Raw genomic sequence first — 56,134 nt, 5'->3', positions numbered from 1 at the left:
TACTGATGAGTTCCAGATTATTAGTTTTTTAAATTGCAATCCAAAATTGCTAATTTTCTTGGAACTTTTTTGTCTAAATAAGTTTAAACAACTTCATTATCAGAATATAAAACCCAATGGTATATCCAAGGTTCTGAGCAGTCTCACTTCTGATCTTTCTGATCAGGGTTATGAAATCGACATACTTTATTTAATGGCTCCGCATGAGGATTTTTATCCTATCAACCCTAAAATAAAGAAGCACTACAGTGATTCTTTCGCTGACAGATATTCAAAACTTGCAACCTATCTATTTAAAAACTTTAAATCTATCCCCAAGATCTATAACATACATTCTTATTTGTATGACCTGGGATCTTACCGAGTCTTAAAAAAATGGATTAAAAAAAACCATCGTCATTACGATACCATCGTCCCATGCTGGTATAAGCTTTCATCCATGCTTGCTCTTGACAGCGAGGTAAGCAAGAAAACAATCGCCTGGGAACATATCAGCTACAAAACCGGCGGAAAGCTCTGGTATGGTACATTAAGGAAATATTACAAAAACCTTAAAGGAATCGTTTGTATCAATAAGGGCGGCTTCGATCACTATAACAGCCTGAATAAAAACACCCATTTTATTTATAACATTATTGATGATCACCTAGATTCTCTTTCCTATATCCCTCCTCTAAAAAAAGAAAATCTTATTTCTATGATTTGTCGCCTTGATCCTGAAAAAAATGTCATGGCATTTTTAGAAATATTCTTAAAAAGCAATATACCTACTGATTGGAAGGCGGAAATAATGGGACAGGGACGGGAAAAAGAAACTCTACAGAAGTTTCTGGAAGCAAATAATTTACAGAACAGAATAAAATTTTTAGGGCACGGTAATAGTGATGATGTATACCGCCTCATGGCAAGATCCAAAATATCATGCCTTACCTCTACCAATGAAGCTTTCGGAATGGTGCTTTTGGAAGCGATGTTCTCCAGCAATGCCCTGATTGCATATGATTGTGACTACGGTCCTTCCGACATTATCAACGAAAAAAATGGTTTTTTAATTCCCCTTCATGATCCAGAGCCTTTTATTAAAAGTTTGGAAAAACTTACTCATGATGAAAACCTGCTTAATACCCTGATGAAATCTTCATTTGAAGAGACAGCTCATTGGAAAAAAGAAAAAATAACACAACAATGGAAAAAGATACTTTAAAACTTTCTATAATAATACCCGTATACAATACCCCACTACCCTATGTCAAAGAATGCCTGGAAAGCATCGAACAGTCGCAAATCAAATATCCTTATGAGATCATAATCATTAATGACGGGTCTACAGACGTAGAGCTATTACACTTTCTACAAGAATATAAAAATCCCAATGCAGTAATGATCCACAAGGAAAACTCAGGGGTTTCTGCAAGCAGAAATGTAGGATTGAAAAGAGCAAAAGGTAAATATATTTTATGCTTGGATTCAGACGACAAGCTTTTACCGACTATTAATAATGCCATCGCCTATTTGGATTATAACAGCACCTATGATGTTTTATACTGTGATCTTCAGGCTTTTGGGGATACCGAATTTCTTCATAAAAAATGTGAGTTTTCAATGTTTCAGCTGATATATATTAGTAATATGCTTACTCCATCTTCCACTTTATTTAAAAAGGAGCTGAGCTCTAAGGTTTTTTTTAATGAAAATCTGTCCTTTTCGGAGGACAGGGATTTTTTTGCCAGAGCTGCAGTCTTGGGATTCAGCTTTAAGTGTTTCAAATTACCATTCTGCCTGTATAGGAGAATCTATAACAGCCAATCTCTCTCGCAGAAATATCTCAATACGAAAGACGAAGTGGAATCTTTTATTAAATCACAGTTTAATCCTCATAAAGTAATAACCCAGGAAGAGGTTAATCAATATGTAATCAATAATTTTACGACACACAAAAAGCATATTATAAAATTATTATTAATCATATTTTTTCCATCTTTATTTACCTATTTCAAGTATAAAAAATTATATAAAAACAATATCGTCATTGACTAAACTTCAGACTTTTTTAAAATAGAAATTTTATCTCTTAAATTTATTTATAATTATGGTATAGCAAAAAATAGTTCGTAATTTTATCCGCTTATGAAATAGGAACAATCCTAAAAATGGAAAATGACTGAAAAAAAGAAAATCCTCATCCGTATCGGTTCCCTGCGTCATGGAGGCGCCGAAAAAGTTCTGGTTACATTCCTGAAAAACCTTCGTAAAGATAAGTATGAAATAGATTTGCTGCTAAACCTTTATTCGGGTAAATATTTACCCGAAGTTCCTGATTGGATTAATATTTTACACCTCCACAAAGGAGAAATGATCACCACAAATCGCCCTCACGAAATTCCCAGAAAGGCGGCAAGGGTGCTTCATGAAAAGATATTAAAAAAACTTCCTAATCTGCTGTACAAAGGAAAGCTTAAAAATAAAAAATACGACATCGAGTTTGCAGCCATCCACGGCATGCGCGATGAAATCCTAGGTTCTCCGATACAGTCTTCAAAAAAAGTAGTCTGGATCCACAATGACCTTTCTCAGGTGAAAGGATATACCGATCATGAAATCAGAAAATTTTTCGGGTTTGATAAAATCATGGTGATCTCAGAAAAGATCGAACAGTTTTTCCACAGTCTGGCAAAAAATGAAACAGAAAAACAGAAAATCGTAAAAATTTATAATCCTTTAGACACAGAAGAATTCATTGCAAAGGCAGACCAGCCGGTCATCAATTATGAGTTTGATAAAAATATTCCGACTTTTATTTCCGTAGGAACCGTTTTTCCACAAAAAGGCTTTGACAGATTGTTGAAAGTTCATAAAAGACTCCTGAAAGAAGGTTTTCAGCATAAAGTTTTGATCGTAGGTGATGGCTATGATTTTGAAAACATTAAAAAATTAAAATCAGACCTTGGAGTAGACAATACAGCAACAATGCTGGGCTTTACAGATAATCCTTATCCATATTTCAAAAATGCAGACTTCTATATTTTAAGCTCAAGATATGAAGGTTTTCCGACGGTATTATTTGAAGCAATTACCTTAAAAAAGAAAATTATTTCTACTCAGGTTTCCGGATCAGCCGAAATGCTGAACAACGGCGAATTAGGTTTAATTGTAGAAAATTCAGAAGAAGGAATTTATGACGGAATGAAAAAAGCTTTGTCTGATCCCGAATCATTCGAAAAATATTCTGAAAAACTAATGAATTACGAAATGCCGTTTAATCTGGAAAATTCGGTTAATAAAATTACATCTATCTTAGACGAATTATAACTAAATTAATCTTTAAAAACAATAGATTCCTTACATTTGTTTTATGGCAGATCAATATTCTACTCTTCAAAAAGATTTTTACCGGGAAAGTGGAAAATGGCTTTCCTCCTTTGAAATTTGGGCAAAATGCGTCAACCCGAATCTTCATTTTATTTATATACTAAGGCAGGCTCAAAAGTTTAAGAAAAAATCTATCCTTGGACTTTTCTGGAGATTCATTTTACGACACCATCAAATTAAATATGGTTTTCAGATTTATCCGGAAACAGAAATTGGGGAAGGTTTCTACCTTGGGCATTGGGGAAGTTTGGTGATTAACCCCAATACTAAAATCGGGAAAAATTGCAATATTGCACAGGGGGTCACAATCGGGCAGCAAAACAGAGGAAAGAATGCCGGATTTCCCATTATTGGTGATGAAGTCTGGATTGGCACAAATGCCGTACTGGTAGGAGGAATAACGATTGGAAATAATGTTTTGGTGGGTCCAAACTCTTATGTAAATTTTGATGTCCCGGAAAATTCTGTCGTAATAGGAAATCCTGCAAAGGTTTATCCCCATACTAATGCAACAGAAGGTTATATCAATAATAAAATTTAAGATATTTCAAAAAGATTAGTTAATAAAACTTCAATATGGCAATTGTTATTTTTGATCAAGTTTGTAACTTTATCATAATTTAATCAAAACCCTAGAAATAGTCAATTTACAAAGTTTAATTTATGATTTTAAGCACATTTTAATATTAAACTTTGTTAAAACTAATTGCTATTTCGGGAAAAATTATATTTTTGTATAATTATTGATTTGGTCTATTGAATTTAAAAATAATTTAATCGAAATTAAATAATTATAAAAATTTACAAATTTTAGATTATGTCACAATCGTACGAGGTTATTTTTGAAAACAATAGAAAATGGGTAGAATCTAAGATAGCTGACAACCCTAATTTCTTTGAAGAGCTTGCTAAAACTCAGCATCCTGATTATTTATATATAGGGTGTTCAGACAGCAGGGCTACAGCAGAAGAATTGATGGGAGCAAAGCCAGGTGAAGTTTTTGTTCACAGAAATATCGCCAATGTGGTCAATACTTTAGACATGAGCTCTACAGCAGTCATTCAATACGCCGTAGAACATCTGAAAGTAAAGCACATTATTGTCTGCGGCCACTATAATTGCGGCGGTGTAAAGGCAGCAATGACTCCTCAGGACCTGGGCCTTCTGAATCCTTGGCTGAGAAACATCAGGGATGTCTACAGGCTACACCAGGCCGAATTGGATAATATTGAGGATGAAGGAAAGCGTTATGACAGGCTTGTTGAGCTAAACGTTCAGGAACAGTGCATCAACGTGATCAAAATGGCATGTGTGCAAGAAAGATATATTTTAGAAGAGCATCCTATTGTCCATGGTTGGGTATTTGATCTTAGAACTGGTAAGATTATTGATCTTGAAATTGACTTTGAAAAAATATTAAAAGACATCCAAAAAATCTACAACCTTACAAGTTCTGACTGGATAATGAGCCGAAAGAAAAAATAAAAGTTTTTATTAAAAAGAGAATCAAAATGAAATTCTGGAGTATTATTACATTATTGCTTTTCATGAATTTTACAGCATTACCTGGTATTGCTTCGTTTTTGGGCTGGGATCTTACAAGAACCAATGTAGTGATCAATGAAGAAGAGCCACATTCTCATCCTTCCACTTTTATCGTATATGAAAAAACCCTCCCAAAAACGTTGGATGTATTTGATTATCTGAAGTTTTTTGAGCCTTCTAAAGAAGGCAAGTCTTTTATTCTTATAGATGATTCCTTTCATCTGTCACCTTTGCTTACTGTATTTTCTCCGCCTCCGGAAGCATAATTCTCTCAGTCGGCTTTTATTATTCGCATCATTTTTTGATAGGATAACACGTGCTTTAAATTAAAATTCCAATCTTTTTTAATCAGTTTATTTAGAGATATTTAAGCGATTATATCACACATCTTCACATCATGAAAAAGACATCATTAATAGGAGGAATAAAGGATAATTTCCCCTCAGGACTCGTAGTATTTTTAGTTGCATTACCTTTGTGTTTAGGTATCGCTTTAGCATCAGGTGCACCTCCCTTATCTGGTATTATTGCGGGGATTGTTGGTGGTCTGGTGGTAGGATTAATCAGCAATTCAAATATATCTGTTTCAGGTCCGGCTGCCGGTCTTACCGCAATTGTTTTAACGGCCATTACAGATCTTGGCGTATTTGAGCTTTTTCTTTGCGCAGGAATTATTGCGGGACTCATTCAATTGGTCTTAGGATTTATAAGAGCAGGAAGTATTTCCAATTATTTTCCAAACAATGTTATTGAAGGAATGCTCGCTGCCATTGGTATTATTATTATTTTAAAACAAATTCCTCATGCTCTGGGGTTTGATAAAGATTATGAAGGTCATGAATCTATTTTTGATAACGGCTTAAACTTCGGATACTTTACAGAATTATTCGGGGCGGTTCATCCGGGGGCTATTATTGTAACCTTAGTATCTATTACTATTTTGACCACCTGGGACAGAGTGCAGGCTTTAAAAAGAATAAAAATGCTTCCGGGAGCTTTGGTAGCCGTAGTTGCAGGAATTGTACTTAACGAAGTTTTCAAAATGACAGGAAGTTCATTAGCAATTCAGACACAGCATTTGGTTTCACTGCCGGTTCCCCAGTCTTTTGATGATTTTAAGAATCTGGTGACAATGCCGGATTTCACAGGATTTACCAACCCTAAAGTTTGGATCGTGGGTGCTACTATTGCTATTGTGGCTTCCATAGAGACACTGCTTTGTATTGAAGCATCCGACAGATTAGACAAGCAACGAAGAATCACGGACACCAACTTGGAATTAAAAGCACAGGGAATTGGCAATCTGATAAGCTCATTTATCGGCGGGCTTCCGATGACTTCCGTAGTAGTGAGAAGTTCTGCAAATGCGAATGCTGGAGCGACTTCGAAGGCATCTACCATTATTCATGGGACATTATTATTGATCTGTGTATTATCCATTCCGGTTATTTTGAATCTTATTCCGCTGGCAACCTTAGCGGCCGTGCTTATTATGGTAGGGTATAAACTGGCAAAACCGACAACATTCAAACATTTCTGGCGTTTGGGTAAATTCCAGTTTATCCCGTTTGTAGCAACTGTCGTAGCCGTTGTGGCAACCGATTTATTAAAAGGTGTGGGAATAGGCCTTGCAATTTCCGTTTTCTATATTCTCCAGGGAAACATGAAAAGAGCGTATTATTTAAGTCGTGAAAAGCTGGATGATGCAGATGGAATCAACATTAAGCTTGCCGAGGAAGTCTCTTTCCTGAATAAAGCCGCGATCAAAAAAACCTTAAAAAACATAAAACCAGATTCTTCCGTTACCATCGATGCCAGAGGCACCTCATATATTGCAACGGATGTTCTAGAGATGATTCAGGATTTTGCCAATATCCGGGCAAAGGAAGAAGATATTACAGTGGAACTTCTAGGTTTTAAAACTTCCTACAGAGATTATGAAAGAGATGAAGATTCTCATATTCTTGTTACACACAGAAGAGCAATGTAAGCTCATTACATTTTTTTTAACTTAATAAAATAATAATTAACATTATAAATAATTATATGAAAGCACATACATACGAAACTCAGTCGACGATCACTCCTGAAAAAGCGCTTAACTTTTTAAAGGAAGGAAACCAAAGATTCGTAAACAACCTTAAAGCCAACAGAGACCTTCTGGGGCAGGTAAATGCTACACGGGAAGGGCAATGGCCTTTTGCTGTGGTTTTGAGCTGTATAGACAGCCGTACTTCTGCAGAGCTTATTTTCGACCAGGGGCTTGGGGATATTTTCAGCATCAGAATTGCAGGTAATTTCGTAAACCAGGACATTCTTGGATCCATGGAGTTCGGCTGTAATGTCGCAGGCTCCAGATTAATTGTCGTGTTAGGACATACTAAATGTGGCGCATTGAAAGGCGGACTGGACGCTGCCCAAATCGAAGGAATGGGAATGGAAAACCTAAACCACCTGATCAATCATTTTGGCCCAATTATTAATGGCGTAATTGAAGAAGGCGAAGAACGCTCATCTAAAAACAGCTCTCTTCTGGAAAGGCTGAATCATCAAAATGTAAAAAGCGCCATTGAAGATATCCGCAAACAAAGTTCAACGCTTAGAAAGCTTGAAGAAGAAGGTAAAATAAAAATAGTGGGAGCCAACTATGATGTTGAGACAGGAGCTGTAGCCTGGTTGTAAGCCCTTTATAGCATTTTATTTTCAGGATGCTGATTAAAGAAATATGTCATAGTTAGATAGATTGGAAATTATTTTTTTAAAGTACAAACTTTAAGGTCATGGGTTTCGGTGGTGGCTGAGGCTCTCGAAGCCACCTGTCCTACTACCCTAGCCCCGATTGCAATGAAAATCCTTTTTTGAAAAAAAAGATTGTAATGAAAAGCGGGAAAAAGCTCCAAAAAACTTACTTTTGGTATTTAAATATTTAAAATTATGAAAATACGGTTCAGCCTGTTTTTATTCATTCTGCTAATTTGCAATCAGGCCTTAAAATCGCAAAAGACAGTAAGTGATACGCTGGCTTACGTGAAGAAATTTGAAATAAATAAAGAAAAATACATCGGAAAACCTTTTTCATTATTGTTAAAAGATATGACCTTGCTGCAGCCGAAAAATGCAAAATCCGACATCAGCGAAGATCCAGAAAGCCCACTGCAAAGCACCATGTTTATGTTTTCGGATAAGAACATCAGCTCAGCCAACGGAACTTTCCTGATCATTAAATGGAAGGCCGATGCAATTCCCAATACTCCGATTGAGTTTTTTGAACAGGAGCATAATTACCGTTTTACGCTGAGCGAAAGAAATTTCTTTGAGAAAAAAGTAGTGAAAGACATCGTCGTTTACAAAAAATAAGAAAACCTCCATTTCAGGAGGTTTTTTTATGTATTATTTGCCGTTAAAAGCAGACATTGTGTTGTTGATTCCTGCAAAAACGAATGACAGACTGGCCTTGGAAAATTTTTCAATTCTTTCGGGGAGCTTTTCTGTCTCTTCAGCATTCCAGGTTCCTAGAACATAATCTACCTGCCGACCTTCTGAGAAATCTGCCGAGATGCCGAATCGAAGACGCGCATAATTTTGTGTCTGAAGAACTTCATTGATATTTTTTAATCCGTTGTGTCCGGCATCAGAGCCTTTCCCTTTCATTCTCAATGTTCCGAAAGGTAGAGCCAGGTCATCCGTCACAATCAGGACATTCTCCAGCGGGATATTTTCTTTCTGCATCCAATATCTTACTGCATTTCCGGAAAGATTCATATAGGTGTCCGGTTTTAAGATCAGGACTCTTCGCCCTTTATATTTTCCGTCGGCCATCCACCCGAAATTAGTAGTATTAAAGAGGGCTTCCAATGTTTCTGCAATTTTTTCCGCTATTTTGAAACCTATATTGTGACGTGTATTTTCGTATTCCGCGCCTTTGTTTCCAAGGCCTACTATTAAATATTTCATTGAGAAATTTTTTGCAAAATTAAAGCATTTTTGTGATTAAGAATAATTAAACAAAGGCTAAATAAAAAACTCAACCTTCGGAAAGATTGAGCCTAAAAATATTTTAAAAAATTCTTACAATGGTTTGTAAATATAGTTTATATCGAATCCTTTTACCATATAGGTCTGCGGATCGTAGTTGTAGTCTGTAGAGAAGACGACAGGAACAGGAACCGGCTGAGTAAGATCTGTAACGGAAACTCTTTTAGGGCAGTTCGGTGATAAAATCCAGCTGTAACTATCATTGATTTCTGTAGACAATATTCTTGAGATTTTATATGCAAAAGGAATTAAAGTAAACGGATTGATCTTCGCATCGTAATTGGAATATCCATAACTATATTTACTTACTGCCGGAGCGAAAACTCCACCGCTCATTGGCCCGTAATGTCTCGTTACCGTAGAGACATTATCACCGGAATAAGTATATTTTGTTCTTGAATAGTTTTTGTATTCAAAAGAGGTACCTGTAACATCTTCACCGGTTCTCATGATGATAGAATCTAGCTTGCTTGTAGATGCAGCATACTTTAAGATATAAAGCGTTTTTGTTTTTCTCAAAGTAAATGAAGGCGGCGGACCAACGTTGATGATGAATGTCTGGCGGTTTTCAGAAATTGATTCCAGCCTTCCTGTAGGTCCATAAGCGAAGAATTGAGTGTATGAAACACTATCAATATCAATATTTCCGTCGCTATCAAGATCCAAATGTCCGTTGAAAGTGACTTTACTTACCTTATCTCCGCTGTACATTATATCTGTAATGGATTTTTTTCCATCATCAAATCCGGGAGTAATCACCTTTGTCAGCTGTAGTCCGTTATAATGATATTCGGCTAAAGTATCTGTATCTGTAATTTCTCTGTATAAAGCTCTGGGACCATTCAGCCCTGTGTTTGAATTAATATCGTTCAACGGGTTTCCATCTTCATCCAATAAATCTTTACAAGAATGGATTGTAGAAATACCAACTAACAATAAAATAAAATAAAAAAGTCGTTTCATTCCAAGTGGATTATTTATTTTTTCACAAATATAATTTTTTTTTGAATAAAAATTATAAATTTATTCATATTACATCAAAACTATTAAAAGACAGCTGCTAGACTATAACGGTTTATAGATATATTTAATTGCCTGGCTTTGATCAGAAACCGGATAATTCTGCGAGTCGTACAAGTATCCTTTCGGAATAGGCACTGCGGGAGATCCTGGACTGTGGAGTGTAATCTGCCCTACGTTATTAGTGGAAAGCATATAAAAATTGATTGGGAATAATGTTCCTGTAATCATGAAATATTCTTTCGGTAAGGTGGTATACGGATTGATCTTGCTGTCAAAATTAGCATAAGCATAGGTCATTTTAGTAGATGTAGTAGGGTCCGGATTTCCACCGCTCATGAGCATTGAAGTCTGATCCATATTTACGACATTACTTGCAGAAAAGGTGAATTTATATTCTACATAATGCGTGTAAGATGTGCTTCCACCCATTTTTTTCTTTTCCACAATTCTGTACAGCTGTCCGTTTGCATCATAAAAAACGGTAAAGTCACTATGATTCGTTGTAGACATTACCATCTGGTTCATAGAAATTTCGGACAATTTTTCATTGGTATAGGTGATGGTGTACACATTGTCTATGACGTGAGGATTTACATTATCCTGATATTTTATCTGGGAGATCTTATCACCAGTATAGGTAACCGACGCTGTAATGATATTGGTAGATCCGGCATCTCTGATATAAGCCTCAGAAAGCTTTCCGCCTATGTTTGTAACATATTCCTCAATATCTTTGGTTCCGTTTGTTACTTTACTTAGAATTCTCGGGCCTGTAATGGTAGATCCTCCGGAATTATTGTTATTCTGGTTGGGTGGATCATCCGTTGTACTATCACAAGACATTACAAATCCGAGGGCTAATGCAGCAAAAGCTGAAAGAAAGTAATTTTTTGTCATATGTCATATATTAAATTTAGCACTGTCAAATATAGATGATTTTCTTTTACGAAAAAAAAATAAAAATCTTAAATAAGTCCAGCAAATATGTAAAAATTTTGAAAAATTTCGCTTTTAGATTTTATAATTATCATTTATTTTTGAAAAATTAGTATAGCTGCAAAACCGATGTGGTTAAGACAGATTGCGACATAGTCGAAGTAATGCCTATTCTAAGTTCTTTTCTTAAAGTGGTTTTCTTTTTTATACCAAGAACAGAATTGGGGCACTTGCACCAACTTTCACCTGTGCACGGATCTAGATTTTCATGAACAATTCAGGGATTATAAATCATTCGGTATTAATCAATTACATAGATTTTGATTTTATGAAAAGTAAAATTATTTCTGCTAATAAACGCTAGCCTTCTTCATTTTTTAGTATTGATTTTAATAGGTAATTCACCTCATCGACATTTATTATCTTATCTTTTCTCATCATGAGGTGGTTGCCATCCTTGCTTACTTTCTCCTTCAGCTGGGCTTCTGCAGGATTTTTTGTTAAATAATTAATAACGTTTTTAAATTTATCTGTCTGATAAAACTTATCCTGTGGGTTGCTTGGGAAGTATCCCAGAAAGACTCCGTTTTTCATTACAATTTTTTCGAAGCCGATATCCGACGCGAGCCATTTTAAGTTGACACTTTTTAATAAATTTTTTGCTTCTTTTGGTAAATTTCCGAATCGATCTATTAATTCAGACTCAAATTTTAACAATTTTTCTTCGTTTTCCACCTCAGCAAGTTTCTGGTAAAGCAGTAATCTTTCCTCAGTATTGGAGATGTACCAATCCGGAAGCATCAGCTCCAGATCTGTATCAATATTTACATCTTTAGTTGTTTTAAACAATTTGTTTCTTTCTTCTTCATTTTCGAAAAGATTTTCAAACTCCTGATCATCTTTTAATTCTTCCAAAGCTTCTTGCATTAATTTTTGATAGGTCTCAAAACCCATTTCATTAATAAATCCGCTCTGCTCTGCTCCCAGCAGGTCTCCGGCCCCACGAATCTCTAAATCTTTCATCGCTATCTGGAAACCACTTCCCAAATCGGAAAATTGCTCAATAGCCTCCAAACGCTTTCTTGCATCAGAAGTCATCATATCGTAAGGAGGTGTTATCAGATAACAAAAAGCTTTTCTGTTGCTTCGCCCGACCCTTCCTCTCATCTGGTGAAGGTCTGCCATCCCGAATCTGTGAGCATCATTGATGAAAATAGTATTGGCATTCGGAACATCCACTCCACTTTCCACAATGGTAGTGGAAACCAGCACATCATACTTTCCTTCCATGAAATCAAGGACATTTTTTTCCAGTTGCTTACCTTCCATCTGCCCGTGGCCGGTAATAACTTTGGCATCCGGAACCAGTCTTTGGATCAATCCTGAAATATCTTTAAGATTTTCTATTCTGTTATTAATAAAGTAAACCTGCCCGTCACGTTGAAGTTCATAGGAAATTGCATCCCGAATAGTTTCTTCATTAAAGCCTATCAATTGAGTATCAACTGGCTGCCTGTTCGGCGGAGGTGTTTTAATGACTGATAAATCCCTTGCAGCCATCAAGGAAAACTGTAGTGTCCTGGGAATTGGTGTTGCAGTAAGCGTCAGTGTATCTACATTGCTTTTTAACGTCTTTAATTTATCTTTTACAGAAACCCCGAATTTATGTTCTTCATCAATAATCAACAAGCCTAAATCTTTAAACTTCACCGAACCACCCGCTAATTGATGAGTTCCTATAATAATATCAACTTTACCATTTTTCAGGGCCTCCAGCGTTTCAGTTTTTTGCTTTGCTGTCCTGAATCGGTTTATATAAGCAACATTCACCGGAAAATCTTTTAGCCTTTCCTTAAAACTTCGGTAATGCTGGAAAGCCAAAATTGTTGTAGGAACCAAAACAGCAACCTGCTTCCCATCCGTCGCCGCTTTGAACGCCGCACGAATAGCCACTTCTGTTTTCCCGAAACCTACATCCCCGCAAACCAGACGATCCATTACTGTATCGGCTTCCATATCTTTTTTTACATCTATGGTTGCTTTTTCCTGATCCGGGGTATCTTCATAAAGGAAGCTGGCTTCCAATTCATTCTGCAAATAAGAATCTGGGGTATAGCCAAAACCTTTCGCCGTTTTTCTCTGGGCGTATAATTTTATTAAATCAAATGCAAGCTGCTTTACTCTTGCTTTTGTTTTTTGCTTTAAAGATTTCCAGGTGGGTGATCCAAGTTTGCTCAAAACAATTTCGCGGCCTTCTGGCCCATTGTACTTGGATATTTTATGAAGAGAATGAATACTTACATATAATAAATCGCCATTTTTATAAGTTAATTTAAAGCATTCCTGGATTTTACCATCATTATTGACTTTCACCAAGCCCATGAATTTTCCTATCCCATGATCTATGTGGGCAATATAATCCCCGATTTTAAGAGACATTAAATCTTTCAGTGTCAATTGCTCCGATTTTGCAAAGGTATTTTTAGCTTTATATCTCTGATAACGGTCAAAAATCTGATGATCTGTATACACCAATAACTTATGGTCATTGTCTACAAATCCTTCATGAAGCTCAGATTTAAAGCTTTTAAAAGGAACCTCATGCTCCAGCTCTTCAAAAATAGATTCCAGCCTTTCTTTCTGTTTTTCGGATGAAAAAGAAATCCAGGTATTGAAGCCTTCATTTTGTCTGTCTTCAAGATTTTCTATCAGTAATTCGAAATTCTTGTGGAAGGAAGGCTGTGCAGTCTGATCAATTTTTATTTCCGAGATTTCTATTACACCCTCAATAGGAATGCTCCCAAAATCAACTGTTTTGAATTTTTTATAATCAAATAAAAACTCCTGATCAGAAATAAATAATTCCTGTGGCGGTCTGTGGGCAATATCTTTGCTTAAAGTCTCAAATTTGGTAAGTGATTTTTCGTAAAAGGTTTTGAGCTTTTGCATCCCGATAAGCCCATTTCTAGAAATTATAAAACTTTCTTTAGGTAATAGCTGCAGTAATGATACTCGGCTTCCCGTAACCGTAAAATTCATATTGGAAACCAATTGAAAATCGGTCACTTTATCCTCTGAAAGCTGTGTTTCAATATCAAAAGTTTTAATGTTTTCCACTTCATTTCCGAAGAAAGTAATACGGTAGGGCTTTTCATTGGAAAATGAGAAAACATCCACAATTCCTCCTCTCACGGAAAATTCTCCCGGCTCGGAAACAAAATCTGCCTGATGGAAATTATAATGATTTAATAATTCATCCACGAAATCAAAGTCAAGCTGGTCACCGACTTTGATATGATGTGAAATAGCTTTAAAATCTTCCTTTTTCAAAACTTTTTCAGACAAGGCGCCCGCGTAGGCAACAATGACTTTGGGTGTTTTACTTGAGATAATTTTATTAATAACCTCAGTTCTCAGGACAAGGTTGGCATTCTGTGTTTTCTCTACCTGATACGGCTCCAGGTGAGTAGCCGGAAAGTACAAAACCTTGTCTTTTCCCAGCAGATCTTCCATTTCCGTATTTGCATAGAGCGCATCTTCTTTATCGTCAACAAGATATAGAATGTGTTTTTCCTGCGTGAGAAAAAGTTCAGCTGTAAAGATAGAAGCCGAAGAGCCGGCATTTCCTTTTACAAAAATATGCTGATGAGTTCTTAACTGAATAAAAATCTCCTTTCCAAACTCTTTCTGAAGAAGATCTGGAAGGAATTTTTCATTAATGTTTTTTAATTGCATAAATAATTTGGTATAACGACAAAAGCGATTTCGGGAGTTTCCGAAATCGTTTGATTCATACATTCATACAAATGTACGGATATTTTTTTCTTTTAAAGAAAAACTGTGCGCGTGGATAACAGCTGTACTCGTTGACTAGTTTTTGATACATATATTAGGGTTTACTTTTCTTATTAGGGAAAGCAGGTTTTTATTATTTAAAAAGTGAAAAGTTGGGTTTATTTTTGAAATCAAGCCTGGTCAGGTTTAGAACCTTGACAAACTTAAAGCGAAATCGTCTTTAATCCTGTTTAATCTTTTTTTAATCTGTAATAAACTTTAGTTAAGTTTCTAAAACTGAGATTTTAAGTCTGTTTTTTGTATAACTTTGAATCAAGAAAACAAGCAAATTAATTCTTATGAAAAAATTATTATCCGCAATGTCAATAGTATTAGGACTAGGGCTTGCAACCGCTCAGCAAACAGCACCTGTTGCTACAAAAGCAGCACCTCACCCAACTACGAAAGCAGCACAGACTGTAAAGCCTACAACAGCTTCACCCACTGCTTCTAAACCTACAGCTGTAAAAATGAAGAAAGACGGAACTCCGGATAAAAGATATAAGGAAAATAAAAAATTAAAAAAAGACGGTACACCAGATAAAAGGTACAAAGAAAACAAATAAAACTCAACAATAGTTGTTATTTTCATAATCAAATTTCGTAGAACCGATGATACTCATCATCGGTTTTTTGCTGCTTATTTATTGAAAATGATCTAAGATTCTCAAGTTATTTATAAATTTGAAGCATGTTAAACTTCCTAAAGAAAAATGCGGCATTGATTTGGGCCAAAAAGCATGTCCGAAAAGCTGAAGGCTTCAAAAAAAATGCAGAGAAAAATCAAGAAGAGCTGCTACTGTCCCTTGTAACTGCAGCAAAAAAAACTCTTTTTGGAAGAGAACATGATTTTGAAAATATCAAAAACATAAAAGATTTTCAGGAAAGGGTAAAAGTTTCAGATTATGAAGATCTTAAACCTTATATTGAAAAAGTAAAACGAGGTCAAGCCAATATTCTCTGGACAGAAACGCCTGAATATTTTGCAAAAACTTCTGGAACGACTTCCGGTTCCAAATATATCCCCATTTCCAAAGAAGGAATGCCTTTCCAGATCAAAGGAGCTCAAAGCGCTCTTTTCCACTATATTGCTAAAAAAAACAATGCCGATTTTGTAAAAGGAAAAATGATCTTTTTACAAGGCAGCCCGGAACTGCAGGAAGATTTCGGAATAAAAACAGGCCGTCTTTCGGGAATTGTAGCCCATCACATTCCCAATTATTTACAAAAAAATAGACTTCCAAGCTTAGAAACAAACATGATAGAAGACTGGGAAGCAAAAGTGGATAAAATCATAGAAGAAACAGAAAAAGAAAACATGACGCTTATCTCGGGAATTCCCCCCTGGCTGATCATGTATTTTGAGAAACTTATAGAAAAAAACGGTAAAAAAATCAAGCAGATTTTCCCTAATCTTCAGTTAATCGTTACAGGCGGCGTAAATTATGAGCCCTACCGCGATAAAATGGAAGAACTCCTGGGAGGAAAAGTAGACATCGTCCAGACATTTCCGGCTTCGGAAGGTTTTTTTGCCTTTCAGGATGATTACACCAGGGAAGGATTATTGCTTTTAACCAATCATGGAATTTTCTATGAATTTATTCCGCTGGAAGAATACGGAAAACCTGATGCGAAAAGGCTAACCTTAAAAGAAATTGAGCTTAATAAAGATTATGCATTGATTTTAACTACAAATTCAGGGCTTTGGGCTTACTCAATTGGTGATGTGGTAAGGTTTATTGATAAAAATCCGCACAGGATTCTGGTGAGCGGAAGAACAAAGCATTTCACCTCAGCCTTTGGGGAACATGTAATTGCCTTTGAGGTCGAAGAAGCTATGAAGGCTGCACTGGAAAAACATCCGGCACAGATCACAGAATTTCATCTCGCCCCACAAGTTAACCCCGATGATGGACTTCCGTATCATGAATGGTTTATTGAATTCGAAAAAGAACCTGAAAATTTTAATGCATTTAAAAATGAGCTTGATGATCAGCTAAAAAAGCGTAATACCTACTACGATGACCTTATTTCAGGGAATATTCTGCAAAAGCTTCACATCACAAGTTTGAAGAAAAATGCGTTTCAGGAATACGCAAAGTCTCAGGGGAAGCTCGGCGGACAAAATAAAATCCCAAGACTTGCCAATGACAGAAAAATAGCAGATTTATTGGAAATTTATAAACTTTAATCACATTTTTTCAATTCCGGAAACGTATATTCGAAAAAAATTATAAATTTGGAAAACTAAAAAATAATAATGAGAGCATCTGTACTTTTAAAATCATCTTTACTGACGTCGTTATTAGTAATTTCATCCTGCGCAACTACAAAATATTCTGAAGACATTTCAAAAAATGATTATTCTAATTTACAAGCCGGAAGAATGTATGTAGTTACAATGAAGGACGGTTCTAAAAATCAGAAAATGTTATTCCGAAATATAGATGGCAACAATCTGATCGGTACAGCCGGGAAAAAAGACAGTACAGTTGTTACAATTCCTAAAGCTAATGTGGCTGCAGTAAGAGACAGTAGAAAAGCAAAAACGACCGCAGGAGCAGTAGTGATTGGCGCCGCTGGTGTTGCGGCATTGGTTTTAAGCTCTTCACGAGCGGATAACTAAAATAGATTTTATCTTTTAGCCGTCATTTAATATATCATTCAAAAAAATACGATATATATAGCCTTAAATGAATATTTGAGGCTATTTTTGTCGGATGATTTCGTTTACCCCGCTACAAACATTGAAAAATGTCGAATTCAGGAATCTCCTTACAGGAAGGTTTTTCATTGTTTTAGCTTTCAGAATGCTCGCTACATTACTCGGATGGTGGGTGTATCAGTTAACAAAAGATCCTTTTTCTATCGGACTGATCGGGCTTTCCGAAGTAATTCCGGCGGTAAGCTGTGCCTTGTATGCGGGCCACGTCATTGATATGAACGAAAAGAAAAGACTTCTTCTTATCTGTAATTATGCTTATATTTTTTTAATCGGTTTATTGCTGATTCCCGCATTTTTTAATACGAAGATCCATTTTTCGGGACACCAGATTGCCTATTATATATATGGCGTAATTTTTTTCACGGGAATCGCAAGAGCATTCATCGGGCCTATTGTTCCGTCTATGATTCCTAAAATTGTAAAAAAAGACAACCTCCCGAATGCAATTACCCTGAATCAGGCAACTTTTCTTATCTCTTCCGTATGTGGACATGCCATCGGTGGATTTTTAATCGGTTATTTTGGTGTAAAATGGACTTTGAGTGTAATTATTTCATTAATATTTTTAGCCTCTTTATTTTTTTTTAAATTAAAAAAACAACATTCCGAATACAAAAAAGAAAATATTAACGTTATAGAAAGTATGCGCGAAGGAATTTCCTACATCTTTAAGACTAAAGAAATTCTAGGAGCGCTTTGTCTGGATATGTTTGCAGTTCTTTTTGGAGGTGCAGTTGCTATGATTCCTGTGTATGCGACAGATATTTTAAAAGTCGGAGCAGAAGGTTTCGGACTATTAAATGCAGCATCAGATATTGGTTCAATGTGTATTATTACCATTTTATCCCTTATCCCGTTAAGAAAAAACCAAGGCAAAATTTTGCTTGGTGTAGTAACAGGGTTTGGTCTTTGTATTATCGCTTTCGGCTTATCAAACTGGTATTGGCTTTCGTTCATGTCCCTTGTTTTAAGTGGAATGCTGGATGGGATTTCTGTAGTGATAAGAGGAACAATTGTTCAACTGAAAACCCCAGACAACATCAGAGGGCGGGTTTTGAGCGTGAATTCCATTTTCATTATGTCAAGTAACGAAATGGGACAGTTCGAGAGCGGATTAATGGCAAAACTATTAGGTGTAGTACGCTCTGTGGTTTTCGGCGGAACAATGACAGTGTTCGTTGCTCTGATTGTGGGAAGCATTAATCCCAAATTGAGAAAAATGCAATATTAAAACAATAAATACGTTTTTATTAAATTAATCTTAAAAACTTTAATTTAAGATTAATAATTTTTTATATTTGTGATAAAAATTTCCCTTACATGAAAAAAACTTTACTCATTTTTTTTGGTCTTTTTGCCCAAATATTTTATGCACAGTCTGACTGTACTTCAGCACTCGCTGTTTGCGGAAATTCTAATATTTCCTATACTCCGAGCGGATTTGGAGCTGTTCAGGAAAACCCGCTTGGAGGAGGATGTCTCTCTTTAGAGCACTTTTCCGTATGGTATACCTTTACAGTTTCTACAAGTGGAACACTTACATTCTTAATCACCCCGAACGTTAATCCAACAAACCCTACCAGTACCGATTACGACTGGGCGGTTTTCGGACCGAATAAGCAATGCGGAAGCCTTGGTACCCCTTTAAGATGTTCTTACGCTTCTACTGCAGCAGGTGTGCTTACAGGATTAAATATGACAGCTACTGACCTTACAGAAGGTGCAGGAGGTGACGGTTTTTGCAGATATCTTGATGTAGTGGCTGGAGAAACATATTACTTGATTGTGGATAACTTCTCTTCAAATACTAATGGATTTGTATTAAGCTGGGGCGGTACCGCTACACTTTCTTCTCCGTTTACATCAGCTATCCAGCCAAACCCATTTATCCCGCCAGGCGTACCTAATGCTACTCCGGGAGGACCAAACGAGGTAGTCATTTGTTCTAATCCTGCTGTTTTCGACTTTTCATCATTATCAGCAGGCATTATTAACGGAAACCCGAATTTCCAGGTAAGCTACCATACAAGTTCTAATGATGCACTTACAGGTAACAACCCTATCACCGTTCCTCAGACAGTTAATACAACGACTGTATACTATTATAGCATCAGCTATGTAGATGTTACTAACCCGAATAGCCCGATCAGTAAGTGTAAGCAGACGGGGCAGTTTAAGTTTAAGCAGGGAAATATTACCGCACTGGATGTTACATTAACAACCTGTAACAATAATAATAATGGCACAGGAGTTTATGACCTGACCTCAGCGAATGTTTTGCCTACAGATCCTACTGCAATTAAAAAGTATTATCCTACAATGGCAGACCTTCTTGCCGGAACTAATGAAATTCTGAATCCTGCCAACTTTACATCTTCTACAGGTACTATTTATGTAAATGTAACCACATTACAAGGATGTTCAGATACAGCTCAGCTTACATTAAACTTCTATCCTGAAGTAGTTGTAACAGAAGCTACGTTGAGATCGTGCTTTATTGAAAGTAATCCTTCAACAGCATTATTTAATCTTACAACAGCTGCAGTAACCTCGCAAACAGGAGTTACAAAAACTTATTTTCCTTCTTTAGCGGATGCGATTGCAGGAACCAATGAAATCCTGAATCCTACAAATTATATCTCTCCAAATGGAGTGGTCTTCATCAAAGTAACGAACGGAAACGGATGTTATGGTATAGCTAAAGTGACCCTGATCGTTCTGCCTCCGGTACATTCTAATGTATTAAAAGATAAGATCATCTGTATGGAAGGCGCAACCACTCTGGATGCAGGACCTGGTTTCACAGCTTACAAATGGAGCACCGGAGCAACTACCCAGTCGATTAACAATGTAACCGTTGGGACATATTGGGTTGACCTGACAACCGGAACATGTATTACAAGACAAACTGTAAAAGTGTATCCTTCTGAACAACCAGTTATTTCACTAATCGATATTGCAAACAATACTGTAACAGTGAATGTAGTAGGAGGAACAGCTCCATACAAATATTCAATGGATGGTATCAACTGGCAAGACTCAAACGTCTTTACAAACGTACCAAGAGGTGACAATATGGTCTATGTAAAAGATGGCTACGATTGTGATCCTATTACGGTAACGATCGTGGTTCCAAATCTGGTGAATGTTATTACGCCTAATGGTGACGGTATAAACGATGTGATCGATTATTCTGCGTTATCAGGTAAACAAGGCTTAGTATTGAGCATCTACGACAGATACGGAACTAAGGTAGGCCAGGCTGATAAGACTAATGGATACAAATGGGATGGTACCATTGGAGGTAAAAAAGTACCTACAGGAACATACTGGTATTCTGTAACCTGGAATGAAAATGACAAGAAGAACACACCATTTAAATTCTCAGGATGGGTAATCGTGAAGAATAGAGAATAATCTACAACAAGATAAAGGAAAACCGCTTTTTCAGGCGGTTTTTCCACTTAAAAATTCAAAACCAATAATTCAAAAAATCAATCAATGAAGAGATTATTACTACTGATTATTTTATGCCTATCACAGATGTATTTCTCACAATCAGACTGTATTACTGCAATCCCGGTATGTGGAAATTCCAATATTTCCTATGATCCTTCCGGTCCCGGAACCGTGGTGGATTTCCCAGGCCCCCCAAACAGTGTCCCGGACAATCTTTGCCTTAAAGGAGGTGAGCATTTTTCAGTTTGGTATACTTTCACCGTAGCCACATCGGGTACTTTGACTTTTGAAATTACTCCGAATGTAAACATTAATTTACCGCCAACTGCTCCCGGAAACTCTGCCGATTACGATTGGGCAGTTTGGGGACCAAGCCCTACCTGCGGAAACTTAGGTGCTCCGGTGACCTGTAATTTTGCAGGGATGACGGGGCAATGGCCAAACCCCACAGGATTATCAGATAACCCTCCAAATGCTCCAAACGCAGGATATAATCCGCCAATGAACGTGACAGCAGGGCAGACATATGTTTTAATTGTTGATAATTACAGCCACAATGCATTAGGATTCTCTTTAACGTGGGGAGGTACCGCTACTTTAACATCTGCATTTACCGATCCCGCATTAACACCACATCCTTTCGTTCCGCCGGGCGCACCTGCAGCCAACCCTACTGACCCGAACGAGATCTTAAAATGTTCTTTACCGACAATGTTTGATTTCAGTACATTATCAACCGGAATCATCAACGGAAACCCGAACTTTACAGTTACTTATCACCTGAACAGTAATGATGCCATTACAGGAAATGCTCCCATTACCACTCCAATAATGGTTAATGGAACAGACATCTATTATTACAGATTAAAATATACCGATCCTACGAATCCCACGAACCCTATCAACGGATGCTTCCAAGTCGGAAAATTCAAGTTTAAAACAGGAAATATCGTTGCCAATGATGCTACTCTGTTTGCATGTAACAACAACGGAGCCGGAACTTCAACATACAACCTGAATCTTGCCAATGTATATGCCGGAACCAATGTTACAAAGAAATACTATCCAACCATGGCTGATTTAACAGCCGGAACAAACGAAATCACCAATCCAACAGCTTATGTTTCAGGAGAGAAAAAAGTCTATGTAAAAGTAACAACAACAGACGGATGCTCTGATGATGCGGAAATTACATTAAAATTCCATCCTGTGGTAGTGGTAAATGAAGCAACTCTTGAATCTTGCTATATAGAAACAGCTATCAATACGGCATCATTCGACCTTACACTTGCCAATGTGAATTCCCAAGCCGGAATGACCAAAAAATATTACAAAACCTTGGCAGACGCTATTTCAGGAGCCAACCCTATCCTGAATGCGAATGCATATGTTTCAACAACAAGCGTAGCTTATATAAAAGTAACAAGCGGGAACGATTGTTATACGATTGCCAAAGTGAACCTTATTGTTTTACCTCCTGTAAAATCTAATGTCCTTAAAGATAAGATCATATGTATCGAAGACAGAACAACCTTAGACGCAGGCCCTGGATTTGACGGATACGAATGGAGCACAGGAGCAACCACACAGTCTATTACAGGTGTAGGAGCAGGAACATATTGGGTAAAATTAAAAACAGGAAAATGCTGGACTTTACAGGAAGTACACGTGAACGCTTCTGCTCAGCCGGTGATTACAAGCATTGATATCACAAACGATTCTTTTACGATAAACGTTTCAGGAGGAAAAGCACCTTACAAATACTCTATTGATGGTATCAACTGGCAGGACTCCAATGTATTCACAGGACTTCCGAGAGGTGAAAACAAAGTATACGTAAAAGATGCTTACGACTGTAACCCTATCGATGTTCAAGTAACCGTTCCGAATCTTTTGAATGCTATCACACCAAACGGAGACAACAAAAATGATTATATCGATTATTCCGCATTAGCATATAAGAAAAACCTGATTTTCAAGGTTTATGACAGATACGGAAATATGCTTTACCAAGCAGATAAGACCAGAAACTATACATGGGATGGTACATCCGGAGGGAAGAAAATCGTTACAGGAACATACTGGTACACGATCACATGGACAGAAAATGATAAAAATCATACTGAAACGAAATACAGCGGATGGGTATTAGTAAAAAATATCGAATAAATAATTTAATTTTCAAATACTTAAATCATCTCACAATGTTGAGGTGATTTTTTTATGCACGCAGAAAAAGCCTTTTAATCCTAATATTTTAAACTTATCAACACCAAAATCTTAGTTACTATTTTTTATTTGCTTCGCAAAAAAACTATCTTTGTAGAACTATGGCGCAGAAAGAAACTTTATCTTCTTTGACGAACGGAAACTTTGCAAAAGAGCTCTCTATTGCCGACGGGAAAATGCCTCCCAACGCATTGGAATTCGAAAGACTGGTTATCGGTACTTTTTTAATTGACAAAAAAGGGCTTGACCACTCTATCGATTTGCTTACCCCTGAAGTTTTCTATGATCCGAGACATCAGGTAATTTTTTCCACCATTTTAAAATTATATGAAAGTAACCAGCCGGTTGACTTAATGACCATCATTCAGGATCTGAAAAAAGAAGGAAAACTAAGCTCAGCAGGCGGAGACAGCTATATCATTGATCTTACCATGGGGGTAAGCTCATCTGCCCATATAGAATATCATGTACGTGTGATTCTTGAAAAATATATCTTAAGAAGCTTAATTAATGTTTCAGCGAACGTGATTGATGCTTCCTACAAAGAATCTACCGACGTTTTTGAGCTCTTGGATAAAGCAGAACAATCCTTTTTTGAAATAACCAACGGAACCATCAAAAAAGGATTTGACACCGCCAACTCATTAGTAAAGCAGGCCATTGATACCATCAAATCTTTAAAAGATAAAGAAGGTCTTTCCGGAGTACCTTCCGGCTTCAGAGATGTGGATAAAGAAACAGGAGGCTGGCAGAATTCTGACCTTATCATTATCGCGGCACGTCCGGCGATGGGAAAAACCGCGTTTCTGCTTTCGATGGCAAGAAATATTGCTGTGGGTCACAAAATCCCCATGGCACTGTTCTCCCTGGAGATGGCCTCGGTACAGCTTATCACCAGGATGATCGCATCCGAAACAAGAATTTCATCAGAAAAATTAAGAAAAGGAACCCTGGACGATGAAGAATGGCAACGACTGTTCTCCAACGTATCAGAACTTGAAAATGCACCTTTATATATAGACGAAACCCCTTCCCTATCCATCTTTGACTTCCGTGCGAAGTGCCGAAGACTGGTAATGCAGCACGGTGTACGGCTGATCATGGTCGACTACCTTCAGCTGATGACAGCCGGAGGAGGAGGAAAAGGAGTCGGAAACCGTGAACAGGAAATTTCCATGATTTCCCGATCATTAAAGGCTATTGCAAAAGAATTGAATGTTCCGGTAATTGCACTTTCCCAGCTTTCCCGTAGTGTGGAAACACGTCCAGGAAAAAGACCTCAGCTTTCAGATTTGAGGGAATCCGGAGCCATCGAACAGGATGCAGATATCGTATCTTTCATATTCAGACCGGAATATTATAAGATCACTGTTTGGGATAATGATGAAGAAGGCCAGGAAACCTCAACAGAAAATCAGGCTGAACTGATCATTGCAAAACACAGAAACGGTGCTACAGCCGATGTAAGATTATCTTTCCTAAAGCATTTTGCAAAATTTGGAGATATTGAAGCTGCTTTTGATGGCGGAATGGGCAGCGGATACCCTTCCAGCTTCGGATCGAATGAACCAAGTGGTTTTGATAAAATTAAAACAACCATTCAGCCAGGTGCAGCATTTGATCTTCCGGACAACTCACAGCTTTCAGGATCTTCAATGAATGATTTCGACGACGATGATGATTTTCCTTTTTAAATATTTTTAAAGTTAAGACAAGGTTAGGATTAAAATTTAACCTGAATAATTATTAACTTTAAACTAAATCTCAGCTTCAGCCTAAAAATGAAAATTGAAATATACACCGACGGAGCTTGCAGCGGAAATCCCGGAAAAGGCGGATATGGAATTCTCATGCGTGTACCTGAGAAAGGCTACCAAAAAACATTTTCCAAAGGATTTAGAAAAACTACCAACAACAGAATGGAACTTCTGGCTGTAATTACAGCTCTTGAAAAACTGAAATCCCCGGATAATGACATCCATATCTATACCGACAGCAAGTATGTTGCTGATGCCATTAATCAAAACTGGCTGGCCGGATGGATCAAACGAGGCTGGAAAAATGTGAAAAACCCTGATTTGTGGCAGAGATTTGCTGTTCTCTACAATCTGCATAAACCAAAAATGCATTGGATCAAAGGTCACGCCGGTCATTTTGAAAATGAACTGTGTGACAGGCTTGCTGTAGCTGCCTCAAATTCGACGAGTTTGGAAGTTGATATTTATTTTGAAAATCTTGAAAGCAATTCTCTGTTTTAATTTATACTGAAATTAAAATTAGCTTAAAAATTTTCTGTATTTTATCTTTTATGCCCTTTTTTATTATAAAGTATCTATCAATTCAACCAAAATTAACATTAAATATGTATTTATTGGTTGGGATTTAATATCTTTGGTGCGTCTAATTTAAGTGTACCAAATAAATGAATAAAAAATACTTCTTCCTTTTATTCCTAAGCCTTTTGCTGTGCTTTCCACAACATTTTGCTTCACAGACATATCAACTTTTAGGAAATCCCGTTAATACCACAGGATGGACAATGGTTTCGCCTACCGTGGTTAATACCGATTTTGTGCAGCTTACTCCTGACCTTAACACTCAATCCGGATCAATAAGGCTGGATGAACCTATCAACCTGAAATATTGTGACAAATGGAAGGTGGAATTTGATTTTAGAATGGATTCTAACCAAACTCTCAATGGAGATGGTATTGCTTTCTGGTATGTTCAAAATCCGCCGGTGGCAAGTATATTAGGTTCCGGGCTTGGTGTTTCTCAGAATGCAATCGGTTTAGTGGTAGGATTTGACACTTACAACAATACGACAACCGCTGTGATGAGTAAAGTGCATGTCGGGTATGGAGTGATCCAGAATACTACAGACACAAACAATGTAGAGTTTTTCAATACGCCGGGAAGTTCTTTCCATTCCCCAGATATGAATACTACACTGCCATTTCAGGGAGCAACCTACAAACATGTTGAAGTAACATCCCAGGTAGATCCTGCTACTCCTGCAAACTGGATCTTAAAAATCATGATCGACGGAAACGTTATCTGCAACCAGTCTTTTGCACCTTCTGGAGCTGCTGCGGCAATGACTGTGGGATATTTCGGATTCTCGGCTTCTACCGGGGGTAACAGATCAAGACATTCTATTAAAAATGTAAAAGTGTATGTAGATAAAGTGGCTATTAACCAGGCAACGGTAACGGATACTTTCTGCCCTAATCCTTCTACAGGACAAGGAACAGCTAATTTAACATCCTATCAAAACCAGTTTGTAACAAACCCTGCAAACTATACTTTCTCATACAGTGTCTCCGGAACGCCAATTACGAATCCTACTAATTATCAGTTTAGTGGGAACACCACGGTTTCCGTTTTAATAAAAGATAATTCCGGTGTACTTTGTGATAATCCCGATGGAAAAATCCAATTAAACCTTTCACCATTTACAGCAACCCCTGCCACACTTACTGAATGTAATAACAATAACGCAGGAACAGCGACATTCAACCTTACTCTTGCCAATGTGAACGCTCCGGCTGGTTCCACAAAGAAATATTATAAAACACAGGCAGACCTTAACGCAGGAACAAACGAAATAATCAATCCTACAGCTTACTTTTCAACTGCAGGAACAGTGTATGTAAAAGTTACAACTCCTCTGGGATGTGCTGGATCTGCTCCTATAACATTAGCTTTCTTCCCGCAGATTCAGTCTAATGATGCGACAATGGAATCTTGTTTCATTGACAGTGCTCCTACCACTGGTTCATTTGACCTGACACAGGCTAACGTTACCACAGCGCCGGGAGTTACGAAAAAGTATTATAGGACTCAGGCTGACGCTTTAGCCAACACTAACGAAATATTAAATCCTACAGCATATGTTACAACATCTTCTACGGCATATGTGAGAATTACGAATGTGGCAAACTGCTTTATTATTGTTAAAATCAATCTTAAAGTTTTTGAACCTGTTTATTCTTCTGTATTAAAAGATAAAATTATTTGTATTGATGAAAGAACCACCCTTGATGCAGGACCCGGCTTCGACAGCTATTTATGGAGCACAGGTGCTACAACACAGGCTATCACCGGAGTTCCACCAGGTCTTTATTGGGTACAGCTGAAAACAGGAAAATGCACCGCTATGCAGACTGTAAAAGTAAATCCTGCGCCACAACCGGTTATTTCAAGCATTGATATTACCAACAATACAATCACTGTAAACGTAAATGGAGGAAAAACGCCTTATAAATACTCTCTTGATGGCATCAACTGGCAAGACTCTAATATATTTACGGGCCTTCAGAGAGGTGAAGTAGTAGTATATGTAAAAGATTCTTTCAACTGCGACCCTATTCATGTACAGATCACTGTTCCGAATTTGATCAATGCCATCACACCAAACGGAGATAATATCAATGACGTGATCGATTATACAGCTTTGGCTTATAAGAAAAACCTTGTTTTCACAATCTATGACAGATATGGTAATAAATTGTATGAGGCCAATAAACTAAGAAACTACAAATGGGACGGAACAGCCGGCAACAAAAAAGTAGTGACAGGAACATACTGGTATACTATAACATGGAACGAAAATGATAAAAATAATACACAAACAGTTTACACCGGTTGGGTATTAGTAAAAAATAGAGAATAAAATTTTACCCGCTTCTGCACTGGAGCGGGTTTTAATTGATACTAAACGGAATTAGGAAAAGAAATCACTTCAACTTTGAGGTGATTTTTTGTTTATTTATCAATTTCGTGAACAATTTACATGAAATTATTTTTTTTATAACCTTATTTTAATTAAACACAATTATTACCATAAAACAACCAATAATATTATCAATAAGCCAATAAATCACCTTATAAATAATTATATTTGCGATTGTAAAACAGCACACTTTCAAATGATGAGAAAATACTATTTTTTATTTTTAATTTTTTTGCTATTCCTTCCGGGGCACTTTGTATCGCAAACTTATCAGCTTACTGGAAATCCGATTAATACTACTGGATGGACCATGGTTTCTGCTACAGCACCTAGTGATTATGTATTACTTACAGAAAATATTGGTAACAAATCCGGCTCAATACGGCTTAACTCGCCAATTAATCTGAAATATTGTGACAAATGGAGAGTAGAGTTTGATTTTAGAATGGAAACCCCAAGTGGCGCCGCAGCAGACGGAATTGCCTTTTGGTATCTCGCCAACCCGCCCACGACAAGCGTTCTGGGAGCAGGTCTTGGTATTTCCAAAAATGCTGTGGGTTTCATGGTAGCCCTTGACAATTATAATAATATGAATCCTTCAGCCGGATATATGAGCAAAGTGCATGTAGCTTATGGCGAGGTGGCTAATACCACAGACAACAACAATATAGAATTTTATAACGTTCCCGGAAGCTCATTTCACTCTCCAAACTATTATCCTGCTCATTCATTTTTAAGCTCAACATTTAAGCATGTTATTATAGACGGAAAAGTAGACCCCGCAAATCCAATAGCATGGATTGTGAAAATAAGCATTGATGGAATGCCGGTGGTAGACCAGTCTTTTGCGCCTTCCGGCGCTGCAGCGACAATGACTCAGGGATATTTTGGGTTTTCGGCTTCTACCGGCATGATGCGGGCGGCTCAATCAATTAAAAACGTAAAAGTTTTTGTAGATAAGATTCCTTTATTGCAAACATCTATTACAAAAAGCTTATGCCCTGATTCGCAGGGGAAGGCAACAGTTGATCTTACATCCTTTAATTCTCAGCTTACCGCTACCCCAAACCTATATAACTTCACCTATTATATTACCGGAAGCGGAACACCGATTGCCAATCCTACTAATTTTGAATATAGCTCAAATACCAGCATTACTGTTCTGATCAAAGATCCTACCTCTGTTCTTTGTGATAACAACGATACTGTCATTACTTTAAATATCAATCCTACACCTACGGTAACTGATGCTACATTGAGATCATGCACGATCGAAAATAGCAATCCGCCTACAGGAATTTTCAACCTGACCACGGCACCGGTAACAACTACAACAGGTATTACCAAAAAGTACTACCCTACAATGTCAGATGCTCAAAACGGGACCAATGAAATTATGAATCCTGCCAGCTATACCTCACAAGCCGGAACTGTTTATATAAAAGTGGCAAACTCATCAGACTGTTATGGCATTGCCAAGGTTACCCTGGAAACCATTCCGCCGGTTTACTCAAACACCCTTAAGGATCAGATCATATGTATTGAAGATAAAATAACACTGGATGCAGGTCCCGGATTTACAAGCTATCTGTGGAATACCGGAGCAGTTACTCAAACCATTAATGTAGGAGTAGGCAGCTACTGGGTAAAATTAAAATCAGGAACCTGTGAGGTAACTCAGACTGTAAAAATCCTTCCGTCGGAACAACCGGTAATTAAAAATATTGAAATTTCAAATTCTACAGTAATTGTACATGTAAAAGGCGGAACACCTCCCTATAAATATTCATTGGATGGAATCTACTGGCAGGACTCTAATGAATTTAAAAATGTTGTGAGAGGTGATGCTAAAGTTTATGTAAAAGATGCCTATGATTGTGAGCCTATTGATGTACATATTGTCGTTCCTAATCTAGTCAATGTAATCACCCCGAATGGAGACGGTATCAATGACATGATTGATTATTCGGCATTAGCAGGCAAACAAAACTTAGTATTCAATGTGTTTGACCGATACGGAGCAAAAATTTTCCAGGCAGACAAATCAAACGGTTACAAATGGAACGGAACCATAGGAGGGCGTAAAGTACCTACAGGAAACTACTGGTACTCTGTCTCATGGAACGAAAACGACAAAAAGAACACCGAAATGAAATATTCCGGCTGGGTTCTGGTAAAAAACAGAGATTAAACGAATAGTTAAAACTTGTTTAAACTTTTTAGGAGCAATTTCCCGCTTTTCACTATATCTTTTGTTTCACTTCGCTACACAAAAGGATGTCGTTACAATCGGGGCTATGGTTGTTGTCGCCTATTTAAGCAATAGTAAAGATCTGAAAATAAAAGTTTAAACAGGTTTTTAAAGATAATTTCAGCATTGGAATCATCTTTTTGATTTTATAGAAATCTTAATCCAATATAAAACCATTAATATTGATCTATACCATATGATTAAATATTTAAGCCGCATTTCAAATAAAGATTAACAAATCCATAGCAAAAACATAAAAATAATTAAACAAAAATCAATGAAAATTAACTATATTTGGATATCGTAAACTAATAAACGTTAAAATATGAAAAAAAACTACCCCTTTTTATTTTTCATCATTCTACTTTCGTTTTATCAAGAGCTTTCCTCACAAACCTACCAGCTTATAGGGAACCCCGTCAACACAACAGGTTGGACGTTAGTATCCCCTGCTGTAGTAAGTGGTGATTTTGTACAGCTTACCCCGGATGTCAACAACAATTCCGGATCCATTAAGCTCAATGAGCCTATCAACCTAAAGTATTGTGATAAATGGAAGATAGAATTCGATTTCAGAATGGATTCCAGTCAAACCTATAACGGTGACGGGATTGCATTCTGGTACCTGGCCAATCCTCCTGTGACCAGCGTTCTGGGTTCCGGAATCGGGATTCCGCAGAATGCCATTGGTTTTATGGTGGGGTTTGACTCTTTCAACAATGCCACAGGAAGCTCAGGAATGAGCAAAGTGCATGTTGCCTATGGACAGGTAGCCAATACCACAGATACCAACAATGTAGAATTCTTCAATGTTCCGGGAAGTTCTTTCCACTCTCCGGATCTTAATGCAACCCATCCTTTCCAGGGCACTACTTACAAACACGTGGTGGTAACCGCAGAAGTAGACCCGGCAGCTCCTGCCAACTGGATCGTAAACATTACCCTGGACGGAGCAGTGATCTGCAACAATGTATCCTTCGCCCCTTCAGGTGCCGCAGCAGGAATGACTGTGGGGTATTTCGGGTTTTCCGCATCTACTGGAGGTGCAAGATCAAGACATTCCATTAAAAATGTAAAAATCTTTGTAGATAAAGTTCCGTTATTGACAAATGCAATTAGTAAGGATATTTGCCCGGATTTAACAGGAATGTCAACTGTAGATTTAACTTCATTTAATTCTCAATTAACCGTTAACCCTAGTCTTTACAACTTCTCATATTATATAACAGGAAGTGGTACCCCTATTGCGAATCCTACAAATTTCCAGTATAATGCAACAACAAATATTTCTGTAGTTATCAAAGACCCATCATCAGTTTTATGTGACAACAATGATGCAAGTATAGTTCTGAAAGTGGCACCAACCGTCACCACCACGGATGCTACTTTAAGATCTTGTTTTATTGAAACTAAGCCATCAACAGGATTATTTGACTTAACAACAGCTCCGGTAATCGGGTCATCAACAGGAATTACAAAAACGTATTTCCCTTCATTAACCGATGCTCAAAACGGAACCAATGAAATTTTAAATCCAAACAATTATATTGCACCATCTGGAGTGGTTTACATTAAGGTGACCAATTCCTTCGGATGTTATGATATTGCGAAAGTAACTTTAATCATAACCCCGCCGGTTTATTCTAGCGTACTAAAAGACAAGATCATTTGTATAGAAGACAAAACAACGCTGGATGCAGGCCCGGGATTCACCGGTTACGAATGGAGTACGGGGGCAGTCACACCAAGCATCAACAATGTAGGAGTGGGAACATATTGGGTAAAGCTAAAAACAGGTAACTGTATAGCTACACAAACTGTAAAAGTATACGCTTCCGAACAACCCGTAATCTCAAGTGTTGACATCTCTAATAACACAGTGACGGTATATGCCGTAGGAGGAACAGCTCCTTATAAATATTCTATGGACGGGATCAACTGGCAGGATTCCAACGAATTTAAAAACGTTCCGAGAGGTGACGGCAAGATCTACGTAAAAGACGCTTACGACTGTGATCCGATCGATATTACGATTATCGTTCCTAATTTAATTAATGTAATCACTCCAAACGGAGACGGCATCAATGATGCAATTGATTATTCAGCACTGGCAGGAAAACAGAACCTTGTCTTCAATGTGTTTGACAGATATGGAGCCCAGATCCACCACGCAGATAAATCAAACAGATACAGATGGGACGGCACCGTAGCAGGAAGAAAAGTACCTACAGGAAACTACTGGTACTCCGTTTCATGGAACGAAAACGATAAGAAAAATACGCCTGTCAAATATTCTGGCTGGATTCTTGTAAAAAACAGAGATTAACTAAAAAACATCATTCTATATTAAAAGATCGCCTCAAATACTGGAGCGGTCTTTTTTTTAACTCTAATTTTGAATAAGATATTTTGTTTTAATTTTTATTTAATTCATATTCAATTCTTACATTTGTCTTATGAATTATTTGGAAGCTTTAAGCAGAAGATATTCTGTGAAAAAATTTAATAAAAAAATCATTCCTCAGGAAAAGTTACACAACATTCTGGAATCGGGAAAGTTATCTGCAAGCTCCCAAGGTCTTCAGCCTTATAAAGTTTTTATCGTTCAGACTGAAGAAATGAAGCAAAAATTAATTCCTGCCTTCTACAATCCTTCTCAGATTTCCACATGCTCTCACCTTATTGTTATTATTTCAAAAAAAACATTAGACGAGAATTATATCAACGGATATTTCAGGCATATTTCCGAAGTGCGGGAAACCACATTGGAAAATTTAGAACTGTTCAGAAAAAGCATCAATCAGCATATTAATCAAAAAACTCAGGATGAAATCCTTAACTGGGCAGAAAAACAGTCATACATAGTCCTGGCCAACCTTATGTATGCCGCGGCTATTGAAGATATAGACACCTGTCCGATGGAAGGCTTCCGGCAGGATATTATAGAAGACATTTTAAATATCAATCCTGAAACCGAAAAAGTAACCGTTACTCTGGCTCTGGGCTACCGATCGGAAGAAGATCACTTCCAGCATATGAAAAAAGTAAGAAAACCAAACGAAAAATTGTTTAAATTTATTTAATTATTTAGACGATTCGTTCCTAAAGCAAGCATAATGATAAAAGCGGATGTATTAGTAATAGGTTCCGGGATCTCGGGACTTTCCTATGCCATTAAAGTTTCTGAGCAGCTTCCTGATGCCAAAATAATCATTGTAACAAAATCAGACGAAGACGAAAGCAACACCAAATACGCACAGGGCGGCCTTGCCGTAGTCACAGATTTTAAAAAAGATAATTTTGATAAGCATATCGAAGATACCATGCGAGCTGGAGATGGCGAAAACAAACGCGATGTGGTAGAAATGGTAGTAAAAGAAGCCCCAAAAAGATTCAACGAAATTGTGGAATGGGGAGCCAATTTTGATATGAAAAACGGAAAGTTTGCTCTAGGAAGAGAAGGCGGCCATACAGAAAACAGAATTGTACATCATAAAGACATTACAGGTTTCGAGATCGAAAGAGCCCTTTTGGAAACAGCCAACAAAAGTAAAAATATAGAAATCCTTGATCATCATTATGTAATCGATATCATCACCCAGCACCATGTTCCGGGAAAGGAGCTTAATGAAGGCGACATCCACTGCTATGGAGCTTATATTTTGGATGAAAAGAATAAAAAAATCAAAAAGATCACCTCAAAAATTACATTAGTAGCAACCGGAGGAGCAGGTCATGTTTATAAAAATACGACCAACCCAACCATCGCAACCGGAGACGGAATCGCCTTTGTAGCAAGAGCAAAAGGTAAGGTTTCCAATATGCAGTACTACCAGTTCCATCCCACAGCTTTGTATAGTAAGATCGACGGAATGCTATTCTTAATCTCTGAAGCCGTACGCGGTGACGGGGCAAAATTAAGAACCAAAAAAGGTGAAAAATTTATGCATAAATATGATGAGCGTGAAGAATTAGCTTCCAGGGATATCGTTGCCAGAGCTATTGACGCAGAAATGAAGGTCACCGGAGATGAATATGTAGGGCTGGACTGCAAGGAAATGGATCATAAAAAATTCCTCGAACACTTCCCGAATATCTATAAAAAATGCAAGGATGAAGGGATTGATCCTTTTACACAGCTCATTCCCGTAGTTCCAGCATGCCATTATTTGATGGGCGGAATCGAGGTAGATAAAGACGGGCAGTCTTCCATCCACAATTTATTTGCTGTGGGAGAATGCACAAATTCCGGGCTTCACGGAGCAAACAGGTTGGCTTCAAATTCATTATTGGAAGGATTGGTTTACGGTCATAACGCAGCCATGAAAACCGTTGATCTTTTAAATGAAAATAATTTTAATTTTGAAGATCTAAAAGCTGTTCCGGAATGGAATGAAGAAGGAATGAAAATCATGGACGAAATGGTGATTATTTCTTATCTGAGGAAGCAGCTACAGGAAATGATGAGCGATCTTGTAGGCATTGTAAGAAGCAACCACCGTCTTAATATGGCTCTGCAGAAACATCAGGAAATTGCTGCTGCCGTGGATGAAATTTACCACTACTCCATTCTATCGCCGCAGTTGTCAGAATTGAGAAATTTAACAACCGTTGCCCTCCTCATCATTACCCAATCTATGGAAATGACTGAAAACAAAGGGGCATTTTACAATAAAGATTTAGCTTAAACTAAAGCAAAAAATATGAAAAGACCAGCATACGTTACAGATAAAGTTTTAAAACAATTCATCAAAAATGCTTTGGAGGAAGATATTCAGGACGGAGATCATTCCACGCTTTCTACCATTCCGAAAGACCTTGAGCAGAGCGCAAAATTGTTGGTAAAGCAGAACTGCATTCTGGCCGGAGTTGAGTTGGCCGAAATTATTTTTAAAACTTTTGATAAAAACTTAAAAGTAGAAACTTTTGTAAAAGACGGTGATTCTGTAAAAGTCGGAGACGTCGCGTTCATCGTTACAGGAAGTGCAAGATCAATTCTATCCACAGAAAGGCTCGTCCTAAATTGTATGCAAAGAATGAGCGGGATCGCAACCCTTACTCATGATTGGGATTCAAGATTAATCGGAACTAAAACGAAACTTTTAGATACGAGAAAAACCACTCCCAACTTTCGGGTTTGTGAAAAATGGGCTGTTGCTATCGGCGGTGGAACAAATCACAGATATGGTCTTTATGATATGATTATGTTAAAAGATAATCACATCGATTATAATGGGAGCATTACTAATGCCGTGAAAATGGCCAAAGATTATATCAAGAAAAATAAAAAGAAACTAAAAATTGAGGTTGAAACCCGAAACATTGAAGAAGTTCAGGAAGCCATCAATGCAAAAGTTGATAGAATTATGCTCGACAATATGGACGTTAAGACAATGAAGCAAGCTGTCAAATTAATTAATGGTTCATGCGAAACCGAAGCATCAGGCGGAATTACCCGCGACCAATTAAAAGAAATTTCTTCTGCTGGTGTTACTTACATCTCTGCTGGTGCTCTTACGCATTCTGCAGAAAATATAGACCTGAGTCTCAAAGCAGTGAAATAGCATTAAAAATTTAACAAAAATACCCTTGATTTGTTAAAAAGTCAATAACATGATTTTTTTCATATAAAATGTCAATTGTTATTCAATACATTGCAAATCAAACCATTAACACTTATTAAGACTAGTTAAAAATTAACACAAAGTTAATATTAGTTAAATTATATTTCCCGATTTTTGCAGAAAATTTAAATCTAACTATTACTAACGATTATGAAATTAATCAACAAAACAATGCTGACTGCGATAATTACATTATCTACAGCCAGTGTTTATTATGCCCAACAGGTTCAGGACTCGGTTAAAACCACTAAGTCTAAGGACATTGATGAGGTAGTATTAATTGGTGTTGCCGATATTGCTAAAGACAGAAAGACACCGGTTGCAGTTTCAACAATCAAAGAAGCACAAATTGTTGAAAAATTAGGAAACCAGGAATTTCCTGAGATCTTAAACTCAACTCCATCAGTGTATGCTACAAAAGGGGGTGGTGGTTTCGGAGACTCTAAAATAATTATCAGAGGATTCGGACAAGAAAATATTGCAGTGATGGTAAACGGTATGCCAGTAAACGACATGGAAAACGGACGTGTTTTCTGGTCAAACTGGGCAGGACTTTCTGATGTTACATCTTCAATGCAGGTACAAAGAGGTTTAGGTTCTTCAAAATTAGCAATTGCTTCTGTTGGGGGGACCATTAATATCTTAACAAGAGCTGCTGACAAAAAACAGGGTGGTATCGTTTCTTTAACTGTTGGTAATGATGATTATCTTAAAACTTTATTTGCTTACAATACAGGTAAATCTGCAAAAGGATGGTCTTCTTCATTCTTAATGAGCAGAACTTCAGGTTCTACTTTTGCAAGAGGAACTGAATTTGAAGGATATAACTATTATTTTGCTTTAGGATATAATAAACCCGGCAGCAAGCATGATTTCCAATTCACAATTACTGGTGCTCCACAAGCCCACAATCAAAGAAGTACTTACGCTCCAATTTCAAATTATATTTATTATAATACTGATAAAAATGGTAATCCAGATACAAGATATAATCCAGACTATGGTTATTTGAACGGTCAGGAATATAGCTTAAGAAGAAATTATTACCACAAACCAGTAATGTCTTTAAACTGGGATTGGAATATTTCAAGCAAATCTAAATTAAACACTGTTGCTTACGCTTCATTTGGTAGAGGAGCAGGAACAGGAAATATAGGAACAGCAAATGGAAAATCCATCAATTATAATCCTACATCAAGATCTTTTGTAACGGATGAAGGGATTTTGGATATGGATGCAATCTATGCAGCTAATGCAGCCTCTACTCCAGACAAAGGGATTCTAATCAGAAACGCATCGATCAACTCACACAACTGGTTCGGACTTATCTCAAGTTTCAATCATAAAATTAATGATCATTTAAACTTTTCAGTAGGTATTGATACTAGATATTATTATGGTTACCATTATCAGGTTGTAAGTGATCTTTTAGGAGGTTCCGCATACAGAGACTCAGCTAATAAAAATCTTTGGGTTCCAAATAATAACAACTTTTTACAAGCTGGCTATAACTATGTATCAAATTCATCAAAAGCAGAACCAAACTGGAATCCATTTGGAGGAAAAATTGATCCGATTGAAAATAGAATCGGTTATAACAATGACGGAGAAGTACTTTGGTATGGCGGATTCGGACAGTTAGAATATTCTAATGATAAAATATCTGCTTTCGTTTCAGGAGCTATTTCAAATCAGGCCTTCCAAAGAATTGATAACTTTATTGTAGACGGAAGATCTCTTCTCAACGGAAATGTAGCCGGATATGCGGCCACAAACTCTCCAACTTCACCAGTTAACCAGCCAACAGCTCTTAATCCAGCTCTTAATACTAAAACAGGATTTAAAAACCTAATCGGATTTAACGTAAAAGGTGGTGCCAACTATAATATTAATGAAAACCACAACGTTTTTGCCAATATCGGATACTACGAAAAACAACCTTTCTTAAATTCTGTTTATCCTAACAACAAAAACTATCTTAACCCTAATTTAACAAACGAGAAAATCTTCGGAATTGAATTAGGATATGGTTTCCGTTCAGGGATTTTCAATGCAAATGTGAATATCTACAGAACTTCATGGAAAGATAGATTTCTTAGAAGAACAAACCTTTCCGGGACTTACATAGACCCTACATCGGGTGCTCCTGTTACAACAACTACTGCATATGCTAATATTTCAGGTATTTCTGAAGTACACCAGGGAATTGAAATTGATGTGACAGCAAATGTTCACAAGATGTTATCTTTCAACGGTATGCTATCAATGGGTGACTACTATTACAAAGGAAATGCAGATAGTGATCTGTTCTCGGAAACGAACGATCCTATTAGCTTCACAAATAGTTCTTCATCACATAGTACAGTTTATCTAGACAAAGTAAAGGTAGGAAATGCAGCACAGTTCACAGCTGGTGCAGGATTTACGTTCAAACCAACAGATTGGGTAAGCTTAGATGGTATGTACAGGGGGGTTAAACATTTATATGCAAACGTAAACCCGCTTAACTTCTCAACGGAAGCTGCAGGCCAGAAAGGTGCATTAGAATTGCCTAGCTTTGGCTTAGTAGATTTAGGAATTACTTTCAAAATTAAACTTAGAAATCCAAAACAGTACTTTACAGTAAGAGGTAATGTATATAACTTATTGAATAAAGTCTACATCGCTGAATCAAACACTAACGTTCATGCAAATCTTACTGCACAAGAGTACACAGATATTAATGGAGGAACACTAGCAGGAAATGCTACGAACTACGGAATATACCAAGCAGCAGGTAACTATAACGGTCTTAGCCAAACAAACCAGGTTTATTTCGGATTCGGAAGAACATGGTCTGGAACATTATCATTCAACTTCTAATAAATTAAAACATTAGATTTATACATATCAATCCCGGCGAAAAGCCGGGATTTTTGCTATATTTGTGTCCAAGAAAAAAGAAAAAATAGATTATGGATTTTTACAAAGTATTTCTTAGTGCTCATAAAGGGTTTGGGTATTTAGAATTAGTTTTAGTAGCACTATTTATTATTGCTCTTTTAGCTACCATGTTTGGTTTTAGCGGCAAAGTGAATAAGTTTTTAAAGAAAACTACACTTTTCACGATGGTTTTCTTTCATGTGCAGTTTTTAGTAGGAATACCTTTGTTACTTATATTCTCTCCAGGCTTTAAAGCAGCATTGGATTCAGGAACTTTAATGAGCGATTCCTATTCAAGATTCCAATATGTGGAACACCCATTTTCAATGCTGATCGCTGCGGTATTAATGACCATTATCAACAAAAAAGTAAAAACCAATCCTACCATTTCTTTAGGAATTGTAATTATGGGATTAATTGCAGCCGGTTTATTCGCTTTCGCGTTCCCGTGGACAAAAGTTTTCGGATAGCACTTTGTCAAAGTTTTAGATCTTTGACAAAGTTTAAAATATATTAATTTAAATTTTTTAATCAAAACAATGAAAGTAGCAGTAGTAGGTTCAACAGGAATGGTTGGACAAGTTATGCTGAAAGTTCTTGAAGAAAGGAACTTCCCTGTCACAGAATTAATTCCTGTAGCATCGGAAAAATCGATTGGCAAAAAGGTGAAGTATAAGCAGGAAGAATTTACAATTGTAAGCATGAAAGACGCTATAGCTGCCAAACCGGATATTGCTATTTTCTCTGCCGGAGGCGGTACTTCACTTGAATTTGCCCCACTTTTTGCTGAAGCAGGAACCACTGTGATCGACAATTCTTCGGCATGGAGAATGGATCCTGACAAAAAATTGGTCGTTCCGGAAATCAATGCAGATGTTTTGACGAAAAAAGATAAGATCATTGCCAACCCAAACTGCTCTACCATTCAGTTAGTAATGGTTTTAGGGCCTTTAAACAAAAAATATGACCTGAAAAGAGTCGTTGTTTCCACTTATCAATCCGTAACAGGAACCGGTAAGGCAGCCGTTGACCAATTGAATGCTGAAATCAGCGGCAACGATTCTACCGCAAAGGTGTATCCTTATCAAATCTTTAAAAATGCGCTTCCACATTGTGATGTTTTTGGTGAAGATGATTATACGAAAGAAGAAATTAAATTAATGAAAGAACCTAAGAAAATTCTAGGTGACGATACATTTAATTTAACGGCAACTGCCGTGAGAGTTCCTGTACAGGGAGGTCACTCTGAAAGCGTAAATATCGAATTTGAAAACGAATTCAATCTTGATGAAGTAAGAAAAATCTTATCTGAAACTCCGGGAGTTGTGGTAATGGATGATGTGAAAAACAACCAATATCCAATGCCGCTTTATTCCGAAGGAAAAGACGAAGTTTTTGTCGGAAGGATAAGACGCGATCTCTCCCAGCCGAAGACTCTGAATCTTTGGATTGTGGCAGATAACCTGCGAAAAGGAGCGGCAACCAACGCTGTACAGATCGCAGAATACATTGTAGCAAATAACTTAGTGTAAACTAACAAAATAAAAAAGAGTCTCAGAATTGAGATTCTTTTTTTATCAAACCTATGAATGCTCAGAAGAATAAAAATAAAGATAAATTAGCCTTTCAAAAGCTTATTGCAGTTTGTGGAGTCATTCTTTTTATCGGAAAAATTATTGCCTGGAGGCTCACCAGCTCGGATGCTGTTTTTTCCGATGCCATGGAAAGCATTGTGAATGTTGTAAGTGCATTTATGGGGCTTTATTCATTATATCTAGCGGCAAAACCAAAAGATGAAGACCATCCCTACGGCCATGGAAAAGTAGAATTTGTCACTTCCGGAATAGAGGGCGCTTTGATTGCCATTGCAGGAATCCTGATCATTTATGAAGGAATTAACAGTTTAATTACGGGCAAAGTCTTAAACAAACTTGATATCGGAATATGGATTATTGCTGCAACAGCAGTGATCAACTACTTATTAGGCTATATTTCCATTAAAAAAGGGGAAAATGAAAACTCCCTCGTCCTGATCTCATCTGGAAAGCATCTGCAGTCGGATACAATTACCACGCTGGGTGTTGTTGTCAGTTTAGTTGTAGTTTATTTCACCAAAGTTTATTGGCTGGATTCTGTAGTAGCAATTATTTTTGGAGTGTACATCATCTTTGTCGGTTATAAAATTATCCGCAGATCATTAAGCGGAATTATGGATGAGCAGGATCCTGAATTACTAAACCTGATCACTAAAGTATTAGAAGAAAACCGCTGCACAGAATGGATCGATGTTCATAATATGAAAATCCAACAATTCGGATCTTCCCTGCATATTGACGCCCACATCACCCTTCCCTGGTATTACAGCCTCCGGGATGCGCATAATGAAATGGAAAAAATGATCGTCCTTTTAGCCAAAAATATAAAAAGAAATATTGAATTTAATTTTCATATGGATGACTGCAAACCGACCTCATGCCCAATCTGTCAGATTGCAGACTGCCCCGTCCGTGAAAAGGATTTTGTAAAAAAAGTAAAGTGGACGCCAGAAAATGTGATTTGTGTAGATAAACACACTATTGATTAAATTTAAATATTTTAAGTTTCGGCTAATTGAACACATTTTATTAAAACCAGTCTAAAGCTTTTTTCTATTGATAAACTATGTCCTCGCGAAAATTTTTGCTTTAAAATAAAACCCTTATCAATCGTAAAAAATCTCAGCTCTATCAGCCTACATGCTTTCTTTACTCTTTTCCAACAACTGCTTACGATAATAAAACATCGGAATAATCAACAGCAAAATCAAAGGCTGAATAACAAACCTACGCATATAAAACGAAAATAAATATCCAATTTCAAACCTATCATAAATACAATACAGATAAATCGGGAAAGTAATAAAGAAAATTATAATAACTAAAACCACTCCCTGAATAGTCCATTCCTTATTTTTAAACCAGAAATGAATGATCAGACAGGAAAAAATTAAGTTTAAAATAAATCTGAAAAGATGCCCGATAATCAATTTACCCCATTCAAATGAAGGGAAAACAATATTTTTATTGGCTTCATGAAAGTAATCAAGAAAGGGATCATAGAAGATTTTATCTTCAAGAGCTCTCACCCCTATTAAGCCCAATATCCCGGCTACTACTAAAAACCAATTAAGAATTTTCATTTTTTAAAGCAAAAAATTTAATCCAGACCAGCCAAAGAACAACCACTGTTCCATATATAACTGCTGGAAAAATATAATCGTGCGAGATGATCCCGTATTGTTTGTGGTCCATCATTACAATATTAAGTCCGATAATTCTCAATACATTCATGACGTAAAGTAAAACCAAGCCCATTAAAGCGAAAACAAATGTTTTCTTCCCTTTATAAAAGGCAAAAACAAAAGCAAGAAAAAGAATCATAACAGAGATTGCATTACAGCCTTCCACCATTCTGGTTGGATATTCGTTTTTTACGTAAAAGTAAACCTGCTCATTTTTCACATCATCATAAAGTTGTGTCGGATATCCTATCCGATTCTGAAGGTGCCGCACATGCTCAGCAATTAGCCTTGAAAAAGGATCCAGCCCTTCCTTCTGAAAACTATTCAGATAATACTGGTACGTAAAAAGCAACACCAGATAAATGATGATAAAGCGCAACAAGATGCTTAAGACTGGTTTGAAATCTTTTAACATAATGCAAATATAGAAATTAGAGCTTAAATTACTATATTTGTTTTATCTATGAATTCTGAAAACGTTAAATTTTTTTTTGAAAAATATACTGGCAAAAAATCGTCTGAATTTATTATTTTAGCTCAAAGCGGTTCTTCGAGAGTGAATTTTTCAGCCAAAAATGAAAACAAAAAATATATTATTACTTTCAATGAAAATATTCTGGAAAACGAAAGCTTTTTGTATTATTCTAAAGTTTTTTCCAGTTTAAACCTTAATACCCCAACAATTTATAAAATTTCTGATGACAGAAAAATGTACATTCAGGAGTTTTTGGGAGAAAATACGCTATCGGAGATCATTGCTAAAGAAGGCTTATCAGAACAGGTAAAAGCCCTGGTGAAGCAAGCTCTACAAAAATTATATCAGCTTCAGACGGCAACCCGGGAAAAAATAGATTTCAGCAAAACCTTTGAATATGAAAGCTATGACGAGCTGCCCGTAACCCATGATCTGTATTATTTTAAAAACTTCGTGGCAGATGTCCTTGAACTGGAATACTACAAATCTACATTGCTTAAAGAATTCAAACAGATCGTCAACCTCATTGAAAATCTTGAACCAAAAGGTTTAATGATCCGTGATTTTCAAGCCAGGAATATTATGGTGAACGAAAAAAATGAAGTTTCATTTATCGACTATCAGTCGGCAATGAAAGGTCCTTTGATATATGATGTAATATCTTTTTTATTCCAAGCGAAAGCTAATTTCCCAGAAGATTTTAAAAATGAAATGCTCGATTTTTATATCAATCAATTTGAAAATAATGAAACTCAACATCAACTTAAAAATTCGGTAAAGCCAATTCAGCTCATGAGATTTCTACAGGTTCTGGGTGCATATGGCTTCAGAGGACTGATTCAGAGAAAACAACATTTTATTGCAAGCATAGAAAAGGGAATAGAAAATATCATAGAATTTGCTCAAAATTGGGAAAATATGAAAGATTATCCTGAGCTGGAAAAGGTGATTTCGCAATTAGGTTTGGAAAAAACAAAGTTGAAAATTGAGGAGATTTTAAATAAATAAAGTCTTCAACAAACTCAGGCTGCCAATGGCTGAATTGCGTTTTAATAATAAGAATATTCAGTATTAGCGAGATCATCCTGAGTGCGAATCAGTCGAAGAATCTCGTTACATAAGCAAACAATGTCGAGATTCCTACGGAATAACAAACACAACTGAAAAAAATAAATATTAAAAACCCCAATGGTACAAATAAAAAAGAAAATGCTACACATCGACATACACAGTTTTTCGTACAAAAAAGGAGGAATCCCGAAAGATGAAACAGGAAACGGAGGAGGTTTTACCTTCGACTGCCGCGGAATTTTGAACCCCGGAAGAGTGGAAGAATATAAGGCACTGACAGGAAAAGATGTCGGTGTTCAGGAATATCTGGAAACAAAAACCGAAATGCCGGAGTTTTTAGAGCTGGTAAAAAGTATGATTTCAATCAGTATCGATAATTATCTTGGAAGAGATTTTGAGAACCTTCAGATCAATTTCGGGTGTACCGGAGGCCAGCACAGATCAGTATATTCTGCAATAAAAATCGCTCATTTTATTGAAGAAAAATACGGAAATAAAGTTGAGATCAGCCTTCACCACGATGAACAACACCAGCTTAATATAAATAATGAGTAATGGGTGATAAGTAATGTTTTTAGCTTCGTTAATTATATTATCATTATTATCTACTACTTATAATTTTATATATTATCATCTTACTTACTGATAAATTATGAAGGCACTTATTTTCGCGGCAGGAAAAGGCACAAGACTGAAACCCTTTACTGACCATCATCCGAAAGCACTAGTAAAAGTGAATGATGCTACACTTTTGGAAAGAAATATCACATATTTAAAAAATTTCGGAATAACGGATTTTGTCATTAATATTCATCATTTCGGAAAGCAAATTGTAGATTTTCTAAAGCAAAACAACAATTTTGGCTGTAATATTGAGATTTCTGATGAATCTGAAGAGCTTCTAGAAACAGGAGGCGGCTTGGTTTTTGCTAGAAAGTTTCTTGATCATGGAGAAGATTTTTTGATCATGAATGCCGATATTCTTACAAACCTGAATATCACAGAGCTCGTAAATTATCATAAAAAGATAAAAGATTTTGCTACATTAGCTGTTTCGGATAGAGAAAGCTCAAGAAAACTGCTTTTTAATGATGAGAGGGTCTTAAGAGGCTGGCTGAATGTGCAGACCGGAGAACAACGGCTTGCAGAATTCAATAAAGGGTTTAAAGCCTTGGCTTTCAGTGGCATTCACTGTATCAACCCTTCTATCTTTGACAAAATAAAAAGAACGGGCAAATTCTCTGTTATGGAAGAATACCTGGATTTGATGCAAACCGAACATATTCACGGTTTTGTACACGATAGTATTCTTATAGACGTTGGAAGACCAGAATCTGTAACAGAAGCTGAAAAACATTTTAAATAATTTTGCAATGGGAATTGACGGAATAAGGGATGAAAGTTTAATAAATCCTGAGTTTGATATTAACGAAACTAAATTACAAAACAGCCTTAGGCAAAAAACTTGGGACGAAACTATTACCAAAGACAGCTGGATGGTTTTCAAGGTGATGGCGGAGTTTGTAGATGGATATGAAAAGTTGGCCAAAATAGGACCTTGTGTTTCAATTTTTGGCTCTGCCAGACTGAAGCCTCAAAGTAAATATTACAAAATGGCTGTAGAAATTGCGGAAAAAATTACAAAAATCGGTTTTGGGATCATTACCGGTGGTGGCCCTGGAATTATGGAGGCTGGTAATAAAGGTGCCTTTAATGTACAGGGAAAATCCATCGGATTGAATATTGATCTACCATTCGAACAACATTTTAATCCTTACATTAACAAATCTTACTCAATGAATTTTGATTACTTTTTCGTGAGAAAAGTGATGTTTGTAAAATACTCTCAGGGGTTTGTGGTCATGCCCGGCGGTTTCGGGACTTTGGATGAACTTACTGAAGCATTAACTTTAATTCAAACTAACAAAATCGGAAGATTTCCAATAGTACTAGTAGGCTCAGAATTCTGGAGCGGATTGCTGGATTGGTTCAAAGCAACTTTGCTCAAAGAAAAAATGATTCATGAGGAAGATCTTGATCTTTACCGTGTAGTAGACACCGCTGACGAGGCAGTGGCACATATTAAGGCATTTTATGACAAGTACTCTGTAAATGTTAATTTTTAATTGGCATATTATTTGACACTTTATAACAGATCAAGCATGATTATAAATCTATTAATTAAGATGAAAAAATTTTTATATATATCAGGGATTTTAACATTTTTTATGTTAATGAGCTTCGCGCATTCAGACTTTTTCTCTTCAATGACAAAAGTGGATTATATAGAAGGAAGCAAGACATTGAAGTTTACTACAAAAATGAATACTAGCCATATTTCAGATGCCATTAAAATAAATCCCAATACAGCAGGGTTTGAAGCAGAAGTAAAAAAATATGTAAATAACAATTTTGATTTGTACGTCGATGGTTTACCTAAAACATTAACTTTTACGGGAAGCCAGGTAAGCGGAGAAACTGTATGGGTGTATTTTGAAGCCGGAGGGGTTTCGGATATTAATACCCTAAAGATAAAAAATACGATCCTTCTAAGCACTTTTCCGAAGCAGATAAACATCGTTACTGTTGCTTATAAAGGAAGCCAGAAAGTAATGAACTTCCAACGAGGAAAGGAAGTGAATGAAGTTTCTTTTTAAAAATAAATTTATGTAAATATTGACCATCGCGACTGCGGTGGTTTTTTGTGGGAGTATATTTATTCTTCTCAATAAATCAGATAGTTCAAAACATTAATCTAATATAAATAATCAATCTTTGAATTTTTTATTCTGAGCCTTTCCGCATGGTCAGGTTTGAAAACAAAAAAGACTGCCCAAAGACAGTCTTTCTATTTTTAAATATTCAAATTTCTTATTGAACCTGAATATTATCTAATTGAATCGTTGTTGTAACACCACTTCCGTTTCCTGCGTATTCAAATAATATAAATCCGTTACCAGTGACTGAAGCCGGAATGTTATAGGTTCCTGCAGAAGCTAAAACTCCATAATTAGTTGTTGGCGTTTGTGGAATAGTAAATGCAGATGTAATATCTGTTTTAGTTGCTTGTGTAATGTCTCCAAGAGGGGTATAGTTTGTTGTATAATAAACTTTCAAAGCATTTCCGTTCCAAAATCCTACATTCACATCAAATTTTAAGGTATTTGCAGCCGTAAAGTCAACCGGTACAGCGAAATAAGTAACATACGGACCAGTTCCAGAGTTTGCACCTAGCTGGATATATTTGTTACCGCTAAATGTTTTCAGCTGCCAGTATCTGTTTCCTAAAAGCGGGTCGTTTACATATTTAGGGAATACTTCAAGATTTGAAGGACTCGTTGGATAACTTTCAAAATTTTCAAGGAAAGAACCTGAATAAGTGATCGAAGTGCCTCCTTTTGGCGGTGTAGCGTCCACTCTTGTTCCTTTAAAGTTGACATCTTTAGTATTTCTGATCAGCATCTGCCATGTTGTATTGTAACGGCTCACTACAAAAGTAATATCTCCGTTTCCTGTAGGCAATAAGGTCGATCCTTCATTAAAGAAACCTGAATTTCTAAGAGTAACTGTATTTCCAGATGCGTCTTCCAATGTTCTATCTGTATCAACACCTGCACCTCCTACGTAATCAATATATGTTTTATTCATAGGATAAATATCACTGATTGAGAACTGTGCATTAGGCACTTTTACCAATGTATTGATGTATTGATCACTTTTTGCAGCAGTAAGATTCGGTAACTCTACAGGCTTAAGGCTTACCACTTCAAGACCGTTTCCGTTACAAACTCCTGAAATGTATCTGCTTAATAAAGAAGCCGGAATTCTTCCGATGTTATAAGTAGGGTCTACTGAGCCTAATTTTACCGTTCCTCTGTCTAATCCTAATCTTAAACCTTTGGCATTAATCCTGATGTGGGCTCCCACAGGAAAATCTGCATAATTGCTTGCTCTGTCAACTTCAATCTGCATCCCGGCAGTTGGATTTTCAGGCTTATCCTGGAAAGAGATTGTTTTGTAGAAGTTTCCACTTTCATCGGAAGAAACCACGTATCCGTCAATAATCTGGTCTGTAGTGATTAAAAGATATCCTGTAGCCGGAGCCTGAGCTTTAAAATCAGCCAGAGACATCGTAGGAGAAGGGAATTTGTTTTCACACTTGATAGGCGGAGTATCCCATTCATCTTTTTGCACACAAGAAGTAATAGAAATCGTTGCAAGTGCAGCTCCTGCTACTAAACTTAAATATTTTTTTATTGTCATTTTAATAATTTTAATTAAAGTAGTTAGTGTTTTTATTAGAATCTGAATTGTAAATTTACAAAATACGACCTTCCCTGAGTGTACCAGTATTTTGGCCCGAATAAGGTATACTCTCTATCAAAATCCTGAGAGAAAGTATCATATTTGGCATTTCTTGTTTGCTCGAATCCTCCTGTAATATATTTTTTGTTGTTTAAAATATTATTAATCGTTGCAGAGATCAATACATAATATTTACCTATTACCCAAGATTTTCCTGCATTGGCATTAAGGAAGAAAGAAGAAGGCAGCATATTTGGCTGAAGAACCCTTCTTAGCTCAGATTCGGTCAAACCGTAGAAAGGTGATGAAGATGTTGCATTTTGTGTAAATCCTTCAGTTCTGATCAATGTTGCCGGGTCAAGGTAATTCTGGTCAAAATAATTCCAGTTGGCTCCTACCCACCAGTATTTAGGGTTATTGTATCGGAAACCTAAAGAAAATGCCTGCTGAGGAGTTCCTCCCTGGCGATAATTATTGATATATGCTTTACCAAGGCTTGTATATGGCTGCCCGTTTGCAAAAACCCCCACTGCATCTGATGCGAAATATGTCATAGGATCATTTTTATAGATGTATTGACCAATACTTGCTAACCCCTGTAATGATAAAGTAGGAAGCACTTTCACATCAACACCTAATTCTAATCCCATATTTCTTCTCTTCACATTTGTCATGATCTGAGATACAAAAGCACTCTGAACATTCGTTGCATTACCATCAGAATCCAAACCGTCCAGAGGTAATCCGTCTGCAAAATATCTTTGTACCGTAGTTTCATTATCGGTATCTACTAAATATCCCGTTAACCTTAGTTTTAAGAAAGGAGAAGAAATAACGTAGCTAAGATCATTCGCATTTACCGTCATGCTCTTTACGTTTGGCGCTACAGAACCATTTACTCTCGGATTCACGAATAAATCTTCAAGATAAGGAGCCTGGTTATAGAATGCTCCGTTATAGACCAAGAAATTCCTACCGTTGATTCTGTAGATGGCCTGTCCTTTAAGCCCGAAATTCCAATAGTTGTAATCTTGTCCTTTTCCGTAAGAATCGTTGTATAGATAATGTTTGAATAAACCTTCTCTGTTTGATGAAGAATATCCTGCCATCGCAGAAACAAAAATATCAAATGAACCGGTTGTGAATTTCAATCCCGGATTTACTTTTACTTCCTGTCTTCTGAAAATGTAGTCGTAAGTCATTTTATCGCCTACCTTTTTCGTTACATTTTCTTCACCCTGATTGTATAATCCGGATTTTCCTGGCTGGTTAGTCGCTGCAAAAGGATCTTTATTTAATACAAAATCAGCTCCCAGAAGGTCATTCACCTCTCTGTATTGCTCGGAACGGTAATTCTGGTAAGAAACGTTTAATAAAAATTTTGTATTATCATTAAAATTATGCACAAAATGCGTTGCTGCATTCCAGATTTTATCGTCGCTTACATCATTTACTAAATAATATAAAGCCCTTCTACCGCTTTGCCCGAAATAATTTTGCGGAGCCTGCTGCATATTTCTTTGGTACAATCTGTCCCAATTGATCTGCGTAATATTAGGATCTCCTGTCTGCCATGCTTTTAATGATGTCTGAAAAGCATCCTGAGCCGTTGTCATCGCTCCCGTAGGATCTACTACTGAAGCATTAGGATCTAAAGAATCGTAATAGCTTGGTAAGTTTCTGTAATAGGTTGGAGATGGGTTTTGTACGTTCTGCCAGTCAAGACGGGAACCTTTATCTTTACCAAACTGATAGGAAACGGAGGTCCAAAGGCTATTGTTTTTATTAATTTTCCAGAAATCCTGAACCTGGAAGATCGGCTGGAAACCTTTTCTTACCCTTTCGCTTCTCTGCTCTCCATCTTGGTAGCCCCAATATGAATTATAATGTACTCCTCTATAGTTATAAACTTCCTGAGTACTCGGGCTGGATGTAGATCTTCTGTAAGGCGCACCAATAAAGTTGAATGTCATTGAATGCTTGTCATTAAACCTCTTTTCAATACCAAGATACGCGCCGTAAGCGTCATAGAAAGTTCCTTCCTGGATACCCTCCTCTGCCCATCTTCTAGCACCCATTGCAGTAAATGCCCATCCGCTTTTGCTCATTCCCGAGCTGTATCGCAGAGAAGTTCTGTTTCTGTAGTTTCTGTTGGTTAAAGATTGAGTAAATTGAAATCCTTTTCTGTATTCGCTCGCCTTTGTGTTTTTATATACTACTGAGCTGTTTCCGCCGAATGCATATTCAGAAGGTGCATGATTCTGGGAAATTTCGGGATATCTTGTAATTTCATTAAGGCCTCCCCAATTTCCGAAATCTACATTACCATTGTCAGATTTGATCATAGAAACACCATTCAGCATGGTCTCCCCGAACCTTCCATCAATTCCTCTGGGGCGGAACCAATAGAATCCTAAATCAAACGCCGCGATTCTGCTGAAAATATCCTGAGACGATTGCAGCAAGCCTACCGTGGAGGCCTGTCCACTGTTGCTGTCTTCATCATCACCATCACTGTCAATAATTGCCAACCCTTGATCCGCGCTTGTAAGTGCAGAATAAAGAGTAATTACCCCTAAATCCTTTCTCTTCTCACTGTTCGTTACATCAAACTCCATTACTTTTGTCTCGTAATTCGGCTTTGTAATCACAATTTGGTAATGCCCCGGCATCAAATCTACAAACTGGAAGTATCCGATTTTGTCAGCCGTTACATCATTGTCATTCCCTTTAAGATCTACTTCTGCCCTTTCGACAGGCTTCCCGTCTGCACCTTTCAGATACGCAAACACAGTGGTCTGCGCAAAGTAATATGAAGCCGGAAGTAAAGTAAATAAAGAGACTAATGATAGTTTTTTAATCATGAGTATGTTTATTTTTTTTAATACTTTTCTTGTTAATTTTCAACAGTTTAAAAGTTAGGGACGCAAATTTAGTCAAATTTTATAATTTCCGGTCTTTTTCACATTATTTTTTCTTAACATTGCAAGCTTTTAAGATTCATTATATAAAAAAACAGCGATACCATCTTTTAAATTTATAAATATTAAAATAGCTACAATTAAAAAAGTAAATTTGCAGATTAAAATAATTTTAAAATAACTCTAAGAGGATGAAAAAATTTTCGAGTTTATTGGCTATTATATTTTCCATAATAGCATTTTCACAACAGCAGGGAAAACTAAGAAAAGTTGCCACCGTTGGTTTTCTGAATGTAGAAAATCTTTGGGATACAATTCGTTCAGCAGATTATATTGACGGAACAAAAGACATTAAAAATCCAGCTTTCCATAGAAGCATCCCAATTGACTCCATCAAATTTTTGGAAGCAGAAAAATATGAAGGAACATGGAGCGATGAAGCTTTAAAAGGTAAAAAAGCGATAAGATACCAAAGCGGTTCTGAAGAATTTACTCCCAACAGCCCTAAAAATTATAATACAAAGATTTACAAGGCCAAATTAGCGAATGAAGCCAAAGTAATCTCCGAACTAGGTGCACAGTATACAAAAACAGCTCCTGCAGTAGTAGGATTGATTGAGGTGGAAAACAGACAGGTGATCGAAGACCTCATCAAAGAACCGGCATTAAAAAAATATGATTACGGGATTATTCATTATAATTCTTATGATTACAGAGGGATTGATGTCGCTTTAATTTATCAGAAAAGAAGATTTACTCCAACAAATTCATTGAAAAAAGAGTTAAAAATCTTCGGTGATGAAGGGAAAAGAGAATATACAAGGGATATTCTGGTAGTAACAGGCTTTCTTGATAACGAAAAAGTAGCGTTCTTCATGAATCACTGGCCTTCCAGAAGAGGAGGTGAAGCAATTTCTTTACCAAAAAGAAATGCTGCTGCTGCTCTGCTGAAACAGCAGATGGACAGTGTAAAGGCTGCAGATCCTTCTACAAAACTTTTTGCAATGGGTGATTTCAATGATGATCCGGTAAGCTCAAGCTTAAAAAATTATCTGAAAGCTCAGCCAAGCCCAAAAGATTTAAGTGAAACAGCTCCTTATCTTAATTTAATGTATCCTTTATACAAAAAAGGGGTCGCTTCATTGGCATATCAGGATGCTCCCAACTTATTTGACCAGATTATTGTCTCTAAAAATGTCATTTCTGATCAGGTAACAAAAGAATATTCGGTTTATAAAACGGAAATTTTTGCCCCTTCTTATTTAGTCAATAAAGAAGGAAATTACAAAGGCTATCCTTTTCGATCCTGGAACGGGGACCAGTTCACCGGTGGATACAGCGACCACTTTCCCGCATTTGTTGTCCTTCAGAAAGAACCATAAAACAAAAAAAGGCACTTATTTTGAGTGTCTTTTTTTATGTACCTTTAAGAGTATGAAAAATATAATCTTATTATTAATTTTTTCTCTTTTGCCATTCAGCTGTTCGGCACAGACTGATTCTAAGAATGATAAAGAAAAATCAGTGATGGAACCTTCAAAGAATGAAGACGGAGAATGGGATCTCACGGTAATCGATACGCAGTTTAATTATTTTCTGAGTGCTATTGCAAAACCCATCAGCCAATATTCGGAATCATATTTAAAAACAAAAAATACGCTTTTGGTAAGTGAATGGAATTCTTATTATTTTTCCGGAAAATACAAGAATATAGTTGAATCATCCATCGATTACGACCCAAAAGAGAATTATGGAATAAAATTCGAGTATAAACTTTATCAAGTTTTTGCGTATGTTAACTGGAAATATGGTTTGAGAATGAATGGGCTTTCAGGAAGTGATGTTTATAGAAGATAAGAAAAAGGCTCAGAAAATTTCTGAACCTTTTTTATTTTATAATAATTAAAAATTATTTTTTGAATAATTCCTCAACTTTATCCCAGTTTACTACATCGAAGAATGCAGCAATGTAGTCAGGTCTTCTATTTTGGTAATTTAAATAATAAGCATGCTCCCAAACATCAAGCCCTAAAACCGGAGTTCCTTTTACTTCTGCAACCGGCATTAACGGATTATCCTGGTTTGGAGTTGAAGAAACTGAAACTGAACCATTAGAATTCTTAACCAGCCATGCCCAACCTGAGCCAAATCTGGTTTTAGCAGCATCAGAAAAATCAGTTTTGAATTTTTCAAATCCGCCGTAAGCTTCAATAGCAGCTTTTACGTTTCCTATAGGCTCTTTGCTCCCCCCAGGTGTTAAAATTTCCCAGAATAAAGTATGGTTAAAATGTCCTCCTCCATTATTTCTTACTGCAGGCTTATCTGTTCCTGTCTGGCAAATTTCCTCGATCGTTTTTCCTTCCAGATCAGTTCCTTTGATAGCATTATTTAGATTGTCAATATATGCTTGATGATGCTTTGTATGGTGGATTTCCATAGTTCTTGCATCGATTATCGGTTCCAATGCATTATAAGCATATCCTAATTTTGGTAATTCAAATGGCATAAGTATTATTTTTAATGTTATTTAGTCAAATTTAGCCATAAATAAACCTATATTCAAAGAATGGGGATTACTTTAATAAATCTTTAACATTGATGTATTGATTTAGAATAAATTAAATTTTGAAGTAATGAAGATTGAGGCTGAGAGATGGAGGTTGAAGCCTTGAAAATATTCATTTCCAATTCTCAAAAAGATAATTTTTAGGATTAATTTCTAATAATTAAAAAAATAAACGTTATTAAGAGCTTAAAGCTACCATCATCCTTTTTCTAAACTAAAAAGCCCGAACCAATAAGTTCGCGCTTTCTATTTAACAAAATTAAATTAAGAGTTATTTATTCATAGACATGAGGAATTCTTCATTATTAAGGGTTCCTTTGATATTTTTGTCTACAAATTCCATGGCTTCCACCGGATTCATTTCAGAAAGATACTTTCTTAAAATCCACATTCTCTGAGAAGTTACCTCATCAAGAAGTAAATCATCTCTACGAGTGCTTGAAGCCACTAAATCAATAGCAGGATAAATTCTCTTATTAGCAATCTTTCTATCCAGTTGAAGTTCCATGTTACCCGTACCTTTGAATTCTTCAAAGATTACTTCGTCCATTTTAGAACCTGTATCGATAAGCGCTGTTGCAATAATAGTTAAAGACCCTCCTCCTTCAATTTTTCTCGCTGCTCCGAAAAATCTTTTAGGCCTGTGAAGCGCGTTGGCATCCACCCCTCCGGAAAGAACCTTCCCGGATGCAGGAGTTACCGTATTATAAGCTCTCGCCAGCCTTGTAATGGAATCCAATAGTATCACAACATCATGACCGCATTCTACCATTCTCTGAGCTTTTGCTAAAACAAGATTGGCAACTTTTACATGCTTTTCTGCCGCTTCATCAAAGGTAGATGCTATCACTTCCGCATTTACACTTCTTTCCATATCAGTAACCTCTTCCGGACGTTCGTCTATCAGAAGAACCATCATATAGACTTCAGGATGATTCGCTGCAATAGAATTGGCAATATCTTTAAGAAGCATGGTTTTACCTGTTTTTGGCTGGGCAACGATCATAGCTCTTTGTCCTTTCCCTATAGGGGCAAATAAATCAACTACCCTTGTGGAAATGGTAGACCCTTTTCCAGCAAGATTGAATTTCTCCTCAGGAAAAAGTGGAGTTAAATATTCAAAGGCAACACGATCTTTAATGAAAGCCAGATCGCGTCCATTAACTTCAGTAGGTCTTAATAAAGAAAAATATTTTTCGCCTTCTTTAGGTAATCTTACAATACCCTTAACAGTATCTCCAGTTTTTAAGCCAAAATTTCTGATCTGGGCCGTAGAAACATATACATCATCAGGCGAAGAGATATAGCTGAAATCTGACGAACGTAAGAATCCGTAATTATCCGGCAAAATTTCCAAAACTCCTTCAATGCTAACCATTCCGTCAAAACTGAACTCTTTTTTCTGTTCCTGATGCTCATCATTCCTTTCAGAATGTTGCTGTTGCTGCTTATTCTGATTTTGGTTTTGATTAGGGTTTTGATTTTGATTTCTATGCTGGTTTCCGTTGGTGTTCGGATTATTGCTTTGTCCTTTTTGAGGTCTGGCCTGAGATTGAGTGTTATTTGGCCTTTCTTCTGCTGAAGCAGATTCTGGAAATTCTGTATTTTTAGGAGCGTCTGTTTTTTCCTGCTGGATTTCTACATTACTTGCATTTGTAGAAGAAACTCTTTTCCTTTTTTTCTTTACCTGTGTGGGTTCTTCTTCGGTCGTCGTTGTTGATTCAGCTTTTATTTCTCCCGGCTTTGGTATTTCAGTGACTGGCTGTTTTACTTCTGATTCAGTATCTTCTTCAACCATTGTCTTTATTTCTGCAGTACCTTGGGTCTCTGCTTTCTGTTTAGCTGCAGTTTTCTTTGGTGCAGCTTTTTTGGCAGGAGCCTTCGCGGATTTTTCTGCCTGAGCCTGATCAGCATTCATACTAGATTCTGTGGCGTTGAAATAATCTTTCGCCACTTTGGGATTTGAAGCCTGAAAGTCAAGAATTGCAAAGATTTTGTCATTTTCAGTGCTGTTTCTTGCCACTTTAACGCCCAAATCCTTTAAGATTTTAGCCAATTCCGTCACGGATTTTGACCTTAACGTTTCAATGTTAAACATATTTAATGTAAAAATGTAATTAATTGTGAATAAGAAAAGTAAGTCGGGTGACTTTTATTTTCAAGTACATTCGTATAATGCAAATCTACACTTATTTTTGAATTGTGCAAAATTTATATTATTTTTGCTGGGAATTTAATATTCAATGTTACAAAGAATACAAACTATATGGGCTTTTTTAGCAGTTTTGGCTGCAGTTTTTCTGTTCGTCACAGGGCAGGATGTTATCATTTCCGATAGTATTCCCGTGCTAAATATTGTCTGTTTTGTGCTTGTTTTGGTTGGATTACTGAGCATATTCAGTTTTAAAAACAGAAAAAGACAAATTTTGCTGAATACTATCAGCATCATTATAAACGCTTTGTTGATTGGTGTATTGATGTACTGGTTACTAAAACTATCCGGAGGAATAAATTTTCCTGAGAAGGGTATTGAGCCAATTTTTTCATTGATTGCGATTATCTGTTTGTTCATTGCAAACATTTATATCAAGAAAGATGAAAGGCTCGTAAAATCTGTAGACAGACTTCGATAGCCTTACAACGATTTTTTGAGTGAGAACAGCTTCTTTTTAGGAGCTGTTTTTTGTTTTTAATTTATTTTATTACAAGGCTATATGAAGATCTTTTTATAGCGAAGTTGTTTAAACTTTTAATTTTTTGATTAATCTTAAAGAAAATGCTAAAAAATGCAGATTCTTCCAAGTAATATCCAACGTTTCAAATCTTAT

At 36.7% G+C, this 56,134-nt stretch carries 46 protein-coding genes; 35 read left to right on the top strand and 11 right to left on the bottom strand.

Going from position 1 to position 56,134, the window contains the following annotated elements; genetic code table 11:
• The 8 genes from BW926_RS10560 to BW926_RS10525 all read left to right on the top strand — a co-directional run.
• On the top strand, window positions 1-1,204 hold a 1,204-nt coding region (locus BW926_RS10560; RefSeq protein WP_228403436.1), incomplete at its 5' end, for a glycosyltransferase.
• A complete protein-coding gene (locus BW926_RS10555) occupies window positions 1,186-2,037 on the top strand; it encodes a glycosyltransferase family 2 protein (RefSeq protein ID WP_143756536.1) in 852 nt (283 codons plus the stop codon). The genes BW926_RS10560 and BW926_RS10555, both read left to right, overlap by 19 nt.
• Before the next feature lie 120 nt (window positions 2,038-2,157).
• Window positions 2,158-3,309: a glycosyltransferase gene (locus tag BW926_RS10550; RefSeq protein ID WP_076446929.1), complete on the top strand. Its 1,152-nt coding sequence runs from the start codon at window positions 2,158-2,160 to the stop codon at window positions 3,307-3,309.
• A gap of 43 nt (window positions 3,310-3,352) precedes the next feature.
• Window positions 3,353-3,910 (top strand): serine acetyltransferase, encoded by a 558-nt coding sequence (locus BW926_RS10545; RefSeq protein WP_076446927.1) that lies wholly within the window; start codon window positions 3,353-3,355, stop codon window positions 3,908-3,910.
• Window positions 3,911-4,186: 276 nt separating this feature from the next.
• A complete protein-coding gene (locus tag BW926_RS10540; RefSeq protein ID WP_076446925.1) occupies window positions 4,187-4,855 on the top strand; it encodes a carbonic anhydrase in 669 nt (222 codons plus the stop codon).
• Between the two features lie 26 nt (window positions 4,856-4,881).
• Window positions 4,882-5,181, top strand: coding sequence for a hypothetical protein (locus BW926_RS10535; RefSeq protein ID WP_076446923.1), 300 nt, complete (start codon window positions 4,882-4,884; stop codon window positions 5,179-5,181).
• Window positions 5,182-5,312: 131 nt separating this feature from the next.
• Window positions 5,313-6,905, top strand: a complete 1,593-nt coding sequence (locus tag BW926_RS10530; RefSeq protein WP_076446922.1) for a SulP family inorganic anion transporter — start codon at window positions 5,313-5,315, stop codon at window positions 6,903-6,905.
• Between the two features lie 56 nt (window positions 6,906-6,961).
• On the top strand, window positions 6,962-7,597 hold the full coding sequence (locus tag BW926_RS10525) for a carbonic anhydrase family protein (RefSeq protein ID WP_076446920.1): 636 nt from the start codon (window positions 6,962-6,964) through the stop codon (window positions 7,595-7,597).
• 68 nt (window positions 7,598-7,665) lie between these two features.
• Here BW926_RS10525 and BW926_RS14405 read toward each other — a convergent pair whose 3' ends face one another.
• Window positions 7,666-7,815 carry a hypothetical protein gene (locus BW926_RS14405; RefSeq protein WP_179078007.1) on the bottom strand — a complete coding sequence of 50 codons (150 nt, stop codon included), beginning with the start codon at window positions 7,813-7,815 and terminating at the stop codon, window positions 7,666-7,668.
• Window positions 7,816-7,849: 34 nt separating this feature from the next.
• On the opposite strand from BW926_RS14405, the gene BW926_RS10520 reads away from it, so the two are divergent.
• Window positions 7,850-8,272 (top strand): hypothetical protein, encoded by a 423-nt coding sequence (locus BW926_RS10520; protein WP_076446918.1) that lies wholly within the window; start codon window positions 7,850-7,852, stop codon window positions 8,270-8,272.
• 33 nt (window positions 8,273-8,305) lie between these two features.
• On the opposite strand, the gene pth is transcribed toward BW926_RS10520, so the two are convergent.
• From pth to mfd, 4 genes are all read right to left on the bottom strand, one after another.
• The gene (gene pth / locus BW926_RS10515; protein WP_076446916.1) at window positions 8,306-8,869 is read right to left on the bottom strand and encodes an aminoacyl-tRNA hydrolase; all 564 of its coding nucleotides are present in this window, start codon (window positions 8,867-8,869) and stop codon (window positions 8,306-8,308) included.
• Window positions 8,870-8,983: 114 nt separating this feature from the next.
• Window positions 8,984-9,913: a hypothetical protein gene (locus tag BW926_RS10510; RefSeq protein ID WP_076446914.1), complete on the bottom strand. Its 930-nt coding sequence runs from the start codon at window positions 9,911-9,913 to the stop codon at window positions 8,984-8,986.
• 102 nt (window positions 9,914-10,015) lie between these two features.
• Entirely contained in the window at window positions 10,016-10,870 is an 855-nt protein-coding gene (locus tag BW926_RS10505; RefSeq protein WP_076446912.1) for a hypothetical protein, read from the bottom strand.
• Between the two features lie 399 nt (window positions 10,871-11,269).
• Window positions 11,270-14,644, bottom strand: coding sequence for a transcription-repair coupling factor (gene mfd, locus BW926_RS10500; RefSeq protein WP_076446911.1), 3,375 nt, complete (start codon window positions 14,642-14,644; stop codon window positions 11,270-11,272).
• 398 nt (window positions 14,645-15,042) lie between these two features.
• Between mfd and BW926_RS10495 the strand changes: the two genes are divergently transcribed.
• From BW926_RS10495 to BW926_RS10410, 18 genes are all read left to right on the top strand, one after another.
• Window positions 15,043-15,309 (top strand): hypothetical protein, encoded by a 267-nt coding sequence (locus tag BW926_RS10495; RefSeq protein WP_076446910.1) that lies wholly within the window; start codon window positions 15,043-15,045, stop codon window positions 15,307-15,309.
• 125 nt (window positions 15,310-15,434) lie between these two features.
• Window positions 15,435-16,934 carry a GH3 auxin-responsive promoter family protein gene (locus BW926_RS10490; protein WP_076446908.1) on the top strand — a complete coding sequence of 500 codons (1,500 nt, stop codon included), beginning with the start codon at window positions 15,435-15,437 and terminating at the stop codon, window positions 16,932-16,934.
• A gap of 69 nt (window positions 16,935-17,003) precedes the next feature.
• Window positions 17,004-17,369 (top strand): hypothetical protein, encoded by a 366-nt coding sequence (locus tag BW926_RS10485; protein WP_076446906.1) that lies wholly within the window; start codon window positions 17,004-17,006, stop codon window positions 17,367-17,369.
• Between the two features lie 94 nt (window positions 17,370-17,463).
• Complete coding sequence (locus BW926_RS10480) at window positions 17,464-18,699, top strand: MFS transporter (RefSeq protein WP_076446904.1); 1,236 nt, start codon at window positions 17,464-17,466, stop codon at window positions 18,697-18,699.
• An 89-nt stretch (window positions 18,700-18,788) separates the two neighbouring features.
• Window positions 18,789-20,885 (top strand): T9SS type B sorting domain-containing protein, encoded by a 2,097-nt coding sequence (locus tag BW926_RS10475; protein ID WP_076446902.1) that lies wholly within the window; start codon window positions 18,789-18,791, stop codon window positions 20,883-20,885.
• A gap of 84 nt (window positions 20,886-20,969) precedes the next feature.
• Window positions 20,970-23,096 (top strand): T9SS type B sorting domain-containing protein, encoded by a 2,127-nt coding sequence (locus tag BW926_RS10470; RefSeq protein ID WP_076446900.1) that lies wholly within the window; start codon window positions 20,970-20,972, stop codon window positions 23,094-23,096.
• A gap of 161 nt (window positions 23,097-23,257) precedes the next feature.
• Window positions 23,258-24,850: a replicative DNA helicase gene (gene dnaB / locus BW926_RS10465; protein ID WP_076446898.1), complete on the top strand. Its 1,593-nt coding sequence runs from the start codon at window positions 23,258-23,260 to the stop codon at window positions 24,848-24,850.
• An 87-nt stretch (window positions 24,851-24,937) separates the two neighbouring features.
• Window positions 24,938-25,414, top strand: coding sequence for a ribonuclease HI (rnhA, locus tag BW926_RS10460; RefSeq protein ID WP_076446896.1), 477 nt, complete (start codon window positions 24,938-24,940; stop codon window positions 25,412-25,414).
• A 164-nt stretch (window positions 25,415-25,578) separates the two neighbouring features.
• Window positions 25,579-27,831 carry a T9SS type B sorting domain-containing protein gene (locus BW926_RS10455; RefSeq protein WP_076446894.1) on the top strand — a complete coding sequence of 751 codons (2,253 nt, stop codon included), beginning with the start codon at window positions 25,579-25,581 and terminating at the stop codon, window positions 27,829-27,831.
• A 256-nt stretch (window positions 27,832-28,087) separates the two neighbouring features.
• Window positions 28,088-30,082 (top strand): T9SS type B sorting domain-containing protein, encoded by a 1,995-nt coding sequence (locus tag BW926_RS10450; protein WP_076446892.1) that lies wholly within the window; start codon window positions 28,088-28,090, stop codon window positions 30,080-30,082.
• 385 nt (window positions 30,083-30,467) lie between these two features.
• Window positions 30,468-32,468: a T9SS type B sorting domain-containing protein gene (locus tag BW926_RS10445; protein WP_076446890.1), complete on the top strand. Its 2,001-nt coding sequence runs from the start codon at window positions 30,468-30,470 to the stop codon at window positions 32,466-32,468.
• A 130-nt stretch (window positions 32,469-32,598) separates the two neighbouring features.
• On the top strand, window positions 32,599-33,225 hold the full coding sequence (locus BW926_RS10440) for an NAD(P)H-dependent oxidoreductase (protein ID WP_076446888.1): 627 nt from the start codon (window positions 32,599-32,601) through the stop codon (window positions 33,223-33,225).
• Between the two features lie 33 nt (window positions 33,226-33,258).
• On the top strand, window positions 33,259-34,830 hold the full coding sequence (nadB, locus tag BW926_RS10435; protein ID WP_076446886.1) for an L-aspartate oxidase: 1,572 nt from the start codon (window positions 33,259-33,261) through the stop codon (window positions 34,828-34,830).
• Between the two features lie 15 nt (window positions 34,831-34,845).
• Window positions 34,846-35,706 carry a carboxylating nicotinate-nucleotide diphosphorylase gene (gene nadC / locus BW926_RS10430; RefSeq protein ID WP_076446884.1) on the top strand — a complete coding sequence of 287 codons (861 nt, stop codon included), beginning with the start codon at window positions 34,846-34,848 and terminating at the stop codon, window positions 35,704-35,706.
• 210 nt (window positions 35,707-35,916) lie between these two features.
• Window positions 35,917-38,628: a TonB-dependent receptor gene (locus tag BW926_RS10425; protein ID WP_076446882.1), complete on the top strand. Its 2,712-nt coding sequence runs from the start codon at window positions 35,917-35,919 to the stop codon at window positions 38,626-38,628.
• Between the two features lie 92 nt (window positions 38,629-38,720).
• Window positions 38,721-39,158 (top strand): hypothetical protein, encoded by a 438-nt coding sequence (locus tag BW926_RS10420; RefSeq protein ID WP_076446880.1) that lies wholly within the window; start codon window positions 38,721-38,723, stop codon window positions 39,156-39,158.
• A gap of 69 nt (window positions 39,159-39,227) precedes the next feature.
• On the top strand, window positions 39,228-40,220 hold the full coding sequence (locus BW926_RS10415; RefSeq protein WP_076446878.1) for an aspartate-semialdehyde dehydrogenase: 993 nt from the start codon (window positions 39,228-39,230) through the stop codon (window positions 40,218-40,220).
• A 53-nt stretch (window positions 40,221-40,273) separates the two neighbouring features.
• Window positions 40,274-41,272, top strand: a complete 999-nt coding sequence (locus BW926_RS10410; RefSeq protein ID WP_076446876.1) for a cation diffusion facilitator family transporter — start codon at window positions 40,274-40,276, stop codon at window positions 41,270-41,272.
• A gap of 147 nt (window positions 41,273-41,419) precedes the next feature.
• Here the strand turns inward: BW926_RS10410 and BW926_RS10405 are convergent, their stop codons facing one another.
• Both BW926_RS10405 and xrtF read right to left on the bottom strand, forming a co-directional pair.
• Window positions 41,420-41,866, bottom strand: a complete 447-nt coding sequence (locus tag BW926_RS10405; protein ID WP_076446874.1) for an exosortase F system-associated membrane protein — start codon at window positions 41,864-41,866, stop codon at window positions 41,420-41,422.
• A complete protein-coding gene (xrtF, locus tag BW926_RS10400) occupies window positions 41,853-42,383 on the bottom strand; it encodes an exosortase family protein XrtF (protein ID WP_076446872.1) in 531 nt (176 codons plus the stop codon). Before xrtF ends, BW926_RS10405 begins: the two co-directional genes overlap by 14 nt.
• Before the next feature lie 48 nt (window positions 42,384-42,431).
• Here xrtF and BW926_RS10395 point away from each other — a divergent pair, with 48 nt between their 5' ends.
• From BW926_RS10395 to BW926_RS10375, 5 genes are all read left to right on the top strand, one after another.
• Window positions 42,432-43,451: an aminoglycoside phosphotransferase family protein gene (locus BW926_RS10395; protein WP_076446870.1), complete on the top strand. Its 1,020-nt coding sequence runs from the start codon at window positions 42,432-42,434 to the stop codon at window positions 43,449-43,451.
• 180 nt (window positions 43,452-43,631) lie between these two features.
• Entirely contained in the window at window positions 43,632-44,069 is a 438-nt protein-coding gene (locus BW926_RS10390; protein ID WP_228403435.1) for a RapZ C-terminal domain-containing protein, read from the top strand.
• A 97-nt stretch (window positions 44,070-44,166) separates the two neighbouring features.
• Window positions 44,167-44,880 (top strand): nucleotidyltransferase family protein, encoded by a 714-nt coding sequence (locus BW926_RS10385; RefSeq protein ID WP_076446868.1) that lies wholly within the window; start codon window positions 44,167-44,169, stop codon window positions 44,878-44,880.
• Between the two features lie 7 nt (window positions 44,881-44,887).
• Window positions 44,888-45,640 carry an LOG family protein gene (locus tag BW926_RS10380; RefSeq protein WP_076446866.1) on the top strand — a complete coding sequence of 251 codons (753 nt, stop codon included), beginning with the start codon at window positions 44,888-44,890 and terminating at the stop codon, window positions 45,638-45,640.
• Between the two features lie 108 nt (window positions 45,641-45,748).
• A complete protein-coding gene (locus BW926_RS10375) occupies window positions 45,749-46,171 on the top strand; it encodes a DUF6702 family protein (RefSeq protein WP_228403434.1) in 423 nt (140 codons plus the stop codon).
• A gap of 214 nt (window positions 46,172-46,385) precedes the next feature.
• On the opposite strand, the gene BW926_RS10370 is transcribed toward BW926_RS10375, so the two are convergent.
• Together BW926_RS10370 and BW926_RS10365 are read right to left on the bottom strand one after the other, a co-directional pair.
• The gene (locus tag BW926_RS10370) at window positions 46,386-47,777 is read right to left on the bottom strand and encodes a M949_1556 family lipoprotein (RefSeq protein WP_076446862.1); all 1,392 of its coding nucleotides are present in this window, start codon (window positions 47,775-47,777) and stop codon (window positions 46,386-46,388) included.
• 35 nt (window positions 47,778-47,812) lie between these two features.
• Window positions 47,813-50,683, bottom strand: a complete 2,871-nt coding sequence (locus BW926_RS10365; protein ID WP_076446860.1) for a carboxypeptidase-like regulatory domain-containing protein — start codon at window positions 50,681-50,683, stop codon at window positions 47,813-47,815.
• Window positions 50,684-50,931: 248 nt separating this feature from the next.
• On the opposite strand from BW926_RS10365, the gene BW926_RS10360 reads away from it, so the two are divergent.
• The gene (locus BW926_RS10360; RefSeq protein ID WP_076446858.1) at window positions 50,932-52,122 is read left to right on the top strand and encodes an endonuclease/exonuclease/phosphatase family protein; all 1,191 of its coding nucleotides are present in this window, start codon (window positions 50,932-50,934) and stop codon (window positions 52,120-52,122) included.
• A gap of 52 nt (window positions 52,123-52,174) precedes the next feature.
• Window positions 52,175-52,597 (top strand): DUF6146 family protein, encoded by a 423-nt coding sequence (locus BW926_RS10355; RefSeq protein ID WP_076446856.1) that lies wholly within the window; start codon window positions 52,175-52,177, stop codon window positions 52,595-52,597.
• Between the two features lie 52 nt (window positions 52,598-52,649).
• Here BW926_RS10355 and BW926_RS10350 read toward each other — a convergent pair whose 3' ends face one another.
• Both BW926_RS10350 and rho read right to left on the bottom strand, forming a co-directional pair.
• A complete protein-coding gene (locus tag BW926_RS10350) occupies window positions 52,650-53,246 on the bottom strand; it encodes a superoxide dismutase (RefSeq protein ID WP_076446854.1) in 597 nt (198 codons plus the stop codon).
• A gap of 331 nt (window positions 53,247-53,577) precedes the next feature.
• On the bottom strand, window positions 53,578-55,404 hold the full coding sequence (gene rho, locus BW926_RS10345) for a transcription termination factor Rho (protein WP_076446852.1): 1,827 nt from the start codon (window positions 55,402-55,404) through the stop codon (window positions 53,578-53,580).
• A gap of 145 nt (window positions 55,405-55,549) precedes the next feature.
• Between rho and BW926_RS10340 the strand changes: the two genes are divergently transcribed.
• Window positions 55,550-55,939 (top strand): DUF4293 family protein, encoded by a 390-nt coding sequence (locus BW926_RS10340; protein ID WP_076446850.1) that lies wholly within the window; start codon window positions 55,550-55,552, stop codon window positions 55,937-55,939.
• The last annotated feature ends 195 nt before the right edge of the window (window positions 55,940-56,134 follow it).

Origin of the sequence: Chryseobacterium sp. RU37D (assembly GCF_900156075.1) — a bacterium.
GTDB lineage: Bacteria > Bacteroidota > Bacteroidia > Flavobacteriales > Weeksellaceae > Chryseobacterium.
This window is presented reverse-complemented; position numbering and strand designations above follow the sequence as displayed.

Coding starts and splice junctions, on each gene's coding strand:
- BW926_RS10555 (WP_143756536.1), top strand. CDS start 1,186: ATGGAAAAAGATACTTTAAAACTTTCTATAATAATACCCGTATACAAT.
- BW926_RS10550 (WP_076446929.1), top strand. CDS start 2,158: ATGACTGAAAAAAAGAAAATCCTCATCCGTATCGGTTCCCTGCGTCAT.
- BW926_RS10545 (WP_076446927.1), top strand. CDS start 3,353: ATGGCAGATCAATATTCTACTCTTCAAAAAGATTTTTACCGGGAAAGT.
- BW926_RS10540 (WP_076446925.1), top strand. CDS start 4,187: ATGTCACAATCGTACGAGGTTATTTTTGAAAACAATAGAAAATGGGTA.
- BW926_RS10535 (WP_076446923.1), top strand. CDS start 4,882: ATGAAATTCTGGAGTATTATTACATTATTGCTTTTCATGAATTTTACA.
- BW926_RS10530 (WP_076446922.1), top strand. CDS start 5,313: ATGAAAAAGACATCATTAATAGGAGGAATAAAGGATAATTTCCCCTCA.
- BW926_RS10525 (WP_076446920.1), top strand. CDS start 6,962: ATGAAAGCACATACATACGAAACTCAGTCGACGATCACTCCTGAAAAA.
- BW926_RS10520 (WP_076446918.1), top strand. CDS start 7,850: ATGAAAATACGGTTCAGCCTGTTTTTATTCATTCTGCTAATTTGCAAT.
- pth (WP_076446916.1), bottom strand. CDS start 8,869: ATGAAATATTTAATAGTAGGCCTTGGAAACAAAGGCGCGGAATACGAA.
- BW926_RS10510 (WP_076446914.1), bottom strand. CDS start 9,913: ATGAAACGACTTTTTTATTTTATTTTATTGTTAGTTGGTATTTCTACA.
- BW926_RS10505 (WP_076446912.1), bottom strand. CDS start 10,870: ATGACAAAAAATTACTTTCTTTCAGCTTTTGCTGCATTAGCCCTCGGA.
- mfd (WP_076446911.1), bottom strand. CDS start 14,644: ATGCAATTAAAAAACATTAATGAAAAATTCCTTCCAGATCTTCTTCAG.
- BW926_RS10495 (WP_076446910.1), top strand. CDS start 15,043: ATGAAAAAATTATTATCCGCAATGTCAATAGTATTAGGACTAGGGCTT.
- BW926_RS10490 (WP_076446908.1), top strand. CDS start 15,435: ATGTTAAACTTCCTAAAGAAAAATGCGGCATTGATTTGGGCCAAAAAG.
- BW926_RS10485 (WP_076446906.1), top strand. CDS start 17,004: ATGAGAGCATCTGTACTTTTAAAATCATCTTTACTGACGTCGTTATTA.
- BW926_RS10480 (WP_076446904.1), top strand. CDS start 17,464: ATGATTTCGTTTACCCCGCTACAAACATTGAAAAATGTCGAATTCAGG.
- BW926_RS10475 (WP_076446902.1), top strand. CDS start 18,789: ATGAAAAAAACTTTACTCATTTTTTTTGGTCTTTTTGCCCAAATATTT.
- BW926_RS10470 (WP_076446900.1), top strand. CDS start 20,970: ATGAAGAGATTATTACTACTGATTATTTTATGCCTATCACAGATGTAT.
- dnaB (WP_076446898.1), top strand. CDS start 23,258: ATGGCGCAGAAAGAAACTTTATCTTCTTTGACGAACGGAAACTTTGCA.
- rnhA (WP_076446896.1), top strand. CDS start 24,938: ATGAAAATTGAAATATACACCGACGGAGCTTGCAGCGGAAATCCCGGA.
- BW926_RS10455 (WP_076446894.1), top strand. CDS start 25,579: ATGAATAAAAAATACTTCTTCCTTTTATTCCTAAGCCTTTTGCTGTGC.
- BW926_RS10450 (WP_076446892.1), top strand. CDS start 28,088: ATGATGAGAAAATACTATTTTTTATTTTTAATTTTTTTGCTATTCCTT.
- BW926_RS10445 (WP_076446890.1), top strand. CDS start 30,468: ATGAAAAAAAACTACCCCTTTTTATTTTTCATCATTCTACTTTCGTTT.
- BW926_RS10440 (WP_076446888.1), top strand. CDS start 32,599: ATGAATTATTTGGAAGCTTTAAGCAGAAGATATTCTGTGAAAAAATTT.
- nadB (WP_076446886.1), top strand. CDS start 33,259: ATGATAAAAGCGGATGTATTAGTAATAGGTTCCGGGATCTCGGGACTT.
- nadC (WP_076446884.1), top strand. CDS start 34,846: ATGAAAAGACCAGCATACGTTACAGATAAAGTTTTAAAACAATTCATC.
- BW926_RS10425 (WP_076446882.1), top strand. CDS start 35,917: ATGAAATTAATCAACAAAACAATGCTGACTGCGATAATTACATTATCT.
- BW926_RS10420 (WP_076446880.1), top strand. CDS start 38,721: ATGGATTTTTACAAAGTATTTCTTAGTGCTCATAAAGGGTTTGGGTAT.
- BW926_RS10415 (WP_076446878.1), top strand. CDS start 39,228: ATGAAAGTAGCAGTAGTAGGTTCAACAGGAATGGTTGGACAAGTTATG.
- BW926_RS10410 (WP_076446876.1), top strand. CDS start 40,274: ATGAATGCTCAGAAGAATAAAAATAAAGATAAATTAGCCTTTCAAAAG.
- BW926_RS10405 (WP_076446874.1), bottom strand. CDS start 41,866: ATGAAAATTCTTAATTGGTTTTTAGTAGTAGCCGGGATATTGGGCTTA.
- xrtF (WP_076446872.1), bottom strand. CDS start 42,383: ATGTTAAAAGATTTCAAACCAGTCTTAAGCATCTTGTTGCGCTTTATC.
- BW926_RS10395 (WP_076446870.1), top strand. CDS start 42,432: ATGAATTCTGAAAACGTTAAATTTTTTTTTGAAAAATATACTGGCAAA.
- BW926_RS10390 (WP_228403435.1), top strand. CDS start 43,632: ATGGTACAAATAAAAAAGAAAATGCTACACATCGACATACACAGTTTT.
- BW926_RS10385 (WP_076446868.1), top strand. CDS start 44,167: ATGAAGGCACTTATTTTCGCGGCAGGAAAAGGCACAAGACTGAAACCC.
- BW926_RS10380 (WP_076446866.1), top strand. CDS start 44,888: ATGGGAATTGACGGAATAAGGGATGAAAGTTTAATAAATCCTGAGTTT.
- BW926_RS10375 (WP_228403434.1), top strand. CDS start 45,749: ATGAGCTTCGCGCATTCAGACTTTTTCTCTTCAATGACAAAAGTGGAT.
- BW926_RS10370 (WP_076446862.1), bottom strand. CDS start 47,777: ATGACAATAAAAAAATATTTAAGTTTAGTAGCAGGAGCTGCACTTGCA.
- BW926_RS10365 (WP_076446860.1), bottom strand. CDS start 50,683: ATGATTAAAAAACTATCATTAGTCTCTTTATTTACTTTACTTCCGGCT.
- BW926_RS10360 (WP_076446858.1), top strand. CDS start 50,932: ATGAAAAAATTTTCGAGTTTATTGGCTATTATATTTTCCATAATAGCA.
- BW926_RS10355 (WP_076446856.1), top strand. CDS start 52,175: ATGAAAAATATAATCTTATTATTAATTTTTTCTCTTTTGCCATTCAGC.
- BW926_RS10350 (WP_076446854.1), bottom strand. CDS start 53,246: ATGCCATTTGAATTACCAAAATTAGGATATGCTTATAATGCATTGGAA.
- rho (WP_076446852.1), bottom strand. CDS start 55,404: ATGTTTAACATTGAAACGTTAAGGTCAAAATCCGTGACGGAATTGGCT.
- BW926_RS10340 (WP_076446850.1), top strand. CDS start 55,550: ATGTTACAAAGAATACAAACTATATGGGCTTTTTTAGCAGTTTTGGCT.